The sequence below is a fragment of the Streptomyces sp. NPDC033270 genome (genome assembly GCF_055576575.1).
This window is the reverse complement of record NZ_JBVIRA010000001.1, coordinates 399,467-455,503: the sequence shown is the minus strand read 5'-3', so window position 1 is coordinate 455,503 and position 56,037 is coordinate 399,467. Positions and strand designations below refer to the sequence as shown.

Below are 56,037 nucleotides of genomic sequence, written 5' to 3'. Positions count from 1 at the left end.
ACCGCTGGCTGTCCCGCGCCGGGCGGCCCCACCACCCTGACCGGCTGGTGTTCGACCTCGACCCGCCCGGCTCCGACTTCGAGCCGGTGCGCGAGGCCGCGCGGGCGCTCCTCGGGCTGCTCGACGAACTCGGACTGCCGACCGCGCTGATGACCACGGGGTCGAGAGGACTGCACGTCATCGTTCCGCTGGACGGCAAGGGCGACTTCGACGCGGTGCGCGGCTTCGCCCGGGACGCGGCGGAGGTGCTGGCGCAGCGGCACCCGGACCGGCTCACCACGGCCGTGCGCAAGAAGGCGCGCGGCGAGCGGCTCTACCTCGACGTGCAGCGCAACGGCTATGCGCAGACGGCCGTCGCCCCCTGGTCGCTGCGGGCGAAGCCGGGTGCCCCGGTCGCCGCGCCGATCAGCCACCGGCAGCTCGACGATCCCCGACTCACCGCGCGGCGTTGGTCGTTGAGGGAGGTGGCGGGCGTCCTGGAGCAGGCGCGGTCGAAGCCGTGGTCCGAGGTGCCGAGCCGCGGGCGGTCCCTGCACACGGCCCAAAAGCGGCTCGACAAGCTGCGCTGACCTGCGCCGCCCGGCGCGCGGCCTCGCCCTGCCCCGTGCCCGCCTTCGCGAACTCAGCCGGTCCAGGTCCAGTCGGCGATCTCTGGCAGATCGGTGCCGTGCTCGCGGATCCAGGCGTGGTGACGGTTGCGCACGTCCGCCATCTCCTGGCGCAGTGCGACGGCGCGGACGCCGAGGCCCGGCACCCGGTCGATCACGTCCATCACCAGCCGGTACCGGTCGAGGTCGTTGCGGACGACCATGTCGAAGGGCGTGGTGGTGGTGCCCTCCTCCTTGTAGCCGCGGACGTGCATACCGTGGTGGCCCGTGCGGCGGTAGCAGAGCCGATGGATCAGCCAGGGGTAGCCGTGGTAGGCGAAGATGACGGGCTTGTCGGGGGTGAACAGGGCGTCGTACTCGAAGTCCGGCATGCCGTGCGGGTGTTCCCCGGCCGGCAGCAGCCGGGCCATGTCGACGACGTTGACCACCCGAACCGCCAGCTCCGGCAGGTGCCGGCGCAGCAGACCGGCGGCGGCCAGCGTCTCCTGGGTGGGGACGTCCCCGGCGCAGGCGAGCACCACGTCCGGGTCGTGGCTGCCGCCCTCGGTACCGGCCCACTCCCACACACCGGCGCCGCGTGCGCAGTGCGCCCGGGCCTCGTCGAGGGTGAGCCAGTCGAAGGTCGGCTGCTTGCCGGCCACGATCACATTGACGTAGTCGCGGCTGCGCAGCACGTGATCGGCCACCGACAGCAGGGTGTTGGCGTCCGGTGGCAGGTAGACCCGGACCACCTCGGGGCTCTTGTTGAGGACGTGGTCGACGAAGCCCGGGTCCTGGTGGGAGAAGCCGTTGTGGTCCTGCCGCCAGACGTGCGAGGTGAGCAGGTAGTTCAACGAGGCGATGGGGCGCCGCCAGGGCAGCCGACGTGCGGTCCGCAGCCATTTGATGTGCTGGTTGACCATCGAGTCGACGATGTGGGCGAACGCCTCGTAACTGGAGAAGAGCCCGTGCCGGCCGGTCAGCAGATAGCCCTCCAGCCATCCCTGGCACAGGTGCTCGGAAAGCACCTCCATGACCCGGCCGTCCCGTGCGAGATGCTCGTCGGTGGGGAGCGTCTCGGCCTGCCAGGCCTTGCCGGTGGCGTCGTAGAGCGCCTGCAGTCGGTTCGACGCGGTCTCGTCGGGGCCCATGACCCGGAAGTCGCGGCGCTCGGCGGTGGCCGCCATGACCGCCTCCAGCAGCCCGCCCAGCACCCGGGTCGGCTCGTGCAGCGCACTGCCGCGCTTGTCGACCTCCACGGCATGCCGCTCCAGCGGCGGCAGCGGCAGGTCACACACCAGCAGGCCCCCGTTGGCGTACGGCGAGGCACCCAGTCTCCGCGTCCCTTCGGGTACGCAGGCGAGCACGTCGGGCCCTGGCCGGCCCTGCGCGTCGAACAGCTCCTCCGGCCGGTACGAGCGCAGCCAGTCCTCCAGCTGCCGCAGATGCTCCGGGTCGTCGCGGACGCCGGCCAGTGGGACCTGGTGCGATCGCCAGGTGCCCTCGACCGGCTGCCCGTCGACCTCGCGCGGCCCGGTCCAGCCCTTGGGCGTCCGCAGCACGATCATGGGCCAGCGGGGGCGCTCCGTCGCGCCGTCGGTACGCGCCCGGCGCTGGATGTCCATGATCCGGTCCACCGCGTGGTCCATGGCGGCGGCGAGCTCCTGGTGCACCGCGGCGGGGTCGTCTCCGGCGACGTGCAGCGGCTCATGGCCGTAGCCGCGCAGCAGGGCGCTCAGCTCGTCCTGCGGCAGCCGGGCGAGCACCGTCGGGTTGGCGATCTTGTAGCCGTTCAGGTGCAGGACGGGCAGCACCGCTCCGTCGTGCACCGGGTCGAGGAACTTCGTGGCGTGCCAGGACGCGGCCAGCGGCCCGGTCTCCGCCTCCCCGTCCCCGACCACGCAGGCGACCAGCAGCCGCGGATTGTCGAACGCCGCACCGTAGGCGTGCGCGAGCGAGTAGCCCAGCTCACCGCCCTCGTGGATCGATCCCGGCGTCTCCGGCGCGACATGGCTGGGGATCCCGCCGGGGAACGAGAACTGCCGGAACAGCCGCGCCATGCCCGCTGCGTCCCGGCCGACGTCCGGGTACGTCTCGGAGTACGTGCCGTCCAGCCAGGAATTGGCCACCACCGCGGGCCCGCCGTGCCCCGGGCCCCATACGCACAGCGCGTCCAGCTCGCGGGCCTTGATGACGCGGTTGAGGTGGGTGTGCACCAGGTTCAGGCCCGGCGAGGTGCCCCAGTGGCCCAGCAACCGCGGCTTGATGTGCTTGGGGCGCAGTGGCTCCGTCAGCAGCGGATTGGCCATCAGGTAGATCTGCCCGACGGACAGATAGTTGGCCGCTCGCCAGTGCGCGTCCAGCCTTCGCAGCTCGTCCGCGTCGAGCGGCCCCGCCGCCGACGGGGCGGGGCCGGTCCCCGCCGTTGTCCGGGGGTGCACGTCGGGCATGCTCGTCTCCTCACCGAGAGGGGTGTGCAGATGCGATCACAGCTCGCGCGGCGCGGGCAGCGGTTCGGCTTCCGCCCGGTGCGGGAACGGCGCTCGGCGGTCGCACCGATCTGGAGGGGCGCGATCTCCGTGAGCCGACGTCCACCTGGCGAACATGCGCCATTCCTCCCACCTTGCGATGACGGCGGAGCGCAGGCAACCGGTGTCGGCCGGTCAGCTCGCTTCAGTCCGGCGGCTCGGGGGACGGGTTCTCGTCGGGTCGGGCACCGGGCGGCTCCTCCCGGCCGGGACCCGGCACCCCCGGTTCGGGTCCGGCGGGAACCGGGTCACGCGGCAGCGGATCGGGCGCGCGGGGCACGGGGCCCGGGCCGTCCGGTACGGGCTCCGTAGCCAGGGCGACCAGGGCGCTCGTGTCAGTCAGGGCAGTCGTAGCAGTCATGGCATTCATGGCAGTCATGGCGCTCTCCTTCCTCACCGTCGCGCTCGGTATTCCCCCCGGCCGGTTCGATCTCCAGGCCCGCGCAGGCGTGCCTCCGCATGCGGGGTCCTGCGGAGCATGCGCACCTCAGGACCTGTGTGCCTTGCCGTCGCCAGGATCAGTAGTCCTTGAGCCGGAAGGCGACGACCTTCTTGAGGACCCTCGCGAAGTCTCCCTCCTCGTGCCTGGGGAGCACCTCGGTCAGGTCCGATTCCGCTGCGCGCTGTTGCTGCATGTGGGCTCGGGCGACCAGGGCGATTTCCTGGTTCGCGGCCACGAAGTCGCGCAACTCCCGTTCGTACGCGGCGAAGGCGGCGTGGTGGTCGCCGGCCGCGTCCCGCAGCTCGCCCGCCAGGACATACGCGGCGGCCATGGCCATGGTGGTGCCCTGGCCGGAGGAGGGTGAGGCGCAGTAGCCCGCGTCGCCGAGGAGAGCGACCCGGCCGCGGGACCAGGAGTCCATGTGGATCTGCGCCACGGAGTCGAGGTGGAAGTCGGGGGCGTCCCACATCTCCTTCAGCAGCTGCGGCATCTCCCAACCGGCATCCGCGTACTCGCGGGCCACCAGGCGCTTCTGCTCCATGACGTCGCGGGGGAGGAACCGGGCGGGCGGCTGGTCCGACTCGACGCCGATGAAGACGCGTGCCTCGGTGTTGTCCCGGACACTCATCACCATCGCGCCCCACTGATCGCCGTCCCGCATGCGGTAGACCACTTCCCAGCGGTCCAGACCGAGGTGGTTCGGTGCCGACCACACGCCCAGGTAGCTGCCCAGGTGGCGGAGGTAGTCCTCCTCGGCGCCGAAGACGAGCCGCCGGGTGTGGGAGTGCACCCCGTCGGCACCGACGACCAGGTCGAAGGTGCGGGCGGTGCCACTGCGGAAGACGACCCGGACTTCCTGGTCGTCCTGCTCAAGGGTGGCGATGGAGTCGTCGAAGAGATACTCGATCTCGTCGCCGCCCGCGGTGAACAGGATCTGCGCCAGGTCGTCACGCAGGATCTCGACGTCGGGGCTGTCTATCTGCCCACCGCTGACAGTGTGCTCGGTGCTCCTGGACAGTTCGTTGCCGTCGTCATCGACGACCGACATCCCGCGCAGGGCGGTGCTCTGGCGGCGTATCTCCTCCAGTACGCCCATGCGCTCGGCCACTTCCAGCGCCGGGCCTCGGACGTCGATCGCCTGCCCGCCGGGCCGCAGACCGGCGGCCCGCTCCACCACCGTGACGTGGAACCCGTACCGGTTCAGCCAGTAGGCAAGGGTGGGGCCGCCGATGCTGGCGCCGGAGATCAGGACGCGCATGCCCTTGGGGTGCTTCGTTTCGCGGCTCGTGGACACTGCGGGCTCCTCATCAGTCTGCGGACTTCGGTACGTCCGAGACTGGCCGACGACACCGACGAGGCAGCGACGAGGCACCGACAGGGCGGTGACAGCGCCGACAGGGCGCTGACAAGTGCGGGCAGCTGTGGGGGTGGGCTACGGCCTCACCCCCGTGGCGCCACCGTCACCGTGACCCGCCCGGAGGCGCCCGGCTCCGTCCGCACCCGGACCGTGCCCCGCTCCCCCGCCGGCACGGTACGCGGCCAGGCCACCCCCGGACCACGCACCGACACCCGCCATCCCGCGGGGGTGGGCGGAGCGGACAGCTCACTGACGCCGGGCCGGCCCGGAGAGTCGTAGACGAGGCGGAAGGTGCGCGCCGCGGGGTCGTAGCCCTGCTCGCGCACCGTGCCTGCGACGGCAGGGGCATAGGGACGCGCGGTCTGCTCCTTGTTGGCGTGGAAGCGGCCGTCCTCGCCGACGGCGCAGTACCCGCCTCCGTAGCACCAGACATAGCCCGCCCAACCGGAGCTGTAGCGGTCGAGGGAGGCGAGGGCATCACCGTAGAAGCGCGCCATGTTGGGCAGCGCGCTGTTGCGGGGGCCCCACTCGCCGATGACGACCGGTATGTGCTGGGCGCTCGGGTAGCGGGTGACGGTGTTCTCGTAGGCCTCGATCCAGCGCGCCGAGGGGTCGTAGTCGCCGCCCGCTTCCATGGTGGCGTTGTAGAAGTGCGGTGCGTAGACGACCCTGGGGTCGTCGATCCGGCCGAGGCCCGTGGGCAGGCCCTCGCCGACGATCGGGGTCGGTTCGACGAAGAGCCTGCTGTGGCGGTCGGCCGTGCGGATGGCGTCCGCGATCCGGTTGTACATCGGGGTCAGCTGCTCGGACTCGATGCGGTGGGCGGCCGACGGAAGGTCCTCGCCCTCGCGGAGCCGCCCCATGGGCTCGTTGATCAGGTCGTACCCGAACACGGCGGGGTGGTGGGCCAGGCGCCGGGCGAGCACCTGCCACATGCGGGCCTGCGCTCGCTGGAGGTCCCGGTCCTGGTAGAGGTGCTCGAAGGCCGCCTGCACGGCGGGTTCGAAGTACTCCGCGAACCAGTCCTCCGAGTGCGGGGTGAAGGGCAGCCCGTCGGTGCGGGTGGCCCACTCGGGAATGCCGCGATGGCCGAACTCGGGGCCGAAGACGTCCTGGTGGGCGTCGATGACGACCTGGATGCGCCAGCGGTGGGCCCAGTCCAGGATCCGCTCCATCTTCCGGAGATAGCGCGCGCTGTAGTGGCCGGGTCGCGGCTCCAGGTCGTCCCAGAAGACCAGCAGGCGCGCGAAGTCGAGCCCCTGGTCGTGCATGTCGCGGAAGTGCCGCTCGGTGACGGCGCTGAGCGCGTCGGCGCCGCGGTGCGTCTTGTCCTCGACGTTCCAGCCGCGCAGGGTGAGCGTGCGCCCGCGGTCGTCGGTGAGCGGCGGCGGTGACGGCGGCGCGTCCGCTCGTGCCGCGGCCGGGGAGAGCAGCGCGAAGACGGCGGCGAGGGCTGCTCCCGCCCTGAACGTGAACCCGCACCCGGCCATGGTCCCCCCACGCTGCACGCCGACACGCCCTGTCGAACGGATGTCCGTCGGCCCGTTCGCTGAAACCCGTTCAGTGCCCCAGCCGCTCCAGGGCCGATTCCGGGTAGCGCTCGCCCGCCACGTCCTCTTCGGGTACGGCCTGACGCAGCAGTTCGCGGTCGGCCTCGGTCAGGGCCAGTGCCACGGCGGCGACGTTCTCCTGCAGATAGCGCCGGCGCTTGGTACCCGGGATGGGCACGATGTCCTCGCCCTGGGCGAGCAGCCAGGCCAGTGCGGCCTGGGCGGGCGAGCAGCCGATCCGCTCGGCGACGTCCCGTACGGCCTGGACGAGCGCCAGGTTGCGCTGGATGTTCTCGTCGGCGAACCGGGGCCAGCGCCGGCGGTTGTCCTTGGGCGCCAGGTCGCCGCGGGAGGAGAGGGCGCCGGTGAGCATGCCGCGCCCGAGCGGGGAGTAGGCCACGACGGCGATGCCCAGTTCCCGGCAGGTGGCGAGCAGTTCGCCCTCCACGACTCCGCGGGTGAAGAGCGAGTACTCCACCTGGACCGCGCTGACCGGGTGGACGGCATGGGCCTTGCGCAGCGTCGCGGGGCTGACCTCGCTCAGTCCGATGTGGCGTACCAGCCCGTCCTCGACCAGCCGGGCCATGGCACCGACCGTCTCCTCGACGGGAGTGGCGGGGTCGCGGCGATGGGCGTAGTAGAGGTCGATGTGCTCGACGCCCAGGCGGCGCAGCGAGGCCCGGCAGGCGAGCGGAACGTAGTCGGCGGAGGTGTCGACGTCGCCGACCCGGCCCGTGGCCGCGTCATGGCGGAGCCCGAACTTGGTCGCCACGACGACCCGGTCGCGCTCATCAGCGTGCCTGCGCAGCCAGCGGCCGACCAACTCCTCGTTGCTGCCCTGTCCGTAGGCGTCGGCGGTGTCCAGGAGGGTGATGCCCGCCTCAAGGGCGTGGTCCAGGGTGTGCTGGGACTCCTCCTCGTCCGGGACCCCGTAGGCGATCGACATGCCCATGCAGCCCAGGCCGATCGCGGACACCTCTGGGCCGTCGGCGCCCAGTTTGCGGTACTTCATCGAATCTTCCCCTCAGTGGACCGGTCAGCGGCCCGGTCAGTGGGCCGGACCGCGGTGTAGGCGCGGGCGACATGCAGCAGCCACCCGACTTCTTCGGCGTAGCCCCCGTCCGTGGCGGGCTCCGGGCCGACCGCCGCGGACTCCCGGACCGGCGGCCGGTCGTCGTGCTTCGCGCGCAGGGCCGAGACCAGCGATCTGGCCTGCACCATGGCGTGCAGCCGGTCGCCCGACAGCCCCGCCTCCTCGGCCGACTTCCGGGCGCCGTCGGCCACGGCCGGGGCCATGTACGGGCGCAGCGCGAGCAGACCGTCCTGGATCTCGATGACCATGCGGTAGAGGCGGTAGCTGATATCGCCGGGCAGGAAGCGGGCGAGGCGACCGGCGTGCTGTGGGTTGAGCGCGATGTCCGGCACGGCCGCGTACAGCGCCGCCCACAGCGGATGCAGCCGCTGATAGGTGACGAAGTTGCGGACCAGCCGCCGCCACTCGGCGACCCGCGGTCCCCAGGAAGGCATGGTGAGTCCGGCTACCAGGAAGAGAATGCCGGTCCCGTTGGCCACCGGGGTCAGCAGTTCCCATTCCAGCGGGTCCAGTCCGCTCTGCACCGCGATCAGCGAGAGCAGGCGGTTGAGGCAGTAGACGAGGCAGGCGCCGGCGCCGATCGCCGTGCAGTACAGACCCCTTCGCAACCACTGCCGCCCGGCCACCCGCCCGTAGCGGCGGCACAGTCGGATGATCTCGATCATCCCGGCGCCGAACGCGCTGACGTAGAGCAGCAGATAGGCGGCGACCAACGGGCGGTGCGCGTTCTGCAGCAGATAGTGGGCGCTGCGCTGTGGTGCGCCCGCGCCCGCCGCCGCCCACATGGTGACCATGGCGACCGCGCACAGGGCCGCGATGAGGAGCCGGACCAGGGCGCGCCGCCGGGCGGCCTCGGGCGGGTACACCCAGTAGACGATCGCCGTGAGGAAGGCGGCACTGGAGGCGACGCCGCCGAAGAGATGGATGCCCAGCGCCCCGATGTCGGCCACCCCGAGGCGCGCGTCCACGGCCTGCGCGACGGAGGGCGTGGAGAGCGTGAACGAGACGCCCTTGCAGCCGAAGGCGATGAGCAGGGCGAGCAGCGCCGGATCGCGTCTGTGATGGCGCAGATCGCGCAGTTTGTAGAGCAGCGCGAGTGCGCACAGGACGGCGCACGCGGGGAAGACGACGGCCTTCACGGCGGTCATGAGAGCTCCTGATGGCCGATGGCCCGGCCGTGGCCTATGGGGCAGGCCCTAGGGCCTGCCCGATGGGTCAGGGTCGGACAGGCCCTAGGGGGCATGGGGCCCCGGGCCCGGATTGAGCGAGCTCTCGATACGTCCGACCGTCTCGGCGTCAGCGGACGGGACGCTCCACACCGACTCCACCGACGGACGTGTGACGCGTTCGAGGATGAGGGAGGCGACGATCTCCGCCTCCTGCTCCTCCGCGGTGGAGTAGCTGGTGCGCGCCAGCATCTCCCGCACCCGCTGCGGATCCAGATTCGGCATCAGATCGCGCATCATCGCGGTGTTGAATCCCGCGGAGTCGCAGTGGTTGCACAGCATGTGCGCGAGCTCGTGGGCGATGATGTGGTCCCGGTGCAGACGGCTGGTGTCCGCCTCGACCACGATGACGTCGAAGGTGTCCGTCGCCAGCCACATCCCGCAGGGAGCCGACGCGCCCAGGGGAAGCGATACCAGCCGGATCGGGCGTCCTCTGTCCGCGCTGAGTTGTTCCACCAGCGTGGTGATATCGCATCCGTCGGACAGGTCCAGGCGTGCCAGTACGGCATCCGAGGCGCGTCGCAGGTGCTTGAGTTCCTTCTTGCGGGGCTGCTTGTGAGCCCTGGAGGTCAAGGCCACGGCCTGTGCCTACTCCTTCCTCACCGCCGGTCTCGTCGTCTCGCCGAACGAAGGCACGCCCGCAGGAGCCATGGCGCGCCGCACAAGACACCCGAGCACAGTAGCTCTTCTGATAGTGCGACGCATTTTCCGGGATGCCCGTCAATCGGCGATCCCGGCGAATTCCGGCCCACAGAGCGGTGGTTGGTCCGACCAGTACGCGGACAGCGGCGAGCGGGTGCGGACGCTCGCAGGTGAGGGGCCTTGGAGAAGGCAAGCGGCAGGGCGGCAGGGGCGTTCAGGGCTACGGTGTGTGGGCGCAGCCGAGCTTTGCGTAGTACCACTCGTACTGGCCCATCACCCACGGATCCGCCGTGATCGTGAAGGTGCCGTGCGGGCGGGGGCAGTGAAACGTCACGGTGGTGGTATCGGGGCCCGGTGGGGGCCCGGGCGACGCGGTGGCCGCGGAAGCGGTGGCGGCGCCACCGACGGCGCACAATGCGGCGACGAACACTGTCGCGATGAGCTTCTTCATGGCTCCTCCAGTTCCCACGCGTGCGCGAACTGCCTGAGGGGGCCGGGCACTCAACCGCTTCACCGCAGGCCGAGGCCATACACCCCCATCACCACGCACTTAGGGCCGCAGCTTCACGGAGACGTACAGAGGACCCTACAAGCAACTGCCCAAAATCGGAACAATCACAAGATTCACCCCCACCTCTGCCGATGCGCTCATGTGCCCACCTGCCGCCGGCCCGGTCGTGCGCCCACCGTGGTCCCCACCGCGGTCCACCGAGCCGTGCCGGCCGGGCGCCGCGGGCACGGCCGCCTATGCGTCGTCGCCTTCCTCGGCGGTGAGCCGGTCGATCACCTCGACCACGCCGTCGACGCTCTCGCACAGGCGCACGGCGATGGGCACCAGGCTCCTGCGTTCCACGGTGCCGCTGAGCGTCACCGTGCCGTCGGCGACGTCCACCGTGACGGCGGAGGGCGCGATGCCCAGGGTGCGGGTCAGGATGTCCTCCAGGATCTCCTCCTGGATCGCCCGGTCCCGCCGCAGGAACAGCTGCACGAGATCGCTGCGGCTGATCACCCCGATGAGCCGGCCGGAGTCGTCGACCACCGGTAGGCGCTTGACCTTCCGCTCCTCCATCGTCCTGGCCGCCTGCACGGCGCTCCAATCGGGCCGCGCCACCACGGCGGGGCTGGTCATGATCGCACCGGCGGTGGTGCGGCCCCGCTCGTCGGACGGCCGGCGCAGCAGATCGGCCTCGGAGACGACGCCCACCGGCCGCTCGTCCTCATCGACGACCGGAACGGCGGTGATGTCGTACTCGTGGAGCAACCGCGCGATCTCCCGGAACGGGGTGCCCGGTTGGGCGACGACGGCATGGGGCGTCATCAGGTCGGCAACGCTGCGATGCCGCATCTCGGGCTGGTCCCTTCTCAAGTGCTCTGCATACGGGGCTCACGTCCTGTGCGTACGAGGCGCACGTCCTGTGCGTACGAGCCCGCCGCGCCCATGTGCCGGCCAGTATCCGTCCCCGGTGGCGCGGGACCGGGACGGCGATGCCGGGCTTGCCCCATACGGCCTCGCCGCTCCCCCGGACGGTCCTCGGCCCCACCAGGGACACGACGGCCACCGGGCGGCTCTCCGGCCCACGGCAGGAGAGCATCGCGGGCCCGCGGGCCCCGCCTGGTCCGGGCCCGTCACCGCGGTCGCGCTCACGGGGTCTCGCCCGTGCGGGACCACGGCCACCGGGCAGGTCGCATGCCGACGGGGACGTTCGGCACTCGCCCCCGCCTGCCTGCGGTGAGACCCTCGATACAGCACAGGTGAAGGGAGTGCGGGATGACTCCGTGGAAGCTTCACCCACCATGGCGGCGCGAGCCGCTGCGGCGTGGCACGGACGTGGTGCAGTCCTGGATGGCTCTGGTCACCGGGCTGGCGATCGCCGTGGCGGCGCCGGCCGCCGGAGTGGTGGCCGGTCAGACGGTGCACACCACGTCCCAGCACCAGCGCGCCGGCTGGTACACGGTCACTGCGGTGGTGGCGAAGGAGCCGCCCGCCCGCGTCGGCGTCGACACCAGTGGCGGCTCGGCGGGCCGGGTGCATGCGTGGGTCCGGTGGACGGCCCCGGACCGCACAATGCGCACGGGAGAGACGACCGTGGTGCCCGGCGTGCGCGTCGGGGACCGGACCACTGTGTGGCTGGACCGGCATGGTGCGCTGGTACGGGACCCGGGCTCCCCTGGGGACCCGTTGGCCCTGAGCATCGTGGCCGGCACCGTGGCCGCGTCCGGCACCGGCTTGCTGCTCTTCGGCGCGGACAGGGCCGGCGTCCGCCTGCTGAACCGCAGGCGCTCCGCCCAGTGGGAGAAGGAGTGGACGGAACTCGACGCGCAGGGACGGCGCCACTGGCAGTGAAGGGAACGCCCGCTGCCGAGCGCCGGTCTCCTCTCATGCGCCCCGTTCGGCACCGCCATCGGGCGCCGGAGTCGTCACGTACCCGAATCATCGGATGCCGGACGCCCCTCCTCCACCCCCGGCTCCCCGTCCGCCGGAAGATCGAACGTCACATCCACCACGCCATCGGTGACCGCGACCCGCGCTTCCTTCGGGTCCTCGGCGAACAGCCGGTCGATGATCTCGGTACGCACCTCCGCCGCCAGGTCCTCGTCGGAGCGCAGGAAGACCTTCAGCAGGTCGGAGCGGCTGACGATGCCCACCAGAATCCCGTCCGCGTTCACGACCGCGCGAAGGGACGTGTGCGGGCGATGAGGAGGGCGACGTCGTCCGGGTCGTCGGGGCGGCGGAGTTCGCGCAGGAGCCGGTCGCAGGTCTCTTCCAGCGTGCGGTCGGGTGCGTCGAGCAACTGGCGGAGGGTTTCGAGGCGTTCGTCGATGGCGTGGTGGCGGGTTTCCACCAGACCGTCGGTGTACAGGACCAGTTGATCGCCGGGGCCGAGGCCGACGGTGGTGGTCTCGAAGGGGACGCCGCCGACTCCCAGCGGAGTGCCGGTGGGCAGGTCGAGGAATTCGGGGCGCCTACCACTGCGTACGAGGGCAGGAGGGAGGTGGCCGGCGGTGGCGATATGGCATTCGGCGCGGTGCGGGTCGTAGGTGGCGTAGACGCATGTGGCGATGTAGTGCTCCAGCCCCGCGGTGATCTTGTCGAGGTGCTGGAGGACCTGGGCGGGGTCCAGGTCGAGGTCGGCGAAGGCGCTGGTGGCGGTGCGCAGGCGGCCCATGGTGGCGGCGGCGTCGATGCCGCTGCCCATGACGTCGCCGACGACCAGGGCGGTCTTGTCGCCGACGAGCGGGAGGACGTCGTACCAGTCCCCGCCGATCTCGTAGGTGGCCAGTGCGGGCCGGTAGCGGGAGGCGAGCTGCAGTCCGGGGCGGTGGGGCGGATGGTCGGGGAGCAGGCTGCGCTGCAGGGTCTCGGCGGCGGCGCGCACGCTCTGGTGCGTGCGGGCGTTGTCGATGCAGACGGCGGCTCGGGAGGCCAGCTCGGCGGCCAGGGCCAGGTCGTCCTCGCCGAAGGGCAGTGGGTTGCGGGCCCGGCTCAGGCCGAGGAAGCCGAGGATGTGGCCGCGGGCGGTGAGCGGGGCCAGCATGTAGGAGTGCACCCCGGCGCGGGCCAGCAGCGCGGCGGCGCGGTCGTCGCGGGCGATGCGCGCCAGGTCGGTGGCGTCGGTGTGGGAGATCAGGATCGGCCGGCCGGTCCGTACGCACTGGGTGGCCAGGCGGTCGGCGTCGAAGGCGGCGATCTCACCGGGGCGATCGACGGCCTCGACGGCCTCGTTGGGGTAGGCGGCCTTGACCGCGAGGGCGCGGAAGACCGCGGGGCCGTCCCTGCTGGCCGGGCGGTGCTCGTCCAGTACGGAGTCGAGCACGTCGACGGTGACCACGTCGGCGAGTTCGGGAACGGTGACATCGGCCAGCTCGCGGGCGGTCTGGTCGACCTCCAGGGTGGTGCCGATACGGGCGGAGCCGTCGGCGATCAGGGCCAGGCGCCGTCGGGCCTCGGCGGCCTCCAAGGCCGCCTGATAGCGGTCGGTGACATCGACCACCAGGTCGGCGACCCCGAGCACGCGCCCCTGGGGGTCGTCCAGCCGGTACAGCGAGATCGACCAGGCGTGCTGATGCCCCGGGTCGGCCGGGGTGCGGCCGACGATGGTGGACTGGTCGACCATGGGAACCCCGGTCACCAGGACCTTGCGCATCGCGGCCTCCGGGACCTCGAACTTCGCCGCGGTCATGATCTCGCGGTAGTGCCGGCCGAGGTGGTCCTTCGCGGGGATGCCGTGCATCCGTTCCAGGGCCGGGTTGACGGCGACGTACCGCAGATCGGTGTCGAGGATCGCCAGCCCGATGGGCGACTGGGAGATCAGCCGGGTGGACAGGGCGACGTCCCGCTCCACCTCGCGCAGCGTCGGTGAGTCGGTGCCGAGCCCGAGTGCGTAGAAGTCGCCGCGGTCGTCGAGCAGCCGCATGTTGCGCAGCTCCACCAGCCGCGCGGTGCCGTCCTTGTGCCGCACGGGGAACGTGCCGCCCCAGCTCTTGCCGGTCTCCATGACCTTGGTGAATTCCTTGAGCACCAGGTCCCAGTGCTGTTCCTTGACCAGCAGCTGGGCGGCGTACTGTCCGAGCGCCTCCTCGGCCGGGTAGCCGTACAGGTCCTCGGCCTGCGGACTCCACAGGACGATCCGCCCCTCGGCGTCCAGCAGCACCGCGGCGACGCCGAGGAGATCCAGCAGTCCGCTCGGCCGGGGCGGCCCCCCTTCCGGCTCGGCAGGGACGCCCGGAAGGTCATCGGCTGCGCTCACCCGGGCCTCCTTCCGTCGCCGGACCCGCCCGCACTCCCCTCGCTCCGGTCCGTGGCCTACCGGCGGATGTGGCCCGTCGCCACGTCCCGTGAGTGCTCCGGCTTCCATGGTCCCCCCGGACCGGCCGAGCGGACACCTCGTCGGCGGCCGCGGCCCCGCGCTCACCGCACAGAACGCCTGACAGGGCCTTACCGCCGGCCCCGGCTCCCTCACTCGGGTAACGCCCTGTATTTCGGCGACTACCGCAGTCTCCCCACCGCATGTCGCGGGTGGAGACCGCGGAGTCACCGCCGCCCGCCGGTACCGGCCGGCTCAGGCGCGCATCCCCCCGTCCACCCGGAGGACCGTGCCGGTGACGTAGGAGGAGCGGTCGCTGAGGAGCCAGGCGGCGGCCTGGGCGATCTCGTCGGGATCGGCCGCGCGGCCCAGCGGGGTCTGGGCGTTGAGCTGATCGATGGTGCCGGGGGACTTCTCGTCCCACTCGTAGAGCATCTCGGTGAGCGTGGTGCCCGGGGCGATGGCGTTGACGCGGATGCCCTCGGGGCCGTAGGTGGTGGCGGCCGATGCGGTGAGGCTGTTGACCGCCCGCTTCGCCGCACCGTAGGCGGGCAGCCAGGGGTTGCCCATCAGGCTGCCGACGCTGGAGGTGTTGACGATGGCGCCCCGCTTCGCGGTGTCGCGGATGGCGGCGATCTCGGCGGTCATGGCCAGCCACGGGCCCTTGAAGTCGACGGCGCAGACGTGGTCGAAGTCGGCCTCCGACAGCTGATCCATCGGGCCGGGCGGCTGGCCCGTCGCGCCGTTGTTGAAGGCGACGTCGAGGCGGCCGTAGAGCTCCACGGCCCGGTGGACGGCGGCACGGACGCTGTCTGCGTCGGACAGATCGCACAGCACATAGTCCGCGCTGCCGCCGGCCGCCCGGATCTCCTCGGTCACCGCCTTGAGCTGGGACTCCGTGCGGGCCGCGAGCAGGACCCGGGCGCCCTCCCTGGCGAACAGCCGCGCCGCCGCCGCGCCGATGCCCCTGCCGGCACCGGTGATGAAGGCGACCTTGTCGGCGAGCAGGCCGGCGGTCGCGGTGGATGTGGTCGGTGTGTGGTTCATGCCGACGAGCCTGTGTCCGGCCGCCCCGCTCATCCAGGCACCGGCAGTACCTGGCTGGGCACTTCGGTCCCCGCGCACACTGGGGAGGTGAATCGAAGAGAATTGGCCGACTTCCTGCGCAGCAGGCGTGAGCGCATCACCCCCGCCGACGCGGGGCTGCCCGCCGGGCCGCGCCGCCGCACCCCGGGACTGCGCCGCGAGGAGGTGGCGCAGCTGGCGTTCATCTCGACCGAGTACTACACGCGGCTGGAGCAGGCCCGCGCGCCGCACCCCTCGCGGGAGGTGCTGGCCCAACTCGTCCGCGCCCTGCGCCTGTCGGACGCCGAGCGCGACCACCTCCACCACCTCGCCGGTGCCCCGCCCGGGCCCCCGGCCGGGCCGTCACGAGAGGTGCGGCAGAGCGTCGTCGACCTGCTGCACCGGCTGCCGGAGGCCGCGGCGCTCGTGATGTCGGCGACGTACGAGGTCATCGCCTGGAACCACCTGGCGACCGCCCTGTTGGAGGACTTCTCCGCCCTGTCGCGCCGCGACCGGAACCTCATCCGGCGTCACTTCCTCGGGCCGTACCGGGACGGCCGACGGCTGTACGGAGCCTCGGACGCGGAGGAGTTCGCCCGGACCTCGGCCCAGCACCTGCGCGCCGCCGCGGCCCGCTATCCCGACGACCCCGAAGTGACCGGTCTGGTGGCGGAACTCCTCGCCGGAAGCGAGGAGTTCGCCCGGCTCTGGGCCGCCCACGACGTGGCCGCCCGGCCCACCCTCTGCAAGACCTTCGAACATCCACTGGTCGGCCCCGTCGCCGTGGCCTGCGACGTCCTGGACATCACCGACCGGGACCAGCGCGTGGTCATCTACACCGCCACCCCCGGGTCGCCGTCCGCGGAGGCGATGCGGCTGCTGTCCGTCGTCGGCACGCAGCGCATGGCCGTGCCCGGCTAGCCGGTATGCGCTCCTGCGCACGATGGCGCATGCTCCCGCTCGCCCCCGACGGCTTCCTCCCCGACGGCATCGGAAACGAGCCTCTCGCCGGGGCGCTGGAGGCGGCCGCCGCCGGCCTTGACCGAACGGGCGCGGCGGGAGTCGTACGTGCCGCGGGCGGATCGTGGGGTGCGCCGAACGAATGACGTCGGGCCCGGTCGGTGTTTCGTCGTTCCCGCGGCGCGTTAGGCATGGTATTGCCCGCAAAACCACGAACACGGATGCATAGCGGGCTCCGGCACCTTACCGATCATCCTGGAGGTACAGCATGAGATCCGTCCGCGTCACCGTCATCACCTCGGCGCTGCCCCTGGCCCTTGCCACCCTCGCCCTGGCCGGCACCCAGCCCGCCTCGGCGGCCCAGCACGCACAGGCCGCCCCCCTGTCGAAGGAGGCCGCCGCCGAGCCTGCCGGTGGCGACGGGGGCCCCCTCGACGGCTTGCTGGGCCTTCTGGGTGGTATCTGAAGCAGTCCGCGGTGGAGCCGGCACACACCATGAGTCACGTGATCTCCTCGCGCTCGCCGGGCACCACCGCCCTGTGGGTCGCCTGGGCCCGGGCGGTGGAGCACCGCCGCCCGGACCGCCTGTTCGCCGACGACTACGCGGCCGCCTTCCTGGCCGCGGCCGGTGCGGAAGCCAGCACCCCTCCCGCCGAGTTCTGCGAAGCGCTGCCTGTGGCAGTGGCGACCCGGACGGCCTTCTTCGACGAGCACCTCAGGAGCGTGACCGTCGGCGGCATCCGACAGGTGGTGCTGCTCGGCGCCGGACTGGACACCCGCGCCTTCCGCCTGCCGTGGCCGGCCGAAACCAGCCTCTACGAGCTCGACACACCCGAACTGCTGGCGTTCAAGGAGCCCGTCCTCGCCGGCCAGGGCGCGGCCGCGACCTGCCGTCGTACGCCGTTGGCCATTGACCTGACCGAGGACTGGCCCGCCGCCTTGTGCGCTGCCGGCCTGGATCCCGCGCAACCGGTCGCCTGGCTTGCCGAAGGGCTCCTGCCGTATCTCGAGGTGGCGGCCGCCGACCGGCTGTTGACGGCGGTCGGACGCCTGTCGGCGCCGGACAGCACGCTCGCCCTCACCTACAACCCAAAAGCCATGCGCGCGCTGGCGGACGCCCCCAGTGGCCGGCATCTGGCCCGCGTCGGCGTGGCACACCCGGCGCTGCCCGGCCGACCCGAACCCTGGCTGGCACGCCACGGCTGGCGGGCACACGCCCACGACATGATCCAGCAGGCGGTGGCCCACCGTCGCGTCCCCGCCGCGGCGATGGCACACACCACCCCCGGGACCTCGGCGTCCTGGCTGGTCACCGCCACCATCCCCGGCCAGCAGTCGCACCACCACCCTGCACCGCGCTGACCCGATCGGCTCGGCGGAAGGTCGTGCTCAGACAGCCTCGACCTCCTGGTGGACGGGAGCGGGACGCTCGGCACGCAGGATGCCCGCCGCGCAGGCGGCGACGAGGCAGCACGCCACGGGCAGGAAGAAGGCGACGTTGAGGGGGACGAGGTGGGTCAGCGGGCCGATGAGGGCGGGCCCGGCGAGCATGCCGAGGTAGCCGAGGCCGGCGACGCGCGAGACATTGGCGCCGGCGGCGTCCAGGTCGGTGTGGCCCGCGGCGCTGAAGAGCTGGGGGATGCAGCCGGACAGTCCGGCCCCGAACAGGGTCCAGCCGGCCAGTGCCAGGGGCGTCCACGGGGACAGCGCCGCCACCGTCAGTCCCAGTGCTGCCACGGACGCGCCGTAGCGGAGTATGGCCACCGGGCCGAAGCGCGCGGCCATCCGGTCGGTCAGCAGACGGCCGAGGGTCATGGCCGTGGCGAAGGCCCCATAGGCGAGGGCGGCGGTGGCGGCCGGAGCATCCAGGACCTCCCGCAGATGGAGCACGCTCCAGTCGTTGGCGACGCCTTCACACAGCATGAGCATCAGCGCCAGTACGGCGAGCAGCCAAATACGCCGGGGCGTACGAGGCCGGGCCCGGGCCGCGGTGGGACCGGGAACGTCGGGGCCCTGTCCCGTCGGCGCGTTCGCGGTGCGAGCGGCATCGGGGCGTAGCAGCGCGGGAGCCGCCAGTACGGTGACGACGAGGCCGAGGAGCGCCGCCGCGCCGAGCGTGACCGCCGGGCCCGTGCCGCCGTCGAGGGTGCGCGCGCCGACCAGCGCGGCCAGGACGCCGCCGATGGAGAAGGTGGCGTGGAAGGCGGACATGACGGGCCGTCGGTAGCCGCGCTCCACCTGGACGGCGTGGGCGTTCATGCTGACGTCCAGGCAGCCGTTGCCGAAGCCGAGCACCAGCAGCGCCGTTCCCAGCAGCCAGCCGTTCGTGGCCAGTCCCGGCAGGACGAGCGCGGCGCTGCACAGCACCGCGCCGACCGGTACGACCCTGCGGGCGCCGAGGCGGTCGGTGAGTCGGCCGGCGAGCTGCATGCCCGCGAAGGCTCCCGCGCCGAGCAGCAGCAGGAGCCAGCCGAGCACGGCGTGGCCGACCCCGGCACGGTGCTCGACAGCGGGGATGTGCACGACCCACATCCCCATGAGGAAGCCGTTCAGGGCGAAGTAGACGAAGGTGGCGAGCCGGCCGGCTCGTAGCGATCTCTCCATGCGAACGAACATATCGAACATGATTGATGTTCGAAAGATTGCCATTCACGCAATCTCAATGTTCACTGTGGGCATGGTGAGCACAGACCGACTGAGGCAGATCTCCGACGCCGTACGCGAGGCCGGCCGCGTCGGCGTCGCGGAGCTGGCGGCCCTCACCGGGGCTTCGGAGATGACCATCCGCCGCGACCTGGAGGTACTGGCCGACCAGGGCGTGTTGGAGCGCTACCGCGGAGGGGCGAGAAGCCTGCTGCTGCGCGGTGACGAGCCCCCGTTCGCGCTGCGGGTGCAGGAGGCGCGGGAGACCAAGCGGCGTCTCGCCGCCGCGGTCGCCGAACTGATCGCCGACGGCGAGTCCGTCGTCCTCGACAGCGGAACCACCTGCCTGGAAGTCGCCCACGCCCTGGAACACCGCCGCCTGACGGTGATGCCGCTCTCCCTGCACGCCGCCAACGCGCTGACCGGGGCACCGCAGCTGACGCTGCTGGTGCCGGGCGGCCGGCCCCGGCCGGGCGAGCTGGCGCTGACCGGCCCGCTGACCGCGGCGTCGCTGGCCGCCGTGCGCTTCGACACCGCCGTCCTCGGCTGCTGCGGCGTGACCGCGGCGGACGGCCTGACCGCTTACGACCTCGACGACGCCGCCGTCAAGCGCGCCGCGATCGCCTCGTCCCGCCGCGTCGTCGCCGTCGCGGAGGGCGGCAAACTCTCCCGCACCGCCCTCGCCTTCGTCGCTCCCGCGGCCGCCCTGCACACCCTCGTCACCGACGAGGCCGCCCCGGGCGAGGAGGTCGACGCGCTGGCCGCCGCGGGCGTGACCGTGCGGACGGTGTGAGCGTCGGCGGCGTCCGTCCGGCCGGTCATGCGCCGGTTACCGGGCCGGGGTGGACGCGGCGGAGCCGGGATGCGGGCCGTAGGACGTCAGGAAGCGGTCGCGGAAGGCGTCCATGTGCCAGACGGGTGCCTTCGGGCCGGGCTTCAGGCCGGTCTGCCAGCCCCAGCCGGAGATCCGTTCCAGCACGGCCGGATCGTGGGCGACGAGGGCGACCGGCACGTCCCGGCCGGCGTTCTCTCCGGTGACGGCCGGAACGGGCTGGTGGTCGCCGAGGAAGACCAGCACGGTGTTCTTGTTGCCGTACTTCTCCACGTAGGAGAGGAGGCTGCGCAGCGAGTACTGGATGGCACGCCCGTATTCGGTACGCACCTGAGCGGGGTCCCGCCACACCTCCGTGGGGTTCTTGCCCGCCTTCTCGATGGCGTTGTAGACCGAACCGTCACCGACCTCGTTCCAGCCGATCATCTTGGGCAGCGGCGCCCAGGGGTTGTGACTGGACGTCAGGATGATCTCCGACATCAGGGGCTTGCCGCCCGGCCTGCCGTGCTGGAGGCGTTCGAAGGCCGACAGGCTGTACTGGTCGGGCATGGTCGACCAGCTGAACTTGGGGCCGCGGTATCCGAGGTTCCGGGAGTCGTAGACGCGGTCGAGACCGTAGAACGTGCCCTCCGGCCAGGACCGGGTGACGCCCGGCATGATGCCGACGGTCCGCCAGGCCCCCGTGCGCCGGAAGGCACCTGTCAGGCTCAGGCGGTCGCTGGAGGTGACGGTGCGGTAGCGCTGCTGGTTGCTGATCCACAGGCCCGACATGAAGGTGGAGTGCGCCAGCCAGCTGCCCCCGCCCGCGGTCGGTGAGGTCAGCCAGGCACTCCGGGCGGAGAAGCCGGCCCTGCGCAGTCGGCGGGTCCCGTCCGCGAGTACCGCATCGACCTGCGGAGCGATCTTCGGGTCCTCGACGGCGCTGCGCCCGTAGCTCTCGATGAAGGTGAAGATGACGTCCTTGCCGCGCAGCCCGGTCAGCAGTCGCCCGGGCGGCGTGTCACGGAAGGCGTCGCCGGCGGCGGCCTCGGCGAACTCGCGCTCGTCCTTCAGGTCCGCACGCACCTGGTGCACACGGTCGCCGACCAGCTCGGCCACGTTCCTGGAAGAGACCGGAACTCCGGCGATCTGCACGCCGAGCGCCGTGACGGCGACCCAGGACGTGCCCAGTAGCAGGGTCGTGCCCGTCGCCGCGGCACCGTGCCGGGCGAGGACATGGCCCAGCCGGACGACCGCCAGCGTCATGAGGACCAGCAAGGCGAGGACGAGCACCACCACGCCGATCACGGCGCCTATGGCACCCGCCTCGCCGGCCGAATCCCTGAGGAACGACTCGGCGTCGCCGAACAGGCCCCAGTCGAGCACCGGGTCGAAGGGACGGGCCAGCACCGAATAGAAGCCCATGTCGAGGAGGTTGAGGACGGTCAGCAGGCCGAGGGTCACCCCGGCGAGCACCGCCGCCACGCGCCGCGCCTTCGGCGGCAGTACGAGCAACAGCGCGGCACCGGCGATCCCCTCCACCGGGATCCGCGCGAACCGCCCTGGCGTGAGGCCGGAGAGCTGATCGGGCAGGAGCAGGGCGAAGAGCACAAGTACCGCCGACAGGACGGTGGTCGTCCGCGCCAGGACCCGCGCGGCGACCGGGTGCCGGCCGCCCCGGCCGCCACCCGCACCGGCCCCACCTCGTCCCGCGGCCGGCTCGGCGCCGCCCTCCTGCGGCGTCCGGCCCTCCACCGACGCCGTTGCCCGGTCCGGCGGCTCCGTTGTCCGGTCCGTCTCCGGCAGCTGAGGAGAGCGCGTCAAGTACGGCACCCGATGGTCCTTCCCTACGAAGCCCGGCAGCGACACGGCGGGCGGCGCCCGGGAGGCCGCCGCCCGCCGTTGTCTGTATCTGTACGGCCTGCGGGCGGGCCGCGTTCAACCACCTGCCCGGCGCTTCGGGCTTTTTTCGGGTGACGGCGCTGCCGGAGCGGACACCTCCCGCACACGCGCCTGGAGGCCGGACCGGGTGAACGGTCCGGCCTCCAGGGCGGTCGAGGTCGAGGGAAGGAAGAGGTCAGCGGGCCGGTGCGTCCAGCAGATCGGTGACGAACTTCCGCAGGCGGCCCGCGTGAACGCCGGTGACGCCGTGGATGACCTGCGAGCCGTAGGCGACGGCGATGCCGCTGCCCGCGCTGGTGGTCCACCGGGTCCGGTGAGCCGTGGCCAGCCATTCGGGTTCGCCTTCGTGCTGGTGGGTGTCGGGGCCGGGTGCGTGCGGAAGCCGGTGGGTCAGCGCCGTGCCGGGCAGGAAGCCCTCCGCTTCGCCGACCGTCTGACCGCTCCAGACGCTGCCGCCGGACGTGGTCTCGATGTAGAACTCGCCTCCGCTGTCGGCCTCGTCGAGTACGACGCCGATCCGGCCCAGCCGGCGAGGGGCGACGGACGGGTCGGGGATGCCGTCGACATGGGTGGGCACCTGCTGACCGGTGGTCAGTTCGGTGTAGCCCCAGGGCGCGGCCGCACGGATGGACGGCAGGGCCCGGCGGATCGCCGGCAGGGCGCGGTCGGTGGCGTGCTGGAGGATCTCCTCGGCCGCGGGTGGGGCGGCGAGCACCTCGGCCTGGAAGCGGGGCCTCCAGCCGGTGGTGCCGAGTTCGTCGTCCATGATCTTGCGGAGTTCGTCGAGCTCGTCGTCGGTCAGAAAGTCTTCGACGGTCTGCAGGGCGAGAGTCTCGCTGATATGGATCACGGTGCTCCTTCGCGGTCCGAGCGGCCGGAGGAAAATCTGCCCGTCCACTGTTCCGGGACCGTGGCGCGTCGTCCATGCCTCGCCCGGGGCGCGTCGAGGCATCCACGGTCAGGTGTGTGCGCCCGGCAGGGTTCCGCATACGCCCCTGCGCGCCGCTCTGCGCGCCACCTTGCCGCCGGCGACCGCACCGCCGAGGCAACGCGGCAACACGGCAACGCGACGCTCAGTCCCGCAACCCCATGACCAGCTCGCCCGCACCGCCCCGCTCGGCAGTGGTGTAGTACTCGACGACCGCCTGCTGCCACTCCTCGACCGTCAGCCGTCCGTCACCGTCCCGGTCCAGAGCCGCGAACGCCTCCCGTGCCTGCCCGGCCGGCATGCCGACGGCCTGTTGGCCGCGCAGAAACTCCTCGGCGCTGACCGTTCCGTCCCCGTCGCCGTCCACCAGCGCCACATGCGCCTCGACCGACGGGCGCACCAGATCGCCGAGCGTCCCCGATTCATACGCCTGCACCAGGGCGTCCACGAACGCCGGCTCGGCGAGCTGCCCGTCCTCGGCCACCCCGGCGAGCTTCGCCAGGCCCCGCCAGTACTCCCGCGCGCCGGCCAGCGCCGCCGCGCCGCGCGCGGACCGCACCGGCTCCCCCATACCGGCCAGCAGCATCTCGGCGCGCCGAACGAGGTCGCCCTCGTCGACGAAACCGTCGCCATCCGTGTCCTGCACACGGAATCGGTGCGCGTACTTGTCCAGAAGGGCGGTCTCCGTCATGCCACCAGGTCCTTTCTCGGCGAGGGAGGTGAGGGAGGCGATAGCAGCGGTAGAGGTGGTGCTGACTTCGCGGTCCGCCCTGCACGGTAGACCGGAGGCCGCGGCGAGCCCTCCCGCCACGCGACACCAGCGGGGTGAACCCGTCAGTACGTCGAACAGCTCTGTGCCCGCGAGCTCCTGGCCGACGGCTCCGGTGGTATCGGCTACTTCCTCAAGGACAGCGTGTTCGACGCCGACCAGTTCGTCGACGCCTTGGAGCGCGTCGCCGGGGGTAGGACCGCCATGGCAACCGCCGCGTGCTGGCCGTCCTCGCCTACCTGAACACCCCCTGAGTACTGCTCAGGTCCAGCCGGTCGCGGGGCCCGGGCCGGGCCTCCGCGGCCGTTGTCAGTGGGTGCGTGCATCATCGTTCCCATGACACAGAGCACCACTGAGCCACTGCACACGCTCGCCCGCGAGCACCTGCCCGCCGAGATCGCCGAGCGGTGGATCGGCCTGCTCCGGCCGAGCCTGCGCCTGGAGAAGGCCGCGGATACGGGCGCGGGCACGGATCCGGTCGTCGGCCGGCTCGGCGGCCTGCCGGAGTTGCCGGAGAGCGCGGAGTGGCCCGTATGGGAGGGAAAGGGCCCGCTGTCCTTCGTCGCCGCACTCGACTGTGCCGCGCTCCCCTCCGCCGCCCTGGACATCGCCTTGCCGGCGGACGGGACGCTGGCCTTCTTCTACTTCGACGGACAGTTGGACGACGGCTTTGCGGTGGTCGCGCCCGATGAGCCCGACACCTGGGCGGGTGCGCGTGTGCTGTACATACCAGCGGGGGTTCCGGTCGCCGAACGGGCCGCGCCGGCGGAGCTTCGGCCGTTCCCCGAAGTAGCGCTGACGGCGCGCGTGGAGACGACCGCGCCGTACCTCGGGCATCCGGCGGTCCACCGGGAGTTCGCGCCGATGCCCGATGACCACCCGGTGCGGGACGAGGACTTCGAGGAGGCCTTGTGGGACCACGGCGAGGGCACGGAGCACCGCATCGGCGGGCACGCGAACCCGGTGCAGGACGCGGTGGAGTTCGAGGTCGCCCGCGGCGCCCTGGACAGCCCGCCGTGGGACGACCCCCGCATCGAGGAGGAGGCTCTGCGCTGGGTGCTGCTCGCCCAGTTCGACACGGATGACGACGCCGACATGATGTGGGGTGACTGTGGCGCCCTCTACTGGCTCATACGCCCCGAGGACCTCGCCGATCGCCGCTTCGACCGCGCGATGTTCACCTGGCAGTGCGGCTGACGGGAGTCCGTCCGGCCTGGCCGACCCGGGTGTCATCAACTGACGGAGTCGTCCCGGCCGCGTTCGTCCGGCATCTCCCTCTCGTCGCGTCGGTCGACGAGGAGCATCGCGGCGTCGTCGGCCAGGCGGCCCTGCGCGTGGCGGATCAATGCCTGGTGCAGCTGGTTCAGGAACTCCGGCGGGGTGCAGGTGTGCACCGCTTCCATGGCCTGGGGCAGGTCGAAGAAGTCGTTGTGCCGATCGCGGGCTTCGATCACCCCGTCGGTGTGCAGCAGCAGGCGGTCACCGGGTGGGAAGGGATAGCTCTCCGCCTTGGTGGGAGGGCCGGTGATGAAGTCTTCCAGGCCGAGCGGCGGCAGGGGCGAGCTGGGCGTCAGTGCCTGGACCTTGCCCCGGCGCAGCAGCAGTGGAGGCGGATGGCCGCGGTTGACCACCTGCACCACGGGCTCGTCGGGCACCTCGGCCACGAGCGCGGTGACGAAGTCCTCCGCCCGATTCTCCTCCTCGGCCCGGCCGACCGCACCCGGCGCGGCACACTCCCGCCGCAGTGCGGCCGCGCAGTGGTTCATGACCTCCACCAGGTCGTCCTCGTAGTGCACCGCCTCCCGGAACGCGCCCAGCACGGCTGCGGCCAGGCGCACGGCAGGCAGACCCTTGCCGCGGACGTCCCCCATGATCATCCGCACCCCGTACCGGGTGTGCACCACCTCGTACAGGTCACCGCCGATCTCCGCTTCCGACTCGGCCGCGAGATACACGCTGGCCACCCGCACCGGCCCCAGCCGGGCGGGTACCGGCCGCAGGAGGACTTGTTGGGCCGCCACGGCGACCCGGCGCACCTGATCGAGCTCGCCCTGCCTTCGTGTGCGCACGGCGCTACTCGTGGTGACGCTGGCGACGGAGACCACGAGCAGCCCCAGGAGGTTGCTGTAGATCTGCTGGCCGCCCCACGCCTGGTGCAGGGTGGTGGTGAGCAAGCTGACGCCCAGGGCCCCGGCCGCTACGGAGAGCGTGCCTTTCGGGCCCATCGTCAGCGAGGCCAGTGCCGGCATCGCGGTGAGGAGAGGGCCGGTGTACAGGACGTGGGCGGGTGAGAGCTCGATCCCCAGCCCGAGCAGTACGATCACGAACGGCACACACTGCGCGAACCTGAAGAGGACCCGGCTATGACCGCCCGCCCCTCCTGGCGGGGGGCGTGCGCGGAAGAGCGACCACATGCGTACAGCCTGCCTCGCCGGGGGTGAGTGTTCCACTCCTCGCGCTCGGGCCCTCCCGGAGCATGCGGTGGCCCGCGGCGGACAGGGGCGCGCGGCGCCCCCGTCGTCCCGATCGTGTCCGCGTCCGCGTCCGACTGCTGCGCCATCCGCACACCGGGTCGTCCTCGGCCAGCGCGGCAGCGACCGCGGCCGGGCACTGGCCGCGGCCCGCTCCGCCGCGGCGCGTCTCATCCCCCGGCCTGCCGACTCATAGGATCTGGCCGTTCCTGTAGCAAGCAGGCTGCCCTTCGTCGAGCTCTTTGAAGGGCCGCCGGGCAGCCCTGGGGTGCGTCCGAGGGAGCCGGGTTCGAGCACATCGACTCGGTGCGCACCCCCTCACTCGTACATCACGTACTCCGGTCGCGGGGTGAGCGCGAGGACCTCCTTCGGGGTCATCAAGCGGCTCCCCTCCGCGTCCTCCTCGTAGAACAGCTTGAAGCCGGAGTGGACGCCGGCGGGCAGCCGCGCCACCAGCCGGCGCCAGGTGCCCCGCTTCAGCCCCGGCGAGCCGATCCCGTCGACGCTCTTGATCAGCGCAACGCCGGGCTGCGGCCGCAGCGCGGACTCCGCCCGCAGGACGGACTCCGCGACCTGGTGGAAGACCAGCGGCTTCTCCGGCAGGTCGTGCTCCGCCACCAGGCCGGAGAGGTAGCGGGCGACGCGGGTCACCTCCCGACCACTGGTGTGCCCGTACTTCCCGCCCGGCACCTCGCCGGGCCCCATCTCCCACTCCGGGTCGAGTGCGATGCCGACATCGGGATGGACCAGCCACTCGCGCAGCGCCCGCACCTCGTCGAGGGGGGCCGCGCGGCCGGGCTGGATGTTCAGCAGGAGCAGCGCACGCCGCTCGCGGGCCATGCCGTGGAAGCGTCGAATCGTGGCGGCCGGTGTCCGCGAACGGTAGGTGCCGTCGCGCCCGGCCGACGCGTTGGCGACCGTCGCCAGCAGTTCCAGCACCGGCAGCGGCTCACGCCCGGCGGCGTACCCGTGCGCCACCTTCTCCACCTCGGCGGCCCGGGCGCGCAGGTCGCCTGTGCCGAGTCGGCCGAGCGCCGCCGCACCGGGCACCCCGCAGAAGCCCACCAGCCGGTATCGGGGGAACAACTCCCGCCCACCACGCGGGAGTTCCGGTCGGCGATGCGCGTTGTGCCGACCGGAACCGGCGGACGCGGAACGCGACGGCTCCGCGGAGGCGGGAGGGGACTGCTCCGCGGAGGCCGAGGGCTTCGAGGACCGGGACGGACCCGGCGGCTCCGACGCCCGCGGGGGTGGCGGCGCACCGTTCGACGGATCGTCCGGCCCTGCCGATTCACCGCATCCCGCCAGGAGTCCGAGCCCCGTCGCCACGGTGGCGGCGAGCACCGTCCGGCGACTCGTCCCGCTCGCCCCGTCCGGTCCGCCCGTCGCACCCGCACTCGTATCCGCACTGTCGCCCTGGTCCGCCACGTCGCCTCCCGTCCGTGTCACACCCCCGCATCACGCGCCTCTCCAGAGCACACCCCACGAAACCGTCGAGTTCGCCCGCCGAACCCGCCCGCCATCGGGCGCAAGGACGGAGGAATACCCGATGGCGAGGCGCTCGGGCCTGTCGGACGGCTTACGCGCGCCATGCGTCGGACCGGCCGGCCCTAGGACCGGCCCGACGGAGCAGGGCCGGCGGCCCAGGACGACGTGCCGTGGATGGTGTCGATGGCCTGCACGGCACACCCCATGCGGTCGATGGCGCGGAGCACTTCGCGGCGGGCCCTCTCGCTGTCGCCGGGCGGGAAGGCGACCCGGAGCTGATGCCCGTAGGCCGTCTCGTACGTCAGCTGCCACCCGGGCTCGGTGACGACGAAGTGGTCCTGACGGTTGCCGTTGTGTGCGTAACCACCGCGGTCCGAGGTGGGGGCGAGCGCGTCGCGCAGGATCCGAAGGCGCTCGGTGTAGGGGAGGTTTCCTTCGTCCAGGCGGACGTAGATGTGGTCGCGGTCGATCGCCGCATCGAACCAGGGGGCGGCTTCCGGTTCGCGGTGCAGGAGTTCGGAGCTGATGCGGCCGCTGACCCACCCGTCGAGAAACGCGGCGGCCCCGCCGTCGAATCGCTCGTAGTCGTTGTCCCGTGACCAGATCACCACCGGCCAGGACTCGGGCGGCCCTTCGGTCAACCAGCACACCTGCGCTGCGTCGTCGGTCACCGCCCAGGTGAGCAGCCCGCCCGGTTCCGGGAAGAAGGGATGGGGGTGGTCCTCGGGGCAGCGCTCGCGCATCGGCCCGAAGTCCTCCAGGAGGTGTGCTTCGAGCCGGACCGGGTTGTCGTCGCCGAACGGGGTGCACAGGCACAGTGCGCCCCAGAAGTCACCGCGGCCGTAGGTCTCGACCAGCTGTTTGTAGTCGTCCGGCAACCGGGTGCCCAGCGCCCGCTCGGCATCGGCCCAGTCGCCGTGTCCGTTGACCGCCTCGGCGGGCGGTGGCACCCGTTCGATGACGCGGGCAAGGGGGCTGTGGGCATCGATCATGCGCACACCTTAGAACCGACGTCCGAGAGCAGAGGGGCCACAAGCGGCTCGGTGAACACCCGACAAATACGGTGCGGAGAGTGTCGGGTGATCGGGACCGGTGTCGCCGCACGATGGGGACATGGATGACACGACTTTGGTATCCCGCTTCCTCCGCGACGGCTTCGTGAAGTTGGAGGGCGCCGTCGCGCCGCGCGTGGCCGCGGACTGCGCGCGGCTGCTGTGGCGGGAGACGGGCTGCGACCCGGACGATCCGGCGACGTGGACGCAGCCCGTGCACTGGGTGGCCGGCATGGCGCAGGGGCCGTTCGCCGCCGCACCCAACTCCCCTTCCCTGCAGCACGCGTACGACCTGCTGGTCGGCGCGGGGCGCTGGGAGCCGCGCTACTCGCTGGGCACGTTCCCGCTGCGCTTCCCGCACGAGGAGGAGCCGGACGACGCGGGCTGGCACATCGAGGGGAGCTATCTGCCGGACGGCGAGAGCTGGTACTTCACCAATCTGCGCTCCCGGGGCCGGGCACTGCTGATGCTGTTCCTGTTCAGCGAGGTCGGTGAACAGGACGCCCCGACCCGGATCCGGGTCGGCTCACACCTCGACGTGCCGAAGGTGCTGGAGAAGCACGGGGAGGACGGGGCGAGCGGGCTGACCCTTGCGCCCGACCTGGTGGCGGCGTCCGACCACCGGCCACTCGCCCTCGCCACCGGGTCCCCGGGCGACGTCTTCCTGTGCCATCCGTTCCTGGTGCACGCGGCGCAACCGCACCATGGGACGCGGCCGCGCTTCATGGCCCAGCCGCCGCTGATGCCGGCCGCGCCGTACGAACTGGAGCGGGCCGACGGCGCGTACTCACCCGTGGAGATCGCGATCCGTCGGGGCCTGGGACAGGACACCCCCGGCCCGGACGGGGACGGCACCGACTGCGGCGCCAGGTAGGCCGGGTAGACCGGGTAGACATGGTTCCGCCTCAGTCACCCTCACGGTTCAGGACACGGCGGGCGGCCGTCAGCCAGCGGTCCTTGCCGGCTTTCGCCTCGCGCAGACGGTCGGCGTTCTGACGGATCAGACGACGTTGGATGCGGATCTCGGCCGCCGCCCATACCTTCACCAACTTCGTCGACTTCTGACAGGCCACGTCGGCGCGGGCGGTGGCGCGTTCGACGGGTGTGGGTTCGGTCGTTTTCCAGCGCTCATCGCCGGCTGCGGCATAGGGGTCCGGGTAGTCGAAGCCTGCCTCCGCCATGCATGCATGCCATTTGCGCAAGGTGTCGCGTACTTCGGGGGCCCGCCGGGAGTCTTCCAGGGCCGTGCCGGTCAGCTGGTTGAAGGCGTGGTCGTCGGGCGGGGCGGTGTCGCCGACGAGTTGGCGCTGGGCGGTCTTGAGGCAGCCGCCCTTGCCGGAGGGCCCGTAGGCCGCGCGCTGCACCTCGGCGGGGAGCGCCTCGCGCTCTTCCCAGGCGCGGTTGCGACGTACCACCGCCGGCGGGTCGGGGTGCAGGTGGTACCCGTAGCGGACGGCCTCCGCCTCGTCGACTCCGTATCGTCGGAGGTTCGGCGGCTTGGTGTCCTGGGGGTCCACCGGCGGCAGGGTCTTCCACTCCAGGTCCCGGTCGTTCATGCACCGGCGCAGGAGAATGTCCTGTGCGTCTTCCACTACGTGGGTCTCGGCCACGGTCGACGCGTAAGCGTCCAGTGGCAGCCGGAGCGGCTCGGCCTGCCGGGACACAGGCGGGGAGTGCGGAGCGGGCGTGGTCTCGTGCTCCGCGGCTGTGCAGGCGGTGGTGGCCAGGAGCAGCAGTGCGAGCGCGGTGGTGGCCCGGGCGCGGGAGAGCGACATGGTTGCCTCTCGTCGTGCTTGCGCGGTGTGTGGGGAGAAGGTGCGGTGGCAGGTAGGGCGGGGTGCGGCCCAGTCGCCGCACCCCGCCCGTCAGCAGTGGCTTACGGAACGGGCCTGCTGTCAGCTGAACTCAATGGAGCTCGTGGAGTCGTGCATGCCGCTGTGGTCGCCGAAGTGGGCCTCACTGTGGTGCGGCTTCAGGAGAAAGCTGGCGCCCGTGTAGCCGGCCTTCGAGTAGAACGTGACCGTGCGGTTGCCCTGGTTCTGGGCGGAGCTGATGGTGTCGTTCCAGCCGTCGTGCTCCAGGTTCCGCATGTTGTGGGTGAAGGTCGTGTTCCTGTTCCTGAAGTTGGCGTCCTGGTAGACCTTGACCTTCTTGACCACGCGCTGGGCATCGGCAACGCCCGTGTGGCTGTCGGCAGCGGCCGGCAGAGCGGCACCGAGCGTGAGTGCGGTTACGGCGAGGCCCGCGGCGGCTATATGACGGACAGGCATGGTGTGCCCCTTTGGCTAGTTGTCACGCGCTGTACGTGACGTCGGTGAAGCGCCGGCGGGCCCGCCCAAGTCCCGAAGCGGGAGGGGGCGGCCCCTGCGCTCATGGGTTCCATGCTGTCCGGCGCCGCCGACCCCCACTTCCTGCCCCAGACGCATCCGGCTCCCCCGAGCGGAGGAACGGCGCTTCCACCTGAAGGGCGATGGAACCCTTGCTGACGGCGCTAACCGCCTGAGGGCGCAGGGCAGTTGCCGCCGAGCCCCGGAGGGGTACCGAGGACTCCGGCGATGAAGGCCGCCAGCTGCCCTCGCATCTCCTCGCGGGACACGCGCTTCTCGCCGGCCAGGTACTCGACGAGGTCGGCTCGGGTGGCGGCGAGCAGCGCGTGGGCGGTGAAATCGCTGTCGATCGGATGCGGAATCCGCTCCAGCAAGTCCCGGAGCAGGGCGTGCCACCGCTCGTAGTGTTCGGTGCGATAGGGGCTGTCGCTGCCGGTTTGCTCCAGGGCCAGCGCGAGGTGGCGGTTGTCGAGCTTGAAGCACAGGACGGCGTCGAGCAGGGCCGGTACGCGCTGAAGCGGCGGGGCGGCGGGCCCCAGGGGTGGCGGGCCCTCCTCGACGGCGCTTCCGATCGGTTCGAGGCGGGCTTCGTACAGCGCACGGATCAGCCCGGTGCGATCGCCGAAGGCACGGAAGAGCGTTCCCTTGCCGACACCGGCCGCCGCCGCGACGTCGGCCATGGTGACCTCCTCCGGGCTCTGGCAGCGGGCGAAGAGCGCGTCGGCTGCCGCGAGGACGGCCGCCCGGTTGCGCGCCGCGTCCTTGCGCGGTCTGCGCTCGGTCATGTGGTTCCTCCAGTTGCGATGCGGACCGGCGGTCCGTATCTTCACAGAAGCGGACCGTCGGTCCGCATCGTCATCGTACGCGACGGAGGACTCATGCCTGGAACCATGCCCGCGCACACCTCGCCCCCAGATCTGTACCGCCATGGCCTGCGGCTTCTGCTGGACAAGGACATTCCCGCCTGGGTCGGCCTGTGGGCCGCGGACGGCGTCATGGAGTTCCCCTTCGCTCCCCCCGGCTGGCCCGAGCGGCTGGACGGCAGGGAGGCCATCGCCGCCTATATGCGCGACTATCCCGACCACATCGACCTGCACGACTTCCCCGACGTGCGGATCCACCAGACCACCGCCCCCGGGACCATCGTCGTCGAGATGCGGGGCGTGGGCCGGGTGGTGGAGACCGGCGGCCCCTTCGACATGACCTATATCGCCGTCGTGTCCGTGCGGGACGGACGCTTCACCTCCTACCGCGACTACTGGAACCCCCTCGCCGTCCACGCCCCCGGCATGGACTTCACCAGGAGCGACGCCCGATGACCGGCACCGGCACCAGCACCGCCGCCACCCTCGTGGTCGGTGCCACCGGCACCACCGGCAGCCGTACCGCGACGCGGCTGACCGCCGCCGGCCACCGCGTCAAGGCCGCCAGCCGCCGCGCCACCCCGGTCGCGGGCGCGGAACCGGTCCGCTTCGACTGGTACGACCCCGCCACCTTCGACGGCGCCCTCAGCGGAGCCGACCGCGCCTATCTCGTCCCGCCCGTGGGGGATCCGGACCCGGCCGCGGTCATGCTGCCCTTCCTCCGCCAGGCCCGCGCCGTCGGAGTCCACCGCGTGGTGCTCCTCAGCTCCTCGGCCATCCCCGAAGGGGGCCCGGCGGTGGGGGCGGTGCACGGGGCCCTGCCCGGCCTGTTCGAGCAGTGGGCGGTACTGCGCCCCTCCTGGTTCATGCAGAACTTCACCGGCACACACGGCCACGCCCACAGCATCCGTGAGGACGGCGTCATCCTGACCGCGACGGGGGCCGGCCGGGTCGGATTCGTCGACGCCGACGACATCGCCGCCGTCGCCGTACACGCCCTGACCGACGACCACGCGCCCGACTCCGAGCTGATCCTGACCGGGCCGGAGGCGCTCAGCCACGACGACATCGCCACCGTCATCACGGAGGTCACCGGCCGCCCCGTGGCCCACCGTCCCCTGACGTACGAACAGCTGCGGGACCGTCTGGCCGCGCAGCTGCCGCCGGAGTTCGCCGCCATGCTGGCCGGCATGGACCGTGCCATCGCCGAGGGAGCCGAGGACCGGACCACCGACACCGTCCGGCGCCTCACCGGACGCCCGCCGCACGGTTTCCGGGCGGTCGCCGAACGGGAGCTGGGATGTGGGCCCGGCCATGAGCCATCGGACAGGCCTTAGGATCGGACGGTGACGCAGAGCGCGATGCTGGCCGGGGCCTTCGACGAACTGGCCGACAGCTACGATCACCGGCACCACGAGGACATCGCACGGGCGCTGATCGCATGGGTGGCTCCCGGTGAGGGCGACGCGGTCGCCGACGTGGCATGCGGAGCGGGAGCCGTCGCCCGGCAACTCGCGCTAAGCCGGCCCGATACCGCGCACCCCGTCCTGGCCGTCGACCTGTCTCCCGGAATGGTCGCGGTGGGCCGGGCCCGTGCCGCGGGCCTGGTACGTGACACGGCGATCGACTGGCGGGTCGGCGACGCCGTACCGCTGCCGGTGGCCGATCACTCCCTGGACGTCGTGCTCTGCGCGTCCTCGCTGCACTTCCTGGGGCGCCGGGCCCTGGCCGACTGGCGGCGCGCCCTGCGCCCGGGTGGCCGGGTGGGCTTCACGCTGCCCCTGGCCACGCACTTCCGTCCGTCGGAGCGCTTCTCGGGTCATGTCGCCCGCGATCTGCCGCTGCCCCGGACCGCGCAGGAGGCGAGCGTCCGGGCGGCGGAGTGCGGATTCACCGAGGTCGATTCCCGCGTCCTCGTCCTCGGTACGCGTCGCGTGGTGATGACCTCGGGCGTGGAACCAGGCGATCGCTAGGCCTGTCCAGTGGGTCATGGCCGGGTCCCCCATCGCTGCGGCGAGGACCTGCGGGGCGGTCCAGATAGCTCGTCCGGCGGGCGTCCCAGGAACGCCGCAGCGGGTCCCGCACCGCCCGGACGCACCACCCGGCCGGGGTGACCACCGCGAAGTACAGGGCGGCCAGGCCCAGGTGTCGCAGCCGCTCAGTCCATCGGGATCGCGGCACGCCAGTCCCCCTCCTCCCGCCACTCGGGCTGGTCCCGCTTGTCCAGCAGGAAGTCGCCGAGGACCAGCAGATCGATCCGGGTGCGCATGAAGCAGGCGTACGCCTCCTCGGCGTCGCGCACGATCGGCTCCCCGCGCACATTGAACGAGGTGTTCACCAGCACCGGGCAGCCGGTGCGGTCCCGGAAGGCGGCCAGCAGCGCGTGGAACCGCGCGTTGCGCTCGGCCGACACGGTCTGCACCCGGGCCGAGCCGTCGACATGGGTGACCGCCGGGATCGTCGAGCGGGGCACCCGCAGCAGGTCCGGCCCCGTGACCCCTTCGGGCGCGGCCTCGCACTCCCGCCGCCGTGCCGCGGCGACCTGCGCGGTCAGCAGCATGTACGGACTCTCCTGCGTCAGGTCGAACCAGTCCTTGGCGTCCTCCGCGAGCACCGCGGGCGCGAACGGACGGAAGGACTCCCGGAACTTGGTCTTGAGGTTGAGGGTGGACTGCATGGCCGGGTCGCGCGGATCGGCGAGGATCGACCGGTTGCCCAGCGCCCGTGGTCCGAACTCCATCCGTCCCTGGAACCAGCCCACCACCCTTCCCTCCGCCAGCTCCGCCGCGACCCGCTCCACCAGCTCCCGCTCCGGCAGCCGTACGGCGGGGTATCCGCCCCGGGCCAGGAACTCCCCGACCTCGCGGTCGCAGTAGCCGGGGCCGAGCAGCGCCCCCGCCATGGCGTCCGTGCCGCGCCCCACATGGGCGCGGGGCGCTCCGCGGCGGTGCGACTCGGCCAGGGCCGCGCCGAGCGCCCCGCCCGCGTCACCGGCGGCCGGCTGGACCCACAGCTCGTCGCAGACCCCGTGGGCCAGGATCCGGCCGTTGGCCACGCAGTTGAGGGCCACGCCGCCGGCCAGGCACAGCCGTCGCTCGCCGGTGCGTGCCAACGCCGTCCGGGCCAGCCGCAGCATCACCTCCTCGGTGACCTGCTGCACCGAGGCCGCGAGGTCGAACTCCCTTTCCGTGAGCGGGCCTTCCGGTGTCCGGCGTGGCCCACCGAACAGTTCCTCGAAGGCCCGGCCGACCATGGTCCGCCCGTACTGGAAGGTGAAGTGACGCAGATCCAGGCGGAACGAGCCGTCCGGCTTGACGTCGATCAGCCGCTCCCGGATGAGCGGTGCGTAGCGCGGCGTCCCGTAGGGCGCCAGACCCATCAGCTTGTACTCGCCCGAGTCGACCTTGAAGCCGCAGAAGTAGGTGAACGCCGAGTACAGCATGCCGAGCGAGTGCGGAAAGCGCAGTTCCGCGAGGGGGACCAGCTCGGTGCCCCGGCCGTGCCACAGTGTCGTCGTCGCCCACTCCCCCACGCCGTCGACGCACAGCACCGCCGCCGACGGGTACGGGCTCGGGAGGAACGCCGATGCGGCGTGCGAGGCATGGTGCCGGTAGGCCACCACCGGAGGCAGCGGCCGCCCGGGCGCCAGGTCGCGCAGGTGCGCCCGTACGTCGTCCAGAGCCCGCCGCTTCCAGCCGGCCCACTGCGGGAACGCCCGGCGGAACACCGGGAAGCCGTGCGGGGCCGTGGCCAGCCAGGTCGCCGCCACCCGGCGGAACTTCAGTCCCGGGTCCTCGTAGAACGCCACGGCCGCCAGCTCGTCGAGGCGCAGTCCGGCCTCGCGCAGGCAGAAGGAGACGGCGTGCGAGGGAAAGCCGGGGTCATGGCGGCGCCTGGTGAACCGCTCCTCCTGCGCCGCCGCGAGCGGGGTGCCGCCGGCCACCAGCGCGGCCGCGCTGTCGTGGTAGTAGGCGGAGATGCCCAGGACCGGGCGGTGCGGCCCGCCGGGGCCCGACCGGTCGGCGCGCGCACCGCCCCTGTCGCTTCCCACGTCAGAACAGGGGGTAGACCGACGCGTCGTCCTCGGGCTGCGGTCGCAGTCGGGACGGCGGCGGGGCCTGGGCGGCGGGCCGGTCCGGCGGGACGTCGGGCGAGGGCTCGGGGCGGCCCCGGTGCCGCAGCCAGGAGGCGAGGCGGCGGAGCGCCGATTCGGGCGCCGCGCTGTTGTCGTCGGGCATGGATGGGCTCCTCACGCCAGGTCGAGGCGGTCCGCCAGCTGCCGGGCCACCAGGTCGTACCCCAGGTCGGTGCAGTGCACGCGGTCGATGAACAGCCAGTCCTCCGGCCCGGCGGCCTCGGCCAGTGCCGCGTTCATGTCCAGGAAGGGCACATCGAGGCGGGCGCATCCGGCGGCCAGCCGGTCCGCGTAGGCGCGGCCCACCGCCATGGTGGAGATGTCGTTGTGGAACCGGCGGAAGTTGGACACCTCGTCCAGTTCCTCGAAGAGCAGCCGCTCGCGGGGCAGCGGCTCCGCCCGCACCCAGGGCGCGAGCGGCTGGAGGACGAAGGTCAGCCGGGTGCCCAGGGCGTTGGCGAGCGATTTCCATCCGCCGAGGTGACGGAGCGTCAACTCGGTTGCGTGCGCCACTCGTTGGTCCGGTGGTGGGACGACGTCGGGGGCGGGTCCGCAGTCGAAGAACGCGCCGTGCCGGCCCTGCTGCTCCTCGGGCAGCCGGCTGAGCACCAGGTTGTTGACGCCGGAGAGCAGCACGATGTCCTCGACCGGCGGGAGTTCGTGCTGGAACAGGGTGAACAGCAGGAGTTCCTGGGCGGAGTTGTGGCTCTGCCCGGCGATGTTCAGCCAGGGCAGCCGGGGCGCGTGGGTGCTCCACAGCCGCGCGGTGATCGTGGCCGCGTCACCGGTGGCGCCCACGCCGAAGACCGCGGAACTGCCCGCGAGCACCCGTACCGGGCCGTCGGGGCGGTCGTCGCCGACGGTCGCCCGGAGCCCGTCGGGGCCCGGGGTGACCCGGAAACCGTGCCGGTCGGTGGTGTAGACGGGGGTCTTCTCGTTGCCGTACTGGAAGTACCCCAGATAGGGCTGGTCCTCCAGGACGAAGGTGTAGTGCTCCATGTGCGGGGTGAACTCGGCGCGGGGTGACGTCATCGCGAAGGGGCTCCCGTCGGTGCGCGGTGCGTGGCTGTGGTGCCGTCCGTGGTGACCGGGCGTCCCGCCGTGCGCGGGTGCGGACCGTGCGCACGGCGGGTGCGGGGTGGGCGGTGTGCGTTCAGCGGGCCGGCATCGGGGGTGGTGGCTCGGGCAGGGAGCCGGGGCGGTCCTCGCGGATGAGGTCGGCGTTGATGGCCATACCGGCCAGGCCTCCGCTGGCGGCGGCCATCGCGGCCTGCTGCATGTTCCGGCCGAGGTCCCCTGCCACGTACAGCCGGGGCAGGCTGGTGCGGCCGCGCTCGTCGGTCTGCACGGACTCCAGGTCCGGGGCCTGCAGCCAGGGGCGCAGCGGGGCCACCCGGGGCTCGATGTCCAGGTGCAGGAAGAGCGCCCCGTAACTCGCGGACCGGCCGTCCTCGAAGAAGACCTCGACGCCCTCGGGATGCGGCTTGACCTCGCCGACCCCGTCGGTGACGACGGGCACGCCGGCCGCGGTGAGCCGGTCGCGCTCGTCCTGGGGCAGCTCGCGCCGGTCGGAGAGGTAGGTGATGCTGTCGGACCACACCGTCAGGGTCGCGGCCAGGCACTCGCCGGGCACGGTCCCCCCGTACACGGCGAAGGCGCGTTCGCGTACTTCCCAGGCGTGGCAGTACGGACACTCCAGGACCGTCCTGCCCCACAGGTCCGCCAGGCCCGGGATCGGCGGCAGTACCGAGCGCACACCGGCCGCGTACAGCAGGGTGCGGGTGCGGAAGGTGCCGGACTCCTTGGTGGTGACCACCACATGGTCGCCGTCGGGCTCGGCCGACACCACCTCGTCGTCGTGGAAGGTGACGTCGTACGCGGCGAGTTGGGCGCGGGAGCGGGCTCGGAAGTCCGCGATCGTCGCCCCGTCGTTGGTGAGGACGTTGTGCATGACGCCCGACGCCATGTTGCGGGCGTCACCGGAGTCGATCATCAGCACCCGGCGGCGTGAACGCCCCAGGTAGAGCGCCCCGTTGAGGCCGGCCGGGCCGCCTCCGACGATCACCGTGTCGTAGAGCTGTGTGTCCAAGGGTCATCCTTTGTCGAGAGGGTCGTGGTGCGGGGGTGGATCGGACGGCGGCCGGTCGGACGACGGTGGTGGTGCGCCGGGCGCCGGGGGTTCGGTGGGCGCGGGCCGGTCGCCGGGCGCGGAGTGGTCCGCGCGCAGGGGCGCGAGCAACAGCACGGCCCCCGTGGCCAGGACGCCCCCGCACACCACGAACACCGCGGGCACGGACAGGGCTTCGGCGAGCAGTCCGCCGAGGGTCGCACCGACCGGCATGGTGCCCCATGCGCACAGCCGGGACACGCTCATCACCCGGCCCTGGAGGTCTTCCGGGGTGAGCCGCTGGCGCAGCGACATCACGGGGATGTTCCAGCCCATCATGAAGACGCCGTTGGCGGCGAGCGCCAGCGCGGCCAGGGCCGGGTGGCGGACCAGGCCCAGCGCGGTGTAGGCGGCTCCGGACGCCACCAGGGACCACCGGGCCAGCCGTACGGTGGGCAGCCGGGCGGCGGCCCGGGGCGCCAGCCAGCTGCCGGCGACGGCGCCCAGCGACCCGGCGGCGAGCAGCAGCCCGTACCCGGTCTCGCTCAGCCCCAAAGTGCGGTCGCTCAGCAGCACCAGCATCGAGAAGGTCGCCGAGAACACCAGGCCGTACAGGGCGCTCGCGGCCAGAGTGAGCCGCAGGGTGCGGTCGGCCAGGACGAAGCCGAGCCCCTTGCGGATGTCGCGCAGCACTCCGCCGCCCGGCCCGCCGGGTGCCGCCTCGCGGCCGGGGCGGACGAGCGGGGCGAGGCCGCACAGCAGCAGTGCGGCCAGCGCGTAGAGCACCCCGCCGGTGGCCAGCGCCGCGGCGGCGGTCAGGCCCACCAGCAGGCCCGCCACGGGCGGTCCGGCCGTTTCGTTGAGCACGATCTGCGCTGCCATCAGCCGCCCGTTGGCGCGCTCCAGATGCCGCTCGTCGACCAGGCGCGGCAGCATCGCGGGCGCCGCGGTGTCGGCGAGGGTCTCGGCGATGCCCAGCAGGAACGCCAGCGCGTACAGCAGGGCCAGCGGGCGGTCGTCGGCGAGCACCAGGGCCATGCCGAGCAGGGCCGCCGCGCGGACGAGGTTGCTGCCCAGCACGATCCGGCGCCGGTCGACCCGGTCCACCAGGACGCCTGCGGGGAGCGCGAACAGCAGCCAGGGCAGCATGTTGACGGCGGTCAGTCCGGCGACCGCCGCCGGGTCGGGGTGGTGCGCGACCACCAGCAGCGGCAGCAGGGTACGGGTGACGCCGTCGCCCGCGTTGGAGGCGGCCGTCGAAGCCCACAGCCAGCGGAACGGGCGGCCCAGGTCCGCGCGGCGGGCCGGGCGGGGCCCGGACCGGGCGGTACTAGTCAACGGCGCTCCCCTCGGGCCACGCGCGCAGGCCCAGCAACCGCTCGCCCAGTTCGGTCAGCGTCGCCGGCCCGTACAGCTCGGCCTCGTCCTTGCGCACCCCGCCTTCCGGCGGATGCGGCGGGACCCGCTCCCGCCAGAACCGCACCCGGGCCTCGCGGAGTTCGGCGTTCTCCTGCCAGGCGGGTGCCATGGTCAGGTACTGGGCCATGCGCACCCGGTCCTCGGAGACGTTGGGGTGCACCCCGTGCGGCAGCAGACTGTTGAAGATGATCAGGTCGCCGGGCGCGACCTGAGGCGTGGTGATCGAGTATCCGGTGATGTCCGGCGTGCCCGGGTCGCGGTCGGCGGGCTGGTCGCTCACCCACTTCTCCCACTCGGTGAAGATCTCCGGCACGCACTGGAACCCCCCGATCTCCTCGTCGCCGTGGGTCAGCGAGAGCACCGCCTGGCAGCTCACCGGCAGCGGGTCGGTGGAGGTGTCCACGTCCCAGTGGATGAAGCCGTCGAAGGCGCGCGGCCCCCGGTTGGGGGGGTTGACGTTGGCGAAGTCGATGGTGACCCACAGGTCGGTGCGGTCCCAGATGTCGGCGAAGGCCCCGTACACCCGGGGGGTCTGCCGGACGTCCCACTGGGCTTGGTGGTTGTACATCTCGACCAGCCCGCTGTGGCCCGGCAGCCGGTCGTTTCCGGTGTGCGGCGAGGTCCAGGTCGAGGGGGCCTCGGGGCGCATGTCGAGGAAGGAGCACAGGCCGTCGGTGAGGGCGGCGACCGTCTCCGGCGCCACTGCCTGACGGACGATCACATAGCCTTGGGTGGTCCATTGTCGCCAGTCCGCGGGGGACAGGACGCGCAGTGGTTCCGTCTTGTGGATGTCTCGCAGTTGGATGGCGGCCACGGGCACTCTCCAGGGACACGACGCCTGCACAGGATCGGGTGGGACGGGCCGGCCCCGACATGTCCGATTCGGCCAAGCTTCGCCCGGTCGGGTGTCGAGGGAAACGGGTACGGGGCGTTGGACGGGGCTGGGGCGGGGGTCACTCGATGATCAGGCGGCGGTCGGGCAGCACCACGGCGTCCAGCTCGGTCCCGGTGAGCAACTCCAGTGCCTCGTCGAGGTGGTTGAGGAGGGGGCGGCCGCCGGCGTTGGCGCTGGTGTTGATCAGCACGGGCAACTCCGTGCGGGCGGCGACGGCATGGCACAACCGGTGCAGCAGGGGCTGGGCGTCGGGCCGTACGGTCTGCAGTCGGGCCGTGCCGTCGATGTGCCGCGCCTCGGCGAGCTGCCGGGCCCGGTCGGGCCGCACCCGCACCGCGAACAGCATGGTCTCGGTGTGGTCCAGCGGGCCGGTGAAGTACTGGTCGGCGACCTCCTCCGGGCAGATCGGCGCGACCGGGCGGAACCACTCCCGGTGCTTGATCGTCTGGGAGACGTACCGGCGGGCGCCGCTCCAGTGCGCCGAGACCAGCAGCGAACGGTGGCCCAGCGCCCGCGGCCCGGTCTCCAGGCCGCCCTGCAGCCAGGCCACGCAGCGCCGGACGGCCAGCAGGTGGGCGACGGTCTGGAGGAACTCCTCGTCGTCGGCCGGGCGGTGCAGCGACAACCCGAGGCCGGCCAGTCTCCGTGCCAGGCCACCGGGTGGGGCCATGCCGTCGCCGTCCACCGTCTCCAGGCCCGCAAGCGGCGGTCCGGCGTAGGCCAGCGACGTGGAGCGCGAGCGGCTGCGCAGAGCTGGACGGTCGGCCGGGTCGGCGACGGCCAGCGCCGCGCCCAGTGCGATCCCCGAATCGTCGCAGCAGGTCGGGATGGACACCCGGGTGAACTGGCCGCACTCGGCGAGGCGGCTGTTGGCGGTGATGTTGAGCGCGCAGCCGCCCGCGTAGCAGAGCGTGGTGTAGCTGGGGAAGCGCCGGCTGACGCCGGTGACCAGTCGCGTCAGGTCCCGCTCCACGGCGGTCTGCAAGGTGGCCGCCAGGTCCCTGCAGACGCGCTCGTCGGGGGAGGTCCCGACCGCGGTCGTCCGGCCGTCCGCGGTGCGGATCTCGTCGGGGAAGACCGAGCCGAAGGAGTGCACGACGTCGTCGTCCGAGGAGTCGGCGAGGCCCGCGTCCAGATATCCGCCGCTGTCCGGGTCGTACTCCCACCAGGTGTCGGCATAGCGCAGGGCGGTGCCGGTCAGTCGATCCTCGTCGAGCGGCTCGAAGAGGTCCGGCGAGGCGCGGCGGACGGACTGCGGGACGAGCATGGCGTGCAGCACCGGCAGCAGGGCGGCGTCGCTCTCCCCGGTGGCCGTCAGCCCGAGCAGCTTGCCGGTGTCGAACTGGCTGCCGTGGACGCGTCGTGCCAGGGCCTCGTAGACCAGGCCGAAGCGCGGGCCGGTGCGGTTGGTGAAGGACATCACCGGGGTCAGCTGGTCGCCGTCGCCGAGGCAGACCATGCCGCACTCGGCGTAGTTGCCGGTTCCGTCCAGGGCCAGCACCAGGGCCTTGCGGGCCCCGGAGGTGTAGTACGCCAGCGCGGCGTGCGCGTAGTGGTGGCGCACCGCGGTCAGCGTGATGTCGCCGAACCCCTTGGCCAGCGGCCAGTCCAGGGGTTTGATCACCCGGGTGACCGCGTCGGCGAGTCCGGTGCCGCCGGTGGCCGTCCAGCGGGCGTCCTCGTTGACGAGTTCGACCAGCGCCGGGGGCAGCACCTGGCACATCGGTGTGTACCAGTCGGCCACGGCGATCCCGGTCACCGGGCTCGCCGCCCGCTCCCGCAGTTCCGCCAGCCACTCGGCGGCGGCCCGCGGGAAGTCGCCGTTGCCGCCGCACACATGACGCAGCCCCAGCCGCCGCTCGGCCTCGATGACGCGGTAGCCGCCCGCGTCGGTGAGCGCGGCACCCGCGTCATGGCCGAAGTGCATCCCAATCGTTGCCATGGAACCAGTCGCCCTTCCTCGGCCCGGAGGAGAGTCGCGGGGCCGGGTCGTGGATCGGCGGCCCGCCTCGCGGAGGGGCGGGCCGTTGCGGAGAGCGTCAGGAAGGGCCCGGGTCAGGACAGGGTGGCGAGGCCCTGGGCGTGATGGCGCTCCAGGAGGCCCTGCACCACCTCGCGCATGTAGGCGCAGTAGCCGGGCGACATCAGCTGGATCGAACCGTTCTCCTCCTCCAGCGCTCCGGCGGAGCCGCCCGAGCAGGTGCCCTGGAGTTCGCAGCCCTGGCAGCCGGGGCCGTTGGTGTAGGCCCGCATGCCGTAGTCCTGGTAGGCCGGAGAGGAGAAGATGCCGCGCCAGTCGTCGATGGTGCCGAGCTTGCGGGCGGTGGCCTTGCAGGCGAAGACGCTGCCGTTGGGCTCGATGGAGAGCTGGCGGCCGACCGCCGGGCAGGTCTTGTAGTCGGCCTGCTCGGCCCACTTGGCCTCGTCGATGATCATCTGGAAGGTCTGGTACCAGTAGCCGCTGAGCTGCACGCCGCGCTCGCGCCCGTAGTCGACGGCGGCCAGCAGCCGCTGCGCCACGTCGTGCGGGCTGTGCTGCTCGAAGAACTCCCTGGCCTGGAACGACACGATGACGTCCAGGGCGTCCAGACCGGCCTCGGCGACGAAGTCGATGAGTGGGGTGCCCCACTTGTCCCAGGTGTACTGGGAGAGCACCGAGGTGATGCTGACCGGGACGCCCGCGCCCTTCATGTCGAGGATCGCCTTGCGGACCACGGCCCACGGGGTGCGCTGCTGCTGTCCGCCGCGGAACTCGCCGGTCTCGGGCACCAGGTAGTCGATGGAGACGGTGGTGCCGACGCGGTGCCTGGCGAGCGCCGCCAGCAGCTCGTCGTCGATGCGGGAGCCGTTGCTGGTCAGGTCGTAGGAGAGGGTGACCCCGGCGTAGCGGTCGCCGAACGTGCGCAGCACGTGCAGGATCGTGCCCCGCGCCAGGGTGGGTTCGCCGCCGAAGAACGACACCGTCAGATGGCCACCTCCGTTGGCCTTGCGCAGCTCGATGGCTTCCTTGACGGTCTTCTCGGCGACCTCGCGCGACATGTGCATCGAGGGGTTGCGGCCCTCGTCGGCACCGTGGTTCCAGTCGCCCTTGGCGAGCGTGGGGCCCGAGTCCTGGCGGAGCGGGCCGGCGTCGTCGCGCGAGCGGCGCAGTTCGACCAGGACCGGACCGGGTTTCACCGACTCGCCGGAGGTGTTGCGCTCCTCGACGCCGCCGTCGAAGTTGTACGCGAAGCAGCCCTGACAGGAGAAGTTGCAGGCGTTGGTGAGCACGAGCTGAATGGAGGAGTGGAACACGCCGCTGCCCAGTGCGCTCTGCCGACTCTCCAGCAGACCGTCGATCTCCCTGGCCTCGTCGTGCCCGGCCTCGACGAGGAACCGGGCGTCGACGAGGTCGCGCAGTGAGTCGTCGTCGGCCCGCTTCCTCAGTTGGTCCCAACTGAGGCCCTGGGAGGCCTCTTTGAGGAGTTCGACGATATCCCGGTCGATCAGCCGAGCATTTCCGAAGAGTGAATGAAAGGCCATGGTCCGCTCGTCGTCCTCGTAGGAGCCGAGCCGGCCCCCGAACGACGCGAAATCCCGGTCGCCCGCGGCGCGGAGGGTGCGGACGTAGCGCGAGGACTGGTACATCGAATTCTGCATGGTGAAGATTTCTCCCTGCGTCTTACGACTTCCGACCCGGCGTATGGCGCGGCCCCGGGCGCGCGGCGTACGGCACGGCGTCGGTGAAGGGGATTTCGGCGCGGGGCCGTGGGGCGCGGACCGGTCCCGGACCTGGGTCCGGCCCGCGCGACAGACCGGGGCCCGGCCGGTGGGCGGGGCCCCGGGGAGCCTCAGCCCTTAGGCCGACGCCCCCTCTTTCCGCTGCTCAGCGGAGGCCGAGACGGCCTCCGCCTGCTTGCGGGCGGGTGTGATGGTCGGGGCGTTTCCCTTGTCCGGCGACACAAACGCGCACGGGCGGGACGACGCGGTGACCGCGGGGCGGGCGACCTTCTTGACTTCGGCCATCTGGCCTCCTCAGTAAGTGCGACTCACAACGCGCCCCACTGAAGCAGAAGAAATGAACGCTCGATAAGACTTCTACCGGTCATGCTCGGAAAAACACCTCGATCACATTTACCAACACTTTCCGAGCGTTCCGCAGAGAATTGATCTTTCAGCATTCGTCGGGTGCTGCGCTGAGCGGCCAATTCGCCCGCACGCCCGCGTGATCCCATGCGGCCGGGAGCGTCGCCGGGCGCACTTCGATTTCCTTTGCGCGGGATGAGATCCAGCCAGAAGAGGGGGTGGGACGGCGTGCGGCCGGTCCGGCCCGGCGGTGCCCGGCGCGGTGACAAGGCGTGCGGCCCCTGCCACCGCCCGCAGCGCTCCACGGGGTGGCGGGCGGCCCGTCGGACGCCCCGTCGTGACCGGGCGCATACGGAACGCATCTGCTTTGACCGCACCGGGGTCGCGTGCCTACGCTCGGAAGAGACGTCGTTGAGAGTGCAACATCGATTGCCGCGACGTCAGCGAAGCAGGTCGGAGTCCTGCGAAGTCGCCCCGCCGATGCGGCCGGGCCGCGCGCGTTGCCGGCGCACGGTGGTGGGGCCGGAGAACTCCATATCGATACGCCGATGACCTCGGTACGCCGACGCATCGGCCACGCACCACCCCCGAGAGGGGACGACCATGCGCGCGAAGACCAGAACCCATCGCATCGTCGCAGCACTGTGTGCAGTGCCCTTCCTCGTGTTCGCCGGCGCCGGCGCCGCGAGCGCGGCTGCGGCCACCGCACCGGCGGCCGCAACGTCCCACGTCCAGAACCACGACTGGCGCTGTGACTACTGGACCTGGGACGACTGGGACTGCGACGCCTACTACGGACACGGCTACCACGGCCTCAGCTACGGCTTCTCCGGCCACGACCACGGATTCGGCTACGGCGGCCACGGCTACGGTGGCGGATACGGCGGTGGCGGCCACGGTTACGGTGGCGGATTCGGTGGCGGCGGCCACGGATCCGGTGGCGGATTCGGCGGCGGCGGCCACGGCGGCGGTCACGGCTGATCGATCGGCCACGGAAGCACCGACGACCTTCACCACAGGGGACCGGCCCTCAACGGGCCGGTCCCCCTTCCACGCGCGGGATCGGGCCGGCGGAAGCTGGAGCAGCGGCGGCCGGCGGGGAACCGTGCGCGTCGACGACGGCGGAAAGCCGTTCCGCACCAGCGCCGTCGACGGCCGCGACCACTTCTCCTACTGGCCCGACAAGTACAAGTGGGTTCCCGAGTAGGCGGCATACGGAATCATCGTTCGCCTTTTCTTCATGTGCCGGCTGCGGTCGGGGTCGCACGGCTGCTTCTAAGGTTGCGCCGTGCCGCCCCCCGAACGCTCGTCACTTCTGTCCGGAGGACAGTCATGACCGCAGTCAAGGCACCCAAGCGCCGCCGCCGTCCCCTCACCGCACTGGCCGGGGCCATGGCCCTCGCCGTCACCTCGATCGGGCTGTGGGCCACGACCGAGTCCACCGCATCGGCCATCGGGCTGCCGGCGCCCGATCATGTCGTGGTCGTGGTGATGGAGAACCACGCCTACTCCCAGGTGATCGGCAGCGCCGGCGCGCCGTACATCAACAACACCCTCAAGGCGGGTGGCGCCAACCTCACCCAGTCCTTCGCCCTCACCCACCCCAGCGAGCCGAACTACTACCAGCTGTTCTCGGGCTCCAACCAGGGCCGCACCGACGACAGCTGCGTCCCCGTCGGTTCCCTCAACGCACCGAACCTCGGCTCCGAGCTGATCGCCGCCGGCAAGACCTGGGCCAGCTACAACGAGGGCCTGCCCAGCCAGGGTTCGACCGTCTGCAGCAGCGGCCAGTACGCGCAGAAGCACAACCCGTGGTTCGGCTTCTCGAACGTGCCGACCAGCACCGCGAAGACCATGACGCAGTTCCCGACCGACTACTCCACCCTCCCCAAGGTCTCCTTCGTCGTGCCGAACCTGTGCAACGACATGCACGACTGCTCGGTGTCCACCGGCGACTCCTGGATCCAGAACAAGCTGGGCGCGTACGCGACCTGGGCGCAGACCCACAACAGCGTCCTGGTCGTCACCTTCGACGAGGACAACAAGCAGTCGGGCAACCGCATTCCCACCGTCGTCTACGGAGCACATGTCGCCCCCGGCAGCTCCACCAGCACCACCTACAACCACTACAACGTCCTGCGCACCCTGGAGGACCTGGCCGGTCTGACCACGCACGCCGGCAACGCCGCCTCCGCCTCCGACATCACCGGCATCTGGAACTGACGCCGGTGTATCTCGCGGACTCCCGCAGCGCCGCGCCCGCCGTCGCCCCGGACACCCGTCCGGGGCGACGGCCCGCCGTGCCCGGCACCGTCCTGGCCCTCGGTGCGGTCAGCCTGATCACCGACATCTCCTCGGAGATGGTCACCGCCGTCCTCCCGCTCTATGTGGTCGCGGCCCTCGGCCTGTCGCCGCTCGGCTTCGGGCTGCTGGACGGCATCAACAACGGCGTCGGCGCGCTGGTCCGGCTCGCCGGCGGCCACCTCGCGGACCGCGGCGGCCGGCGGCACAAGGCGGTGGCGGGGCTCGGATACGGGCTCTCCGCCGTGTGCAAACCGCTGTTCCTGTTCGCCCACGGACTCCCCGTGATCAGCGCCGTACTCGCCGCCGACCGCACCGGCAAGGGCCTGCGCACCGCGCCCCGGGACGCGATGATTTCGCTGGCCACCCGGCCCGAACACCGCGGCAGGGCGTTCGGCGTGCACCGTGCCATGGACACCACCGGCGCCCTGCTCGGCCCGCTGGCGGCCTTCGCCGTGCTCCGGGCGGCGGTCGACGGCTACGACGCGGTCTTCGCGGTCAGCGGCTGTATCGCCGCACTCGGGGTCCTCGTACTGGTGCTCTTCGTGCCCCGGCGGATCACTCCGGAGGCCGTTCCCGGCCCGAGGACCACTCCGGAGGCCGTCCGGGCGCCCCGCGGCGGATCCGGCCCCACGCTGCGCGACTCGCTCGCGCTGCTGCGCCGGCCCGGCCTGCGCCGGCTCACCCTGTGCGCCGCCCTGCTCGGGCTCACCACCGTCAGCGACTCGTTCCTCTACCTGCTCCTCCAGCGCGAAATGCGGGTGCCCGCCCATATGTTCCCGCTGTTGCCGCTCGGTACGGCCGCCGTCTTCCTGCTGCTCGCCATCCCGCTGGGCACGTCCGCGGACCGTATCGGCCGTGGCCGGCTCTTCCTGGCGGGGCACGGCCTCCTGCTGCTCGGCTACGGTCTGCTGCTCTCCCCCGTCCGCGGCGCCCCGGTCGCGGTCACGGTCGCCGTCCTGGCGCTGCACGGTGCCTTCTACGCGGCGACCGACGGGGTGCTCGCGGCCGCCACCGCCGGTGCCGTGCCCGTCGAGCACCAGGGTGCCGGGCAAGCACTGGTGGGCACCGGCCAGGCCCTGGCCCGCTTCACCTGCTCACTCGCCTTCGGCGCCGCCTGGAACCTGTGGGGCGGACGAACCGCCCTCGCCGTCACCGCCGCCGCCCTGGCGGTCAGCGCCGTCGCGGCCTGGGCTGTGCTCCGTACGACCGGTGAGACGCCGGCAGAGACCGGAGGTGCCGTATGACCCGAGCCGCCCGCCTCGCGATACTGCTGGTCGCCGTACTCCTGCTGGGAACGGTCGGTGCCGCGGCGGTGCTGCGCGCCGCCGAGCGGTCCGGCGAACGCGACCAGGAGCAGGCGGGCGGCCCGTCCGTGCGGACCGGCACCGTCTCGCTCCGGGCGAGTGCCCCCCACCGCCGGCTGCTGGTCCGCAACCTGGCCTGGGGACCGCACCGCGACGAGATCGCCACCGTGCCCGCCGACCGGCCGAACGGGCCGCGCACCGTGTCCGGCGTCAAGTGCCTGCGCTTCCACGCGGCCGCCGGCACCGGCATCTGCCTGCAGGCCGTGCACCACGCGCTGGACGACACCTATCGAGCCGTCGTCCTCGACTCCCACGTGCGCCCGCGTCATGAATTCCCGGCGGCCGGCATCCCCACCCGCGCCCGTGTCGCGCCCTCCGGCCATCTCGTCGCATGGACGGTGTTCGTCAGCGGGGACTCCTACGCGGGCACCAAGTTCTCCACCCGCACCGCCCTCGTCGACACCCGCACCTGGGCGATCGACGACAACCTGGAGTCCTTCGCCGTCACCAAGGACGGCCGGCCCTACCACGCCTCCGACATCAACATCTGGGGCGTCACCTTCGCCGACGACAACCGCTTCTACGCCACCCTCGCGACCCGCGGTCAGACCTACCTCGTCCAGGGAAACGTCACCGCCCGCACCCTCACCACCCTGCACCGGAACGTCGAATGCCCCTCGCTCTCCCCCGACGGCAGTCGGATCGCCTACAAGAAGCGCGTCGCGGGAGCCTCACCCGACGCACCGTGGCGGCTGTACGTACTCGACCTGCGCAGCATGTCCGAGACCCCCACGGCTGAACGTCGCAACATCGACGACCAGGCGCTCTGGACCGACGGCTCCACCCTCGTCTACGCCCTCCCCGGCGACTACGGCTCGGACCTGTGGACCGTCCCGGCCGACGGCGGTGGCCGGGCCCGGCGCCTGATGGCCTCCGCCCTCGCTCCGGCGTATCTGCGCTGACCGGTGGACCGCCCTCCGGCCCCGATGGGCACGACGGCATACTGCCTGTCGGCGCGACGTGTTCATTTCCGCATGTGAGGAGCAGTCATGGCCGACCAGCCCACCGCCCAGAAGACCACGTTCAGGACGGTCTTCGAAGTGGGCCCCGATGCCCTGGCACAGACACGGCGCATGGCCGACGCGTTCCAGCACGCGGTCGCTCCGGCGACCGTGGACTACGACTTCGGTGAGATCAGCCGCGCCGCGGGGGCGATCCCCGACGGCTCGATCGTCAAGATCATCCGTGGCTGGGGGCTCCAGGAGACCGCTCCCACCGGCGTCATGGTGCTCTCGCTCAGGGAGGCCGTCCGACAGGGACTGACGCACCCCTTCGGCAACCCCGCGTTCTGGGAGAAGGCCGAGGCGGCGCTCGCCGACGCCTTCGTCAGCCTCGGCGAACAACAGGGCACCCACCTGTCGTTCCACGGGGACGCCACCGACAGCACCAGCTACTACTACAACCTGCTGTTCGCGCTCCAGGACGAGGAGACCGAGGGCTTCGTCTACGTCCTCGCGCTCTGCGCCGATGTGACCGTCGCGCTGGACGGGGAGCGGGCACGCGCACTGGCCCTCGACGACGTCGCCCGGTTCGCCATCCGGCTCAACGCGGTCGCCGTGCGACAGGCGATCCGGTCCGCCGTGTGACCGCCGGCCGGGGCGTGGCAGGGTGCCACTCCCCGGCTCTTCGCCGCACTCCTCGCGTTCACCGCCGCCAAAAGGACAGTGACTGCGGGTAAGTGATCAGTTTCACTCGGTGCGGGATCCGCTCGCGGTCCATACCGGTCTCCCGGCTGCCATGATCCCTAGTGGTGTGGAATGCGGTTGACTCCGCACCCTCCACACGGACCCAAATGACAGCGAATTCAGGGGTGTTGGCGTGAAGTTAGCGTGGTGGCGGCGGGTTGTGCCCAGGCGGACGGGCACCGGCTCGGGTGCCGTGTCGAGGCGTCCGGGGGTGGCCCGCCGCTCGTTGGCGGCGAGGCGCTTCGCGGCGGTGGGGGCGGCCGCCGTGCTCCTCGGCCAGCTCCTCGGCGGGCACCCGGCCGTGGCGCAGACCGGCCTGCTGCCGGGATCGGCGTTCCCCCTCGTCCTCGACGTGGACCTGACGCCGAACCCGGTGTGCAGCGGAGCCGTCCGCGGCCGGGTGCAGCTCTACGACCCGTCCGCGGCGAAGGCCGGAGCCACCCTGGAGTGGCGGCTGCGCGCCGGTGCGGAGCAGCTGGCCGGCGGGCGCGTCGCCATGGCCGCCAAGGTCGGCACGGCGGAGTTCAGCATCCCCTTCGACCGGGTACCCGCGGCCGAGACCGCCGTGCAGGTCGATGCCCGCATCGCCGCCTCCGACGGCCATGCGCCCGGCCACTACGGCAAGGTCTGGCGGGACACGGTCCGCCGGGGGTGCGACCCGGTGCGGGTGGCATCCGTCGGCGACTCCGTGGTCTGGGGGCAGGGACTGGACCACGATCAGAAGTTCCCTTATCTGACGGGTGAGTTGCTCGGCCGGGCGACCGGGCGGGGCCATCAGAACCTGGACTACTCGATCTCCGGCGCGGTGCTCGACGCGCCCGAGCTGCCCGCGGGCAACGACGACGCGGCCTGCCTGCGCACGACGGAGAAGCAGGACCCCGACGGCGACGGGGAAATGGAGTTCGGCGAGGTCACCCAGCAGATGCCGGACGTGTTCTGCCAGTTGGAGAAGGCGGGCGCACAGGCCCGGGCGGGCGGCTACGGTCTCGATCTGGTCGTGATCAACGGGTGCATCAACGACCTCGATCCCTTCTTCGGCATCGGCGTCGGCATCACCCCCGGCTCGAAGAACCTGCCCGAGGCGGTGAAGCGCGAGTGCTCCGGCGTCGGCGCGGCACCGGAGAACCCGGCCAAGGACGTGCCCTACTTCAGTGGCGCGAAGGTCGGATACGGCGGCCGCGGAATGCAGGCGGCGATCGAGAAGGCCCACTCCCTGCCGGGACGGCCGAAGGTCCTCGTGGCCGACTTCTACTACGCGCTGAGCCGCAGCAGCTCCCCGATCCCGGTGAGGACCTGTTCGACCCCGGGAGTCGCCGGGGCCCGGCTGGCCTCCTGCAAGGGCGCCCTCGGCAGCGTGGCCGAGCGCTACGAGCAGTACACACAACTGGCCAATGCCGCTTACCACCAAGCGGCGGCCGCCGCCAACAAGGCGTCCACGGACGGCCCGTACGCGGTCGCGGCCGACGGACTGTTCACGGTGGACAACGCCCTGCTCACCCGGGACTCCAAGGTCTGGAACACTCCGGTGACCGACCCGGCGTTCCCGCTGCGCACTCGCGCCTGCCCCGAGCTCAGCTCGACTCCGGCGCAGTGCCTGTCCGCGGCCGTCGGTCACCCCGACATCGAGGGCGCCCGGCAGTACGCCGACGCCTTTGTCCTCAACCCGAGTGTGCGCACTTGGTTCCACCTCCCCCGGCAGGGACCCCGGGCGCAGCTGGAGGCCCCGAAGAACGCGCAGGTCGGCAGCGAGGTGCCGCTGTCGGTGACGGTGGACGGGAAGCCGCCCGTCGGCGGATACCGCTACCACTGGTACTTCGGTGACGGTACGCAGCAGGAGACGAGCGAGCCGACCGTCGACCATGCCTACGACCGCGAGGGGCCCTGGCTGCCACGGGTCGTGATCACCGGTCAGGACGGCGGACGGGTCCTGGCCGAGGCCGCCCGGGCCGTCACGGCGGACTGACGTCTCCTGCAGAACAGAACCTGGGGGCGGCTCGCCGGCGCGGGCCGCCCCGCACCCGGCGCGGTATGCGGAGGTTTGCCGGGCGGACAGCCGCGCGACTAAAATTCAAGATCATCGATACTTTCTTCGATCCACCGGTGTACCACCGGTATTCCACTGCAGTGGCCCCACTGATGGAGGGCGGCCATGGCAAAGATCCTTGCGGTGCTCTATCCGGATCCCGTGGGCGGCTATCCACCCGAGTACGCCCGCGACGCGATTCCCACCATCACCGGCTATCCGGGCGGTCAGACCGCGCCGACCCCGCAAGCCGTCGACTTCACCCCGGGACAGTTGCTCGGCTGCGTCTCGGGAGAACTGGGGCTGCGCCGCTTCCTGGAGGAGCGGGGCCACACCTTCGTCGTCACGTCCGACAAGGAGGGCGCGGGCTGCGCGCTGGACCGCGAGCTGCCCGACTCCGACGTGGTGATCTCGCAGCCCTTCTGGCCCGCCTATCTGACCCCCGACCGGATCGCCGCGGCGCCCCGGCTCGGACTCGCGATCACCGCCGGGATCGGGTCGGACCACGTCGACCTGCCGAGCGCCATCTCCCACGGCATGACGGTGGCGGAGGTGACCTACAGCAACAGCATCAGCGTGTCCGAGCACGCCGTCATGCAGATCCTCACCCTGGTGCACGACTACCTGCCCGCCCATGAGTGGGTGACCGCGAAGAAGGGCTGGAACATCGCGGACAGCGTCTCGCGCTCCTACGACCTCGAAGGCATGGACGTCGGCGTCCTCGGCTCCGGCCGCATCGGCCAGGCGGTGCTGCGACGCCTCAGGCCGTTCGACGTCGCCCTGCACTACTGCGACGTGCACCGGCTGCCCCAGGACATCGAGGAGGAGTGGGAGCTCACCTTCCACCCCGACGCCCGTTCACTGGCCTCCTCGATCGACGTGCTGTCGATCCACACCCCGCTGCATCCGCAGACCCAGAACCTCTTCGACGAGGAGCTGATCGGGGTCATGAAGCGCGGGTCGTACATCGTCAACACCGCACGCGCGCTCATCGTCAGCCGGGACGCCGTGGTGCGGGCCCTGGACAGCGGACAACTGGCCGGATACGCCGGTGACGTCTGGTATCCGCAGCCGCCACCGCCCGACCATCCCTGGCGCACCATGCCGCACGAGGCGATGACCCCGCACGTGGCCGGTACGACGCTGTCGGCGCAGGCCCGCTACTCCGCCGGCACCCGGGAGATCCTGGAGTGCTGGCTCGACGGACGGCCCGTCCGCCCGGAGTACCTGATCGTCGACGGGGGCGGGCTCGCCGGGACTGGAGCGCGCTCGTACACGGTCGCCGGATGACCGGCGACGGCCGGCGGGCGAGAGGCTGTCGCCGGGGGGCCGTGAACCGGGCGCACCCGCACTGCTTCGCGCGCCTCACAGCGGCTGCTGCGCCCAGATGGTCTTGCCGTTGCGCAGATAGCGGGTGCCCCAGCGTTCGGTGAGCTGGGCGACCAGGAAGAGCCCCCGGCCGCCTTCGTCGGTGGTGGCGGCGTGGCGCAGATGGGGGGAGGTGCTGCTGGTGTCCGAGACCTCGCAGATGAGGTCGCGGTCGCGGATGAGCCGGAGGGTGACCGGGCCGCTGCTGTAGCGGTAGGCATTGGTGACCAGCTCGCTGACAATCAGCTCGGTGGTGAAGACCAGGTCCGCCAGCCCCCAGTCCTTGAGCTGGGCCACCGCGAGCGCCCGGCCCTCGGCGGCCGCGGTCGGCTCCTCCGGCAGCTCCCAGGTGGCCACCTTGTGGGCGGCCAGGCAGCGCGTACGGGCGGTGAGCAGTGCGATGTCGTCGCTGGGGCGGTCGGGCAGCAGTGCGTCCTCGACCGCCTTGCAGGTGTCCTCCAGCGAGCGGGCGGGCCGGCTCAGCGCCTCGCGCAACTGGGCCAGGCCCTCGTCGAGGTCGCGGCGGTGACGCGCCAGGAGGCCGTCGGTGTAGAGGGCGAGCACCGTGCCCTCGGGCAGTTCCAGCTCGGCGGCCTCGAAGGGCAGTCCGCCGAGGCCGAGCGGCGGACCGGCCGGCAGATCGGGGAAGTCCACCCGTCCGTCCGGTGTCACCACCGCGGGCGGCGGATGACCGGCGCGGGCCAGGGCGCAGCGCCGGGAGACCGGGTCGTAGACCGCGTACAGGCAGGTCGCGCCGACGACCTGCGGGGCCCCCTCGCCGATCGCCTCCTGCTCGGCTGCCAGCCGGTCCACGAGGTCGTCCAGATGGGAGAGGACCTCGTCCGGGGGCAGGTCGAGGTTGGCGAGGGTGTGGACGGCGGTACGCAGCCGGCCCATGGTGGCCGCCGCGTGGATGCCGCGGCCGACCACGTCACCGACGACGAGGGCGACCCGCAGCCCGGAGAGCGGGATGACGTCGAACCAGTCGCCGCCCACGCCTGCGGTGGCGTCGGCCGGCAGATACCGGTGGTCGATCTCGACCGCCGGGTGCTCGGGCACCTCGCGCGGGAGCAGGCTGCGCTGGAGGGCGAGCGCGGCCTGGTGCTGCTGGGTGTAGCGCCGGGCGTTGTCGATGCAGACGGCGGCCCGGGCCGCGAACTCCTCGGCCAGCGTGAGGTCGTCCTCCTCGAACGGCTCGGGGCGCCGCCACCGCCACAGGCTCACCACGCCCAGTACGAGGCCGCGCGCGACCAGTGGCACGACGATGAGCGAGTGGACGCCCAGTTCCAGGACCCGCTCGACCTTGTCCGGGTCGAGGGAGGACCAGCCGGGAGAGAACTCCAGGACCGGTTCGAGGACGGGAGTCCGCTCGGTCAGGCATCGGGCCTGCGGGGCGTCCGGCGGGAAGTGCATCGTGTGGCCCACCGGATACATCACCGGAGGAGCCTCGGGTGAGATGCTGCGGACAGCCGCCCGGACCATGGGGGCCAACGCCTCCTGACCTGGTTCCTCACCGCGGGTGACCGGTTCGAGCAGGTCGACGGAGACGCAGTCCGCGAGCTCGGGGACCGCCACCTCGGCCAGCTCGCGCGCCGTGCGCTCCACGTCGAGGGTGGTACCGATACCGGCACCGGCCTCGTTGAGCAGCGCCAGTCTCCGGCGGGCCCGGTAGCGGTCGGTGACGTCCTCCACCATCTGGGTGACGCCGAGGATGCGGCCGGCGGAGTCCTGCATCCGGAAGGCCGACACGGACACCACCAGCTCCCGGTCGGGGTCGTGCCGCAGATGGCAGGGCTGCTCGGTGAAGATCAGCGGCTCGCCCGTTTCGAGCACCCGCCGCAGCTTCGCCTCCACCGTTTCCGCGTCCCGGCCGATGACGAAGTCTCCGGTGCGCAGCCCGTGGTAGTACTCGGCCGGGATGCCGCCGAACCGCGCGATCGCCCGGTTCACCCGCAGCAGGCTCAGGTCGGGGGCGTGCACCGCGAGGCCGATCGGGGAGCGGCGGAACATCCCGTCCAGGACGGACCGGTCCGTCTCCCACTGGATCACCTGCTCCGCGGGCGCGCCGACGAGAACCCACTCGATGTCGCCGTCGGCCCGCGCCACCGCCCGGACCCGGCAGCCCAGCTCCACCCGTTTGCCGCCGCGCTCCCGCACGGGGATCACCCCGAACCAGCCCCCGGCGCTCACGCAGTGCGCCACCGCGGCCATGACGACGTCCTCGTCGCGCGGGTCGAGCAGCACCTCGCGCGCCGTCCGCCCCAGCACCTGCTCCGGCGAGTGGCCGAGCAGCGCCTCGGCGCGCTCGCTCCAGCCGACGACCCGCCCCCTGCCGTCCAGCACCGCGGAGGCCGAGCGACGCACGGCGAACGGGTCGTCCGGGCCCTCGCTGAACGTCGTCACCGGTGTGTCCATCACCTACCACCCTCGTACCGTCCCCGTGGGACCGCGCGTCGGCGCCCGGGACGCTGCTCGATCCGCCTTGATCGGGCGCCTGGCTCGACTCGAACCCAGTATCGGCCTGGTAAATGCACTCCGCGCGCTTCACACGGCATCCGTATGGGCCCGCGCCCGCCGTCACGGCGCACCGCCCCGCCCCTCCCCCGGCGGGCCGTCAGGCGCGGAGATAGGCGAGGACGGCCAGGACGCGACGGTGCCCCTGGCCGTCGAGGTGGAGGTCGAGCTTCTGCAGAATGCTGCTGACGTGCTTGTTGACCGCCGCTTCCGTGACATACAGCGCGCGGGCGATGGCGGCGTTGGCCCGGCCCTCGGCCATCAGGGAGAGCACCTCGCGCTCGCGCGGGGTGAGGCGTTGCAGCGGATCACGGCGGCGGTTCAGGAGCTGGCCGACCACTTCGGGGTCCACCACCGTCGCGCCTGCCGCGACCTGGGCCACCGCGTCGACGAATTCGCCGACGGCGCTGACCCGGTCCTTGAGGAGGTAGCCGACGCCGGTGTCGCTGCCGAGGTCGAGCAGATGGGCGGCGTAGGACTGCTCGATGTACTGGCTGAGGACCAGGATCGGCAGGGTGGGACGCTCGTGGCGCAGGAACACCGCGGCGCGCAGCCCGTCGTCGGTGTTGTCCGGTGGCATGCGGACGTCGGTGACGACGATGTCGGGGTGGTGCTCCTGGACCGCGGCGACCAGGGCGTCCGCGTCGCC

Annotated in this window: 51 protein-coding genes and 1 pseudogene (2 of these 52 only partly in view); 19 read left to right on the top strand and 33 right to left on the bottom strand. The window is 72.0% G+C overall.

The features are described 5' to 3' along the window. Nucleotides 1–569, top strand: partial view of a non-homologous end-joining DNA ligase gene (ligD, locus tag ACZ5XZ_RS02060; RefSeq protein ID WP_468973630.1) — the 3' portion only. Its footprint begins 358 nt before the window's first position; 569 of the gene's 927 nt are visible here — the last part of the coding sequence; the start codon falls outside the window, past its left edge; the stop codon is at nt 567–569. A gap of 53 nt (nt 570–622) precedes the next feature. Here ligD and ACZ5XZ_RS02055 read toward each other — a convergent pair whose 3' ends face one another. The 9 genes from ACZ5XZ_RS02055 to ACZ5XZ_RS02015 all read right to left on the bottom strand — a co-directional run bounded on the left by ACZ5XZ_RS02055 (nt 623) and on the right by ACZ5XZ_RS02015 (nt 10,770). Then, nucleotides 623–3,037 carry a phosphoketolase family protein gene (locus ACZ5XZ_RS02055; RefSeq protein ID WP_468973628.1) on the bottom strand — a complete coding sequence of 805 codons (2,415 nt, stop codon included), beginning with the start codon at nt 3,035–3,037 and terminating at the stop codon, nt 623–625. 223 nt (nt 3,038–3,260) lie between these two features. Further along, complete coding sequence (locus ACZ5XZ_RS02050; protein WP_468973624.1) at nt 3,261–3,476, bottom strand: hypothetical protein; 216 nt, start codon at nt 3,474–3,476, stop codon at nt 3,261–3,263. A 157-nt stretch (nt 3,477–3,633) separates the two neighbouring features. Then, nucleotides 3,634–4,851, bottom strand: a complete 1,218-nt coding sequence (locus ACZ5XZ_RS02045; RefSeq protein ID WP_468973622.1) for an FAD-dependent monooxygenase — start codon at nt 4,849–4,851, stop codon at nt 3,634–3,636. Between the two features lie 146 nt (nt 4,852–4,997). Next, nucleotides 4,998–6,404 carry a cellulase family glycosylhydrolase gene (locus tag ACZ5XZ_RS02040; RefSeq protein ID WP_468973620.1) on the bottom strand — a complete coding sequence of 469 codons (1,407 nt, stop codon included), beginning with the start codon at nt 6,402–6,404 and terminating at the stop codon, nt 4,998–5,000. Nucleotides 6,405–6,474: 70 nt separating this feature from the next. Further along, nucleotides 6,475–7,476: an aldo/keto reductase gene (locus ACZ5XZ_RS02035; RefSeq protein WP_468973618.1), complete on the bottom strand. Its 1,002-nt coding sequence runs from the start codon at nt 7,474–7,476 to the stop codon at nt 6,475–6,477. Then, entirely contained in the window at nt 7,473–8,705 is a 1,233-nt protein-coding gene (locus ACZ5XZ_RS02030) for an MAB_1171c family putative transporter (RefSeq protein ID WP_468973616.1), read from the bottom strand. Before ACZ5XZ_RS02030 ends, ACZ5XZ_RS02035 begins: the two co-directional genes overlap by 4 nt. Before the next feature lie 84 nt (nt 8,706–8,789). Next, nucleotides 8,790–9,362, bottom strand: coding sequence for a toxin (locus ACZ5XZ_RS02025; RefSeq protein ID WP_468973614.1), 573 nt, complete (start codon nt 9,360–9,362; stop codon nt 8,790–8,792). Nucleotides 9,363–9,645: 283 nt separating this feature from the next. After that, on the bottom strand, nt 9,646–9,876 hold the full coding sequence (locus tag ACZ5XZ_RS02020; RefSeq protein ID WP_468973612.1) for a hypothetical protein: 231 nt from the start codon (nt 9,874–9,876) through the stop codon (nt 9,646–9,648). A gap of 294 nt (nt 9,877–10,170) precedes the next feature. Continuing rightward, entirely contained in the window at nt 10,171–10,770 is a 600-nt protein-coding gene (locus tag ACZ5XZ_RS02015) for a CBS domain-containing protein (protein ID WP_468973610.1), read from the bottom strand. Between the two features lie 423 nt (nt 10,771–11,193). Between ACZ5XZ_RS02015 and ACZ5XZ_RS02010 the strand changes: the two genes are divergently transcribed. Beyond that, nucleotides 11,194–11,769: an Rv1733c family protein gene (locus tag ACZ5XZ_RS02010; protein ID WP_468973608.1), complete on the top strand. Its 576-nt coding sequence runs from the start codon at nt 11,194–11,196 to the stop codon at nt 11,767–11,769. A 74-nt stretch (nt 11,770–11,843) separates the two neighbouring features. Here the strand turns inward: ACZ5XZ_RS02010 and ACZ5XZ_RS02005 are convergent, their stop codons facing one another. The 3 genes from ACZ5XZ_RS02005 to ACZ5XZ_RS01995 form a co-directional block, all read right to left on the bottom strand. Next, nucleotides 11,844–12,092 carry a hypothetical protein gene (locus ACZ5XZ_RS02005; protein WP_468973606.1) on the bottom strand — a complete coding sequence of 83 codons (249 nt, stop codon included), beginning with the start codon at nt 12,090–12,092 and terminating at the stop codon, nt 11,844–11,846. After that, nucleotides 12,089–14,173 carry a SpoIIE family protein phosphatase gene (locus ACZ5XZ_RS02000; protein WP_468973604.1) on the bottom strand — a complete coding sequence of 695 codons (2,085 nt, stop codon included), beginning with the start codon at nt 14,171–14,173 and terminating at the stop codon, nt 12,089–12,091. The genes ACZ5XZ_RS02005 and ACZ5XZ_RS02000 overlap by 4 nt, the downstream gene beginning before the upstream one ends. 312 nt (nt 14,174–14,485) lie before the next feature. Continuing rightward, nucleotides 14,486–15,310, bottom strand: coding sequence for an SDR family NAD(P)-dependent oxidoreductase (locus ACZ5XZ_RS01995; RefSeq protein ID WP_468973602.1), 825 nt, complete (start codon nt 15,308–15,310; stop codon nt 14,486–14,488). Between the two features lie 54 nt (nt 15,311–15,364). Here ACZ5XZ_RS01995 and ACZ5XZ_RS01990 point away from each other — a divergent pair, with 54 nt between their 5' ends. The 3 genes from ACZ5XZ_RS01990 to ACZ5XZ_RS01980 all read left to right on the top strand — a co-directional run bounded on the left by ACZ5XZ_RS01990 (nt 15,365) and on the right by ACZ5XZ_RS01980 (nt 17,617). Beyond that, nucleotides 15,365–16,216 carry a helix-turn-helix transcriptional regulator gene (locus tag ACZ5XZ_RS01990; protein WP_468973600.1) on the top strand — a complete coding sequence of 284 codons (852 nt, stop codon included), beginning with the start codon at nt 15,365–15,367 and terminating at the stop codon, nt 16,214–16,216. Between the two features lie 307 nt (nt 16,217–16,523). Continuing rightward, nucleotides 16,524–16,721 (top strand): hypothetical protein, encoded by a 198-nt coding sequence (locus ACZ5XZ_RS01985; protein WP_468973598.1) that lies wholly within the window; start codon nt 16,524–16,526, stop codon nt 16,719–16,721. Nucleotides 16,722–16,759: 38 nt separating this feature from the next. Then, nucleotides 16,760–17,617: an SAM-dependent methyltransferase gene (locus tag ACZ5XZ_RS01980; RefSeq protein WP_468973596.1), complete on the top strand. Its 858-nt coding sequence runs from the start codon at nt 16,760–16,762 to the stop codon at nt 17,615–17,617. Between the two features lie 27 nt (nt 17,618–17,644). Here ACZ5XZ_RS01980 and ACZ5XZ_RS01975 read toward each other — a convergent pair whose 3' ends face one another. Then, a complete protein-coding gene (locus tag ACZ5XZ_RS01975) occupies nt 17,645–18,859 on the bottom strand; it encodes an MFS transporter (protein WP_468973594.1) in 1,215 nt (404 codons plus the stop codon). Between the two features lie 73 nt (nt 18,860–18,932). Here ACZ5XZ_RS01975 and ACZ5XZ_RS01970 point away from each other — a divergent pair, with 73 nt between their 5' ends. Next, nucleotides 18,933–19,691: a DeoR/GlpR family DNA-binding transcription regulator gene (locus tag ACZ5XZ_RS01970; protein WP_468973592.1), complete on the top strand. Its 759-nt coding sequence runs from the start codon at nt 18,933–18,935 to the stop codon at nt 19,689–19,691. A gap of 36 nt (nt 19,692–19,727) precedes the next feature. Here ACZ5XZ_RS01970 and ACZ5XZ_RS01965 read toward each other — a convergent pair whose 3' ends face one another. The 3 genes from ACZ5XZ_RS01965 to ACZ5XZ_RS01955 all read right to left on the bottom strand — a co-directional run bounded on the left by ACZ5XZ_RS01965 (nt 19,728) and on the right by ACZ5XZ_RS01955 (nt 23,230). Beyond that, nucleotides 19,728–21,542, bottom strand: coding sequence for an alkaline phosphatase family protein (locus tag ACZ5XZ_RS01965; protein ID WP_468973590.1), 1,815 nt, complete (start codon nt 21,540–21,542; stop codon nt 19,728–19,730). Between the two features lie 244 nt (nt 21,543–21,786). Then, nucleotides 21,787–22,461, bottom strand: coding sequence for a hypothetical protein (locus ACZ5XZ_RS01960; RefSeq protein ID WP_468973588.1), 675 nt, complete (start codon nt 22,459–22,461; stop codon nt 21,787–21,789). 223 nt (nt 22,462–22,684) lie between these two features. After that, nucleotides 22,685–23,230, bottom strand: a complete 546-nt coding sequence (locus ACZ5XZ_RS01955; RefSeq protein ID WP_468973586.1) for an EF-hand domain-containing protein — start codon at nt 23,228–23,230, stop codon at nt 22,685–22,687. Between the two features lie 144 nt (nt 23,231–23,374). Here ACZ5XZ_RS01955 and ACZ5XZ_RS01950 point away from each other — a divergent pair. Both ACZ5XZ_RS01950 and ACZ5XZ_RS01945 read left to right on the top strand, forming a co-directional pair. Further along, a pseudogene (locus tag ACZ5XZ_RS01950) lies at nt 23,375–23,515 on the top strand (DNA-binding response regulator); the annotation flags it as partial. 129 nt (nt 23,516–23,644) lie between these two features. Then, the gene (locus ACZ5XZ_RS01945; protein ID WP_468973585.1) at nt 23,645–24,505 is read left to right on the top strand and encodes a YwqG family protein; all 861 of its coding nucleotides are present in this window, start codon (nt 23,645–23,647) and stop codon (nt 24,503–24,505) included. Nucleotides 24,506–24,540: 35 nt separating this feature from the next. Here the strand turns inward: ACZ5XZ_RS01945 and ACZ5XZ_RS01940 are convergent, their stop codons facing one another. From ACZ5XZ_RS01940 to ACZ5XZ_RS01930, 3 genes are all read right to left on the bottom strand, one after another. Next, a complete protein-coding gene (locus tag ACZ5XZ_RS01940) occupies nt 24,541–25,641 on the bottom strand; it encodes a PP2C family protein-serine/threonine phosphatase (protein ID WP_468973583.1) in 1,101 nt (366 codons plus the stop codon). A 456-nt stretch (nt 25,642–26,097) separates the two neighbouring features. Continuing rightward, entirely contained in the window at nt 26,098–26,865 is a 768-nt protein-coding gene (locus ACZ5XZ_RS01935) for a hypothetical protein (protein ID WP_468973581.1), read from the bottom strand. A gap of 524 nt (nt 26,866–27,389) precedes the next feature. Further along, complete coding sequence (locus tag ACZ5XZ_RS01930; RefSeq protein WP_468973579.1) at nt 27,390–28,259, bottom strand: SMI1/KNR4 family protein; 870 nt, start codon at nt 28,257–28,259, stop codon at nt 27,390–27,392. A gap of 121 nt (nt 28,260–28,380) precedes the next feature. Between ACZ5XZ_RS01930 and ACZ5XZ_RS01925 the strand changes: the two genes are divergently transcribed. Beyond that, on the top strand, nt 28,381–29,193 hold the full coding sequence (locus ACZ5XZ_RS01925) for a phytanoyl-CoA dioxygenase family protein (protein WP_468973577.1): 813 nt from the start codon (nt 28,381–28,383) through the stop codon (nt 29,191–29,193). Between the two features lie 31 nt (nt 29,194–29,224). Here ACZ5XZ_RS01925 and ACZ5XZ_RS01920 read toward each other — a convergent pair whose 3' ends face one another. The 3 genes from ACZ5XZ_RS01920 to ACZ5XZ_RS01910 form a co-directional block, all read right to left on the bottom strand. Continuing rightward, nucleotides 29,225–30,094, bottom strand: a complete 870-nt coding sequence (locus ACZ5XZ_RS01920; RefSeq protein WP_468973576.1) for a hypothetical protein — start codon at nt 30,092–30,094, stop codon at nt 29,225–29,227. A gap of 120 nt (nt 30,095–30,214) precedes the next feature. Then, nucleotides 30,215–30,589: a peptidase inhibitor family I36 protein gene (locus tag ACZ5XZ_RS01915; RefSeq protein ID WP_468973575.1), complete on the bottom strand. Its 375-nt coding sequence runs from the start codon at nt 30,587–30,589 to the stop codon at nt 30,215–30,217. A gap of 221 nt (nt 30,590–30,810) precedes the next feature. Then, the gene (locus ACZ5XZ_RS01910; RefSeq protein ID WP_468973573.1) at nt 30,811–31,431 is read right to left on the bottom strand and encodes a TetR/AcrR family transcriptional regulator; all 621 of its coding nucleotides are present in this window, start codon (nt 31,429–31,431) and stop codon (nt 30,811–30,813) included. Nucleotides 31,432–31,536: 105 nt separating this feature from the next. Here ACZ5XZ_RS01910 and ACZ5XZ_RS01905 point away from each other — a divergent pair, with 105 nt between their 5' ends. The 3 genes from ACZ5XZ_RS01905 to ACZ5XZ_RS01895 are packed head-to-tail and all read left to right on the top strand — an operon-like array spanning nt 31,537 to nt 33,482. Further along, nucleotides 31,537–31,965: a nuclear transport factor 2 family protein gene (locus ACZ5XZ_RS01905; protein ID WP_468974157.1), complete on the top strand. Its 429-nt coding sequence runs from the start codon at nt 31,537–31,539 to the stop codon at nt 31,963–31,965. Next, nucleotides 31,962–32,846 carry an NmrA family NAD(P)-binding protein gene (locus ACZ5XZ_RS01900; protein WP_468973571.1) on the top strand — a complete coding sequence of 295 codons (885 nt, stop codon included), beginning with the start codon at nt 31,962–31,964 and terminating at the stop codon, nt 32,844–32,846. Before ACZ5XZ_RS01905 ends, ACZ5XZ_RS01900 begins: the two co-directional genes overlap by 4 nt. Nucleotides 32,847–32,855: 9 nt before the next feature. Further along, on the top strand, nt 32,856–33,482 hold the full coding sequence (locus tag ACZ5XZ_RS01895; protein ID WP_468973569.1) for a class I SAM-dependent methyltransferase: 627 nt from the start codon (nt 32,856–32,858) through the stop codon (nt 33,480–33,482). A 185-nt stretch (nt 33,483–33,667) separates the two neighbouring features. On the opposite strand, the gene ACZ5XZ_RS01890 is transcribed toward ACZ5XZ_RS01895, so the two are convergent. From ACZ5XZ_RS01890 to ACZ5XZ_RS01850, 9 genes are all read right to left on the bottom strand, one after another. Continuing rightward, a complete protein-coding gene (locus ACZ5XZ_RS01890) occupies nt 33,668–35,560 on the bottom strand; it encodes a carbamoyltransferase family protein (RefSeq protein ID WP_468973567.1) in 1,893 nt (630 codons plus the stop codon). Between the two features lies 1 nt (nt 35,561). Continuing rightward, complete coding sequence (locus ACZ5XZ_RS01885; protein ID WP_468973565.1) at nt 35,562–35,747, bottom strand: hypothetical protein; 186 nt, start codon at nt 35,745–35,747, stop codon at nt 35,562–35,564. An 11-nt stretch (nt 35,748–35,758) separates the two neighbouring features. Further along, nucleotides 35,759–36,676 (bottom strand): SGNH/GDSL hydrolase family protein, encoded by a 918-nt coding sequence (locus tag ACZ5XZ_RS01880; protein WP_468973563.1) that lies wholly within the window; start codon nt 36,674–36,676, stop codon nt 35,759–35,761. Between the two features lie 121 nt (nt 36,677–36,797). Next, nucleotides 36,798–37,733: an NAD(P)/FAD-dependent oxidoreductase gene (locus ACZ5XZ_RS01875; protein WP_468973561.1), complete on the bottom strand. Its 936-nt coding sequence runs from the start codon at nt 37,731–37,733 to the stop codon at nt 36,798–36,800. A 3-nt stretch (nt 37,734–37,736) separates the two neighbouring features. Beyond that, nucleotides 37,737–39,089 (bottom strand): MFS transporter, encoded by a 1,353-nt coding sequence (locus tag ACZ5XZ_RS01870; RefSeq protein WP_468973559.1) that lies wholly within the window; start codon nt 39,087–39,089, stop codon nt 37,737–37,739. Further along, nucleotides 39,082–39,984: a phytanoyl-CoA dioxygenase family protein gene (locus tag ACZ5XZ_RS01865; RefSeq protein ID WP_468973557.1), complete on the bottom strand. Its 903-nt coding sequence runs from the start codon at nt 39,982–39,984 to the stop codon at nt 39,082–39,084. The genes ACZ5XZ_RS01870 and ACZ5XZ_RS01865 overlap by 8 nt, the downstream gene beginning before the upstream one ends. Before the next feature lie 139 nt (nt 39,985–40,123). After that, nucleotides 40,124–42,007: a carbamoyltransferase C-terminal domain-containing protein gene (locus tag ACZ5XZ_RS01860; RefSeq protein ID WP_468973555.1), complete on the bottom strand. Its 1,884-nt coding sequence runs from the start codon at nt 42,005–42,007 to the stop codon at nt 40,124–40,126. 113 nt (nt 42,008–42,120) lie between these two features. Then, nucleotides 42,121–43,704, bottom strand: a complete 1,584-nt coding sequence (locus ACZ5XZ_RS01855; RefSeq protein ID WP_468973553.1) for a radical SAM protein — start codon at nt 43,702–43,704, stop codon at nt 42,121–42,123. 198 nt (nt 43,705–43,902) lie between these two features. Beyond that, complete coding sequence (locus tag ACZ5XZ_RS01850; RefSeq protein WP_468973551.1) at nt 43,903–44,070, bottom strand: hypothetical protein; 168 nt, start codon at nt 44,068–44,070, stop codon at nt 43,903–43,905. A gap of 663 nt (nt 44,071–44,733) precedes the next feature. Between ACZ5XZ_RS01850 and ACZ5XZ_RS01845 the strand changes: the two genes are divergently transcribed. From ACZ5XZ_RS01845 to ACZ5XZ_RS01815, 7 genes are all read left to right on the top strand, one after another. After that, nucleotides 44,734–45,111, top strand: coding sequence for a hypothetical protein (locus tag ACZ5XZ_RS01845; RefSeq protein ID WP_468973549.1), 378 nt, complete (start codon nt 44,734–44,736; stop codon nt 45,109–45,111). Nucleotides 45,112–45,462: 351 nt separating this feature from the next. Continuing rightward, complete coding sequence (locus ACZ5XZ_RS01840; protein WP_468973547.1) at nt 45,463–46,353, top strand: alkaline phosphatase family protein; 891 nt, start codon at nt 45,463–45,465, stop codon at nt 46,351–46,353. 5 nt (nt 46,354–46,358) lie between these two features. After that, entirely contained in the window at nt 46,359–47,678 is a 1,320-nt protein-coding gene (locus ACZ5XZ_RS01835; protein WP_468973545.1) for an MFS transporter, read from the top strand. Then, nucleotides 47,675–48,700 carry a TolB family protein gene (locus ACZ5XZ_RS01830; protein WP_468973541.1) on the top strand — a complete coding sequence of 342 codons (1,026 nt, stop codon included), beginning with the start codon at nt 47,675–47,677 and terminating at the stop codon, nt 48,698–48,700. Before ACZ5XZ_RS01835 ends, ACZ5XZ_RS01830 begins: the two co-directional genes overlap by 4 nt. 87 nt (nt 48,701–48,787) lie before the next feature. Then, nucleotides 48,788–49,384, top strand: coding sequence for a Type-2Aa cytolytic delta-endotoxin (locus tag ACZ5XZ_RS01825; RefSeq protein WP_468973539.1), 597 nt, complete (start codon nt 48,788–48,790; stop codon nt 49,382–49,384). Between the two features lie 292 nt (nt 49,385–49,676). Further along, nucleotides 49,677–51,446 (top strand): PKD domain-containing protein, encoded by a 1,770-nt coding sequence (locus tag ACZ5XZ_RS01820; protein WP_468973537.1) that lies wholly within the window; start codon nt 49,677–49,679, stop codon nt 51,444–51,446. A 186-nt stretch (nt 51,447–51,632) separates the two neighbouring features. After that, entirely contained in the window at nt 51,633–52,796 is a 1,164-nt protein-coding gene (locus ACZ5XZ_RS01815; protein ID WP_468973535.1) for an NAD-dependent formate dehydrogenase, read from the top strand. Nucleotides 52,797–52,871: 75 nt separating this feature from the next. On the opposite strand, the gene ACZ5XZ_RS01810 is transcribed toward ACZ5XZ_RS01815, so the two are convergent. Both ACZ5XZ_RS01810 and ACZ5XZ_RS01805 read right to left on the bottom strand, forming a co-directional pair. Continuing rightward, entirely contained in the window at nt 52,872–55,289 is a 2,418-nt protein-coding gene (locus ACZ5XZ_RS01810; RefSeq protein ID WP_468973533.1) for a SpoIIE family protein phosphatase, read from the bottom strand. Between the two features lie 199 nt (nt 55,290–55,488). After that, nucleotides 55,489–56,037: the 3' portion of a response regulator gene (locus ACZ5XZ_RS01805; RefSeq protein WP_468973531.1), read on the bottom strand. It continues 99 nt past the right edge of the window; the window shows 549 of its 648 coding nt (coding positions 100–648); the start codon falls outside the window, past its right edge; the stop codon is at nt 55,489–55,491.

Bases quoted from the DNA above. Each gene is read 5' to 3' on its own strand.
- ACZ5XZ_RS02055 (WP_468973628.1), bottom strand. From the start codon at position 3,037: ATGCCCGACGTGCACCCCCGGACAACGGCGGGGACCGGCCCCGCCCCG.
- ACZ5XZ_RS02050 (WP_468973624.1), bottom strand. From the start codon at position 3,476: ATGACTGCTACGACTGCCCTGACTGACACGAGCGCCCTGGTCGCCCTG.
- ACZ5XZ_RS02040 (WP_468973620.1), bottom strand. From the start codon at position 6,404: ATGGCCGGGTGCGGGTTCACGTTCAGGGCGGGAGCAGCCCTCGCCGCC.
- ACZ5XZ_RS02035 (WP_468973618.1), bottom strand. From the start codon at position 7,476: ATGAAGTACCGCAAACTGGGCGCCGACGGCCCAGAGGTGTCCGCGATC.
- ACZ5XZ_RS02030 (WP_468973616.1), bottom strand. From the start codon at position 8,705: ATGACCGCCGTGAAGGCCGTCGTCTTCCCCGCGTGCGCCGTCCTGTGC.
- ACZ5XZ_RS02020 (WP_468973612.1), bottom strand. From the start codon at position 9,876: ATGAAGAAGCTCATCGCGACAGTGTTCGTCGCCGCATTGTGCGCCGTC.
- ACZ5XZ_RS02015 (WP_468973610.1), bottom strand. From the start codon at position 10,770: ATGCGGCATCGCAGCGTTGCCGACCTGATGACGCCCCATGCCGTCGTC.
- ACZ5XZ_RS02010 (WP_468973608.1), top strand. From the start codon at position 11,194: ATGACTCCGTGGAAGCTTCACCCACCATGGCGGCGCGAGCCGCTGCGG.
- ACZ5XZ_RS01995 (WP_468973602.1), bottom strand. From the start codon at position 15,310: ATGAGCGGGGCGGCCGGACACAGGCTCGTCGGCATGAACCACACACCG.
- ACZ5XZ_RS01985 (WP_468973598.1), top strand. From the start codon at position 16,524: ATGAGATCCGTCCGCGTCACCGTCATCACCTCGGCGCTGCCCCTGGCC.
- ACZ5XZ_RS01975 (WP_468973594.1), bottom strand. From the start codon at position 18,859: ATGGAGAGATCGCTACGAGCCGGCCGGCTCGCCACCTTCGTCTACTTC.
- ACZ5XZ_RS01970 (WP_468973592.1), top strand. From the start codon at position 18,933: ATGGTGAGCACAGACCGACTGAGGCAGATCTCCGACGCCGTACGCGAG.
- ACZ5XZ_RS01955 (WP_468973586.1), bottom strand. From the start codon at position 23,230: ATGACGGAGACCGCCCTTCTGGACAAGTACGCGCACCGATTCCGTGTG.
- ACZ5XZ_RS01945 (WP_468973585.1), top strand. From the start codon at position 23,645: ATGACACAGAGCACCACTGAGCCACTGCACACGCTCGCCCGCGAGCAC.
- ACZ5XZ_RS01930 (WP_468973579.1), bottom strand. From the start codon at position 28,259: ATGATCGATGCCCACAGCCCCCTTGCCCGCGTCATCGAACGGGTGCCA.
- ACZ5XZ_RS01925 (WP_468973577.1), top strand. From the start codon at position 28,381: ATGGATGACACGACTTTGGTATCCCGCTTCCTCCGCGACGGCTTCGTG.
- ACZ5XZ_RS01920 (WP_468973576.1), bottom strand. From the start codon at position 30,094: ATGTCGCTCTCCCGCGCCCGGGCCACCACCGCGCTCGCACTGCTGCTC.
- ACZ5XZ_RS01915 (WP_468973575.1), bottom strand. From the start codon at position 30,589: ATGCCTGTCCGTCATATAGCCGCCGCGGGCCTCGCCGTAACCGCACTC.
- ACZ5XZ_RS01910 (WP_468973573.1), bottom strand. From the start codon at position 31,431: ATGACCGAGCGCAGACCGCGCAAGGACGCGGCGCGCAACCGGGCGGCC.
- ACZ5XZ_RS01905 (WP_468974157.1), top strand. From the start codon at position 31,537: ATGCCCGCGCACACCTCGCCCCCAGATCTGTACCGCCATGGCCTGCGG.
- ACZ5XZ_RS01900 (WP_468973571.1), top strand. From the start codon at position 31,962: ATGACCGGCACCGGCACCAGCACCGCCGCCACCCTCGTGGTCGGTGCC.
- ACZ5XZ_RS01885 (WP_468973565.1), bottom strand. From the start codon at position 35,747: ATGCCCGACGACAACAGCGCGGCGCCCGAATCGGCGCTCCGCCGCCTC.
- ACZ5XZ_RS01880 (WP_468973563.1), bottom strand. From the start codon at position 36,676: ATGACGTCACCCCGCGCCGAGTTCACCCCGCACATGGAGCACTACACC.
- ACZ5XZ_RS01860 (WP_468973555.1), bottom strand. From the start codon at position 42,007: ATGGCAACGATTGGGATGCACTTCGGCCATGACGCGGGTGCCGCGCTC.
- ACZ5XZ_RS01855 (WP_468973553.1), bottom strand. From the start codon at position 43,704: ATGCAGAATTCGATGTACCAGTCCTCGCGCTACGTCCGCACCCTCCGC.
- ACZ5XZ_RS01850 (WP_468973551.1), bottom strand. From the start codon at position 44,070: ATGGCCGAAGTCAAGAAGGTCGCCCGCCCCGCGGTCACCGCGTCGTCC.
- ACZ5XZ_RS01845 (WP_468973549.1), top strand. From the start codon at position 44,734: ATGCGCGCGAAGACCAGAACCCATCGCATCGTCGCAGCACTGTGTGCA.
- ACZ5XZ_RS01840 (WP_468973547.1), top strand. From the start codon at position 45,463: ATGACCGCAGTCAAGGCACCCAAGCGCCGCCGCCGTCCCCTCACCGCA.
- ACZ5XZ_RS01830 (WP_468973541.1), top strand. From the start codon at position 47,675: ATGACCCGAGCCGCCCGCCTCGCGATACTGCTGGTCGCCGTACTCCTG.
- ACZ5XZ_RS01825 (WP_468973539.1), top strand. From the start codon at position 48,788: ATGGCCGACCAGCCCACCGCCCAGAAGACCACGTTCAGGACGGTCTTC.
- ACZ5XZ_RS01815 (WP_468973535.1), top strand. From the start codon at position 51,633: ATGGCAAAGATCCTTGCGGTGCTCTATCCGGATCCCGTGGGCGGCTAT.
- ACZ5XZ_RS01810 (WP_468973533.1), bottom strand. From the start codon at position 55,289: ATGGACACACCGGTGACGACGTTCAGCGAGGGCCCGGACGACCCGTTC.